This is a genomic window from Micromonospora sp. DSM 43699 (genome assembly GCF_055517075.1).
Genome location: NZ_JBTMMT010000012.1, coordinates 1 through 57,419 on the forward strand (window position 1 = coordinate 1; position 57,419 = coordinate 57,419).

Annotated in this window: 47 protein-coding genes, 1 tRNA gene, 1 rRNA gene and 1 pseudogene; 21 read left to right on the top strand and 29 right to left on the bottom strand. The window is 72.0% G+C overall.

The window, feature by feature from the left end:
• Positions 1-335 (bottom strand): 16S ribosomal RNA (locus AC0AIB_RS08765); the annotation flags it as partial.
• Positions 336-1,181: 846 nt separating this feature from the next.
• Here AC0AIB_RS08765 and AC0AIB_RS08770 point away from each other — a divergent pair.
• Both AC0AIB_RS08770 and AC0AIB_RS08775 read left to right on the top strand, forming a co-directional pair.
• Positions 1,182-1,829: a glycosyltransferase gene (locus AC0AIB_RS08770; protein ID WP_465096374.1), complete on the top strand. Its 648-nt coding sequence runs from the start codon at positions 1,182-1,184 to the stop codon at positions 1,827-1,829.
• A 388-nt stretch (positions 1,830-2,217) separates the two neighbouring features.
• Entirely contained in the window at positions 2,218-3,564 is a 1,347-nt protein-coding gene (locus tag AC0AIB_RS08775; protein WP_465096375.1) for a DivIVA domain-containing protein, read from the top strand.
• 95 nt (positions 3,565-3,659) lie between these two features.
• On the opposite strand, the gene AC0AIB_RS08780 is transcribed toward AC0AIB_RS08775, so the two are convergent.
• Positions 3,660-4,430 carry a nucleotidyltransferase domain-containing protein gene (locus AC0AIB_RS08780; protein ID WP_465096376.1) on the bottom strand — a complete coding sequence of 257 codons (771 nt, stop codon included), beginning with the start codon at positions 4,428-4,430 and terminating at the stop codon, positions 3,660-3,662.
• 132 nt (positions 4,431-4,562) lie between these two features.
• On the opposite strand from AC0AIB_RS08780, the gene AC0AIB_RS08785 reads away from it, so the two are divergent.
• The gene (locus AC0AIB_RS08785; protein WP_328347274.1) at positions 4,563-5,534 is read left to right on the top strand and encodes a helix-turn-helix domain-containing protein; all 972 of its coding nucleotides are present in this window, start codon (positions 4,563-4,565) and stop codon (positions 5,532-5,534) included.
• Between the two features lie 233 nt (positions 5,535-5,767).
• Positions 5,768-6,718, top strand: a complete 951-nt coding sequence (locus AC0AIB_RS08790) for an alpha/beta fold hydrolase (protein ID WP_328347276.1) — start codon at positions 5,768-5,770, stop codon at positions 6,716-6,718.
• On the opposite strand, the gene fxsT is transcribed toward AC0AIB_RS08790, so the two are convergent.
• From fxsT to AC0AIB_RS08820, 6 genes are all read right to left on the bottom strand, one after another.
• Positions 6,712-10,623 (bottom strand): FxSxx-COOH system tetratricopeptide repeat protein, encoded by a 3,912-nt coding sequence (gene fxsT / locus AC0AIB_RS08795; RefSeq protein WP_465096377.1) that lies wholly within the window; start codon positions 10,621-10,623, stop codon positions 6,712-6,714. The two genes, AC0AIB_RS08790 and fxsT, sit on opposite strands and share 7 nt — an antisense overlap.
• Positions 10,620-11,783 carry a TIR-like protein FxsC gene (locus AC0AIB_RS08800; RefSeq protein WP_328347280.1) on the bottom strand — a complete coding sequence of 388 codons (1,164 nt, stop codon included), beginning with the start codon at positions 11,781-11,783 and terminating at the stop codon, positions 10,620-10,622. Before AC0AIB_RS08800 ends, fxsT begins: the two co-directional genes overlap by 4 nt.
• Positions 11,770-12,450, bottom strand: a complete 681-nt coding sequence (locus AC0AIB_RS08805) for a TIR-like protein FxsC (protein WP_328347282.1) — start codon at positions 12,448-12,450, stop codon at positions 11,770-11,772. Before AC0AIB_RS08805 ends, AC0AIB_RS08800 begins: the two co-directional genes overlap by 14 nt.
• 74 nt (positions 12,451-12,524) lie before the next feature.
• Positions 12,525-13,313: an AAC(3) family N-acetyltransferase gene (locus AC0AIB_RS08810; protein WP_465096378.1), complete on the bottom strand. Its 789-nt coding sequence runs from the start codon at positions 13,311-13,313 to the stop codon at positions 12,525-12,527.
• On the bottom strand, positions 13,310-15,625 hold the full coding sequence (locus AC0AIB_RS08815) for an FxsB family cyclophane-forming radical SAM/SPASM peptide maturase (RefSeq protein ID WP_465096379.1): 2,316 nt from the start codon (positions 15,623-15,625) through the stop codon (positions 13,310-13,312). The genes AC0AIB_RS08810 and AC0AIB_RS08815 overlap by 4 nt, the downstream gene beginning before the upstream one ends.
• Positions 15,626-15,865: 240 nt before the next feature.
• The gene (locus AC0AIB_RS08820; RefSeq protein ID WP_328347289.1) at positions 15,866-16,768 is read right to left on the bottom strand and encodes a DUF4231 domain-containing protein; all 903 of its coding nucleotides are present in this window, start codon (positions 16,766-16,768) and stop codon (positions 15,866-15,868) included.
• Between the two features lie 453 nt (positions 16,769-17,221).
• Between AC0AIB_RS08820 and AC0AIB_RS08825 the strand changes: the two genes are divergently transcribed.
• Positions 17,222-19,285, top strand: a complete 2,064-nt coding sequence (locus tag AC0AIB_RS08825) for a M4 family metallopeptidase (protein ID WP_465096380.1) — start codon at positions 17,222-17,224, stop codon at positions 19,283-19,285.
• Between the two features lie 215 nt (positions 19,286-19,500).
• Here the strand turns inward: AC0AIB_RS08825 and AC0AIB_RS08830 are convergent, their stop codons facing one another.
• The 5 genes from AC0AIB_RS08830 to AC0AIB_RS08850 form a co-directional block, all read right to left on the bottom strand.
• The gene (locus AC0AIB_RS08830) at positions 19,501-20,073 is read right to left on the bottom strand and encodes a histidine phosphatase family protein (RefSeq protein ID WP_328347291.1); all 573 of its coding nucleotides are present in this window, start codon (positions 20,071-20,073) and stop codon (positions 19,501-19,503) included.
• Between the two features lie 12 nt (positions 20,074-20,085).
• Complete coding sequence (nhaA, locus tag AC0AIB_RS08835) at positions 20,086-21,498, bottom strand: Na+/H+ antiporter NhaA (protein WP_465096381.1); 1,413 nt, start codon at positions 21,496-21,498, stop codon at positions 20,086-20,088.
• Positions 21,499-21,664: 166 nt separating this feature from the next.
• Positions 21,665-23,566 carry a molecular chaperone HtpG gene (gene htpG, locus AC0AIB_RS08840; RefSeq protein ID WP_465096382.1) on the bottom strand — a complete coding sequence of 634 codons (1,902 nt, stop codon included), beginning with the start codon at positions 23,564-23,566 and terminating at the stop codon, positions 21,665-21,667.
• A 65-nt stretch (positions 23,567-23,631) separates the two neighbouring features.
• Complete coding sequence (locus AC0AIB_RS08845; protein WP_328347295.1) at positions 23,632-24,300, bottom strand: class I SAM-dependent DNA methyltransferase; 669 nt, start codon at positions 24,298-24,300, stop codon at positions 23,632-23,634.
• 103 nt (positions 24,301-24,403) lie between these two features.
• Positions 24,404-24,943 (bottom strand): DinB family protein, encoded by a 540-nt coding sequence (locus AC0AIB_RS08850; protein ID WP_465096383.1) that lies wholly within the window; start codon positions 24,941-24,943, stop codon positions 24,404-24,406.
• Between the two features lie 101 nt (positions 24,944-25,044).
• Between AC0AIB_RS08850 and smpB the strand changes: the two genes are divergently transcribed.
• Positions 25,045-25,548, top strand: coding sequence for an SsrA-binding protein SmpB (smpB, locus tag AC0AIB_RS08855; protein WP_328347299.1), 504 nt, complete (start codon positions 25,045-25,047; stop codon positions 25,546-25,548).
• Between the two features lie 45 nt (positions 25,549-25,593).
• Here smpB and AC0AIB_RS08860 read toward each other — a convergent pair whose 3' ends face one another.
• On the bottom strand, positions 25,594-26,445 hold the full coding sequence (locus tag AC0AIB_RS08860; RefSeq protein WP_465096384.1) for a hypothetical protein: 852 nt from the start codon (positions 26,443-26,445) through the stop codon (positions 25,594-25,596).
• Between the two features lie 210 nt (positions 26,446-26,655).
• Between AC0AIB_RS08860 and AC0AIB_RS08865 the strand changes: the two genes are divergently transcribed.
• Complete coding sequence (locus AC0AIB_RS08865) at positions 26,656-27,228, top strand: helix-turn-helix domain-containing protein (protein ID WP_328347303.1); 573 nt, start codon at positions 26,656-26,658, stop codon at positions 27,226-27,228.
• Entirely contained in the window at positions 27,225-28,490 is a 1,266-nt protein-coding gene (locus AC0AIB_RS08870; RefSeq protein WP_465096385.1) for an MFS transporter, read from the top strand. Before AC0AIB_RS08865 ends, AC0AIB_RS08870 begins: the two co-directional genes overlap by 4 nt.
• 279 nt (positions 28,491-28,769) lie before the next feature.
• On the opposite strand, the gene AC0AIB_RS08875 is transcribed toward AC0AIB_RS08870, so the two are convergent.
• Both AC0AIB_RS08875 and AC0AIB_RS08880 read right to left on the bottom strand, forming a co-directional pair.
• The gene (locus AC0AIB_RS08875; protein ID WP_328347307.1) at positions 28,770-29,183 is read right to left on the bottom strand and encodes a type II toxin-antitoxin system Phd/YefM family antitoxin; all 414 of its coding nucleotides are present in this window, start codon (positions 29,181-29,183) and stop codon (positions 28,770-28,772) included.
• Between the two features lie 83 nt (positions 29,184-29,266).
• A complete protein-coding gene (locus AC0AIB_RS08880; protein WP_465096386.1) occupies positions 29,267-31,003 on the bottom strand; it encodes a M28 family peptidase in 1,737 nt (578 codons plus the stop codon).
• Positions 31,004-31,280: 277 nt separating this feature from the next.
• On the opposite strand from AC0AIB_RS08880, the gene AC0AIB_RS08885 reads away from it, so the two are divergent.
• From AC0AIB_RS08885 to AC0AIB_RS08895, 3 genes are read left to right on the top strand one after another with little or no spacing between them, the layout of a single operon-like run.
• The gene (locus AC0AIB_RS08885) at positions 31,281-31,805 is read left to right on the top strand and encodes a PadR family transcriptional regulator (RefSeq protein WP_465096387.1); all 525 of its coding nucleotides are present in this window, start codon (positions 31,281-31,283) and stop codon (positions 31,803-31,805) included.
• The gene (locus AC0AIB_RS08890) at positions 31,802-32,482 is read left to right on the top strand and encodes an ABC transporter ATP-binding protein (RefSeq protein ID WP_328347313.1); all 681 of its coding nucleotides are present in this window, start codon (positions 31,802-31,804) and stop codon (positions 32,480-32,482) included. Before AC0AIB_RS08885 ends, AC0AIB_RS08890 begins: the two co-directional genes overlap by 4 nt.
• Positions 32,479-34,758, top strand: a complete 2,280-nt coding sequence (locus AC0AIB_RS08895; protein ID WP_465096388.1) for an FtsX-like permease family protein — start codon at positions 32,479-32,481, stop codon at positions 34,756-34,758. The genes AC0AIB_RS08890 and AC0AIB_RS08895 overlap by 4 nt, the downstream gene beginning before the upstream one ends.
• Before the next feature lie 56 nt (positions 34,759-34,814).
• On the opposite strand, the gene AC0AIB_RS08900 is transcribed toward AC0AIB_RS08895, so the two are convergent.
• A complete protein-coding gene (locus AC0AIB_RS08900) occupies positions 34,815-35,276 on the bottom strand; it encodes a VOC family protein (protein ID WP_465096389.1) in 462 nt (153 codons plus the stop codon).
• Positions 35,277-35,386: 110 nt separating this feature from the next.
• On the opposite strand from AC0AIB_RS08900, the gene AC0AIB_RS08905 reads away from it, so the two are divergent.
• Positions 35,387-36,418 (top strand): helix-turn-helix transcriptional regulator, encoded by a 1,032-nt coding sequence (locus tag AC0AIB_RS08905; protein ID WP_465096390.1) that lies wholly within the window; start codon positions 35,387-35,389, stop codon positions 36,416-36,418.
• A 122-nt stretch (positions 36,419-36,540) separates the two neighbouring features.
• Here the strand turns inward: AC0AIB_RS08905 and AC0AIB_RS08910 are convergent, their stop codons facing one another.
• The 4 genes and pseudogenes from AC0AIB_RS08910 to AC0AIB_RS08925 form a co-directional block, all read right to left on the bottom strand.
• On the bottom strand, positions 36,541-37,095 hold the full coding sequence (locus AC0AIB_RS08910) for a hypothetical protein (protein WP_465096391.1): 555 nt from the start codon (positions 37,093-37,095) through the stop codon (positions 36,541-36,543).
• A gap of 308 nt (positions 37,096-37,403) precedes the next feature.
• Positions 37,404-37,985, bottom strand: a complete 582-nt coding sequence (locus AC0AIB_RS08915) for an HD domain-containing protein (protein WP_465096392.1) — start codon at positions 37,983-37,985, stop codon at positions 37,404-37,406.
• Positions 37,982-38,248 (bottom strand): annotated as a pseudogene (locus AC0AIB_RS08920) (transcriptional regulator); the annotation flags it as partial. The gene AC0AIB_RS08915 and the pseudogene AC0AIB_RS08920, both read right to left, overlap by 4 nt.
• A 147-nt stretch (positions 38,249-38,395) precedes the next feature.
• Entirely contained in the window at positions 38,396-40,159 is a 1,764-nt protein-coding gene (locus tag AC0AIB_RS08925) for a DUF6119 family protein (protein WP_465096393.1), read from the bottom strand.
• Between the two features lie 530 nt (positions 40,160-40,689).
• On the opposite strand from AC0AIB_RS08925, the gene AC0AIB_RS08930 reads away from it, so the two are divergent.
• From AC0AIB_RS08930 to AC0AIB_RS08950, 5 genes are all read left to right on the top strand, one after another.
• Entirely contained in the window at positions 40,690-41,859 is a 1,170-nt protein-coding gene (locus tag AC0AIB_RS08930) for a helix-turn-helix domain-containing protein (RefSeq protein ID WP_465096394.1), read from the top strand.
• A 517-nt stretch (positions 41,860-42,376) separates the two neighbouring features.
• Positions 42,377-42,652 (top strand): hypothetical protein, encoded by a 276-nt coding sequence (locus tag AC0AIB_RS08935; RefSeq protein WP_465096395.1) that lies wholly within the window; start codon positions 42,377-42,379, stop codon positions 42,650-42,652.
• 184 nt (positions 42,653-42,836) lie between these two features.
• Positions 42,837-42,983 (top strand): hypothetical protein, encoded by a 147-nt coding sequence (locus AC0AIB_RS08940; protein ID WP_465096396.1) that lies wholly within the window; start codon positions 42,837-42,839, stop codon positions 42,981-42,983.
• Positions 42,980-44,197 carry a helix-turn-helix domain-containing protein gene (locus tag AC0AIB_RS08945; protein WP_465096397.1) on the top strand — a complete coding sequence of 406 codons (1,218 nt, stop codon included), beginning with the start codon at positions 42,980-42,982 and terminating at the stop codon, positions 44,195-44,197. Before AC0AIB_RS08940 ends, AC0AIB_RS08945 begins: the two co-directional genes overlap by 4 nt.
• A 119-nt stretch (positions 44,198-44,316) precedes the next feature.
• On the top strand, positions 44,317-44,805 hold the full coding sequence (locus AC0AIB_RS08950; RefSeq protein WP_465096398.1) for a hypothetical protein: 489 nt from the start codon (positions 44,317-44,319) through the stop codon (positions 44,803-44,805).
• Positions 44,806-44,831: 26 nt separating this feature from the next.
• Here AC0AIB_RS08950 and AC0AIB_RS08955 read toward each other — a convergent pair.
• The 3 genes from AC0AIB_RS08955 to AC0AIB_RS08965 form a co-directional block, all read right to left on the bottom strand.
• Positions 44,832-44,904: transfer RNA gene (locus AC0AIB_RS08955), tRNA-Arg, on the bottom strand.
• Positions 44,905-44,935: 31 nt separating this feature from the next.
• Positions 44,936-46,135, bottom strand: coding sequence for an RtcB family protein (locus AC0AIB_RS08960; RefSeq protein WP_465096399.1), 1,200 nt, complete (start codon positions 46,133-46,135; stop codon positions 44,936-44,938).
• 385 nt (positions 46,136-46,520) lie between these two features.
• Positions 46,521-46,814 (bottom strand): hypothetical protein, encoded by a 294-nt coding sequence (locus AC0AIB_RS08965; protein ID WP_465096400.1) that lies wholly within the window; start codon positions 46,812-46,814, stop codon positions 46,521-46,523.
• On the opposite strand from AC0AIB_RS08965, the gene AC0AIB_RS08970 reads away from it, so the two are divergent.
• Positions 46,813-47,601 (top strand): alpha/beta hydrolase, encoded by a 789-nt coding sequence (locus AC0AIB_RS08970; protein ID WP_465096401.1) that lies wholly within the window; start codon positions 46,813-46,815, stop codon positions 47,599-47,601. The two genes, AC0AIB_RS08965 and AC0AIB_RS08970, sit on opposite strands and share 2 nt — an antisense overlap.
• Before the next feature lie 22 nt (positions 47,602-47,623).
• On the opposite strand, the gene AC0AIB_RS08975 is transcribed toward AC0AIB_RS08970, so the two are convergent.
• Both AC0AIB_RS08975 and AC0AIB_RS08980 read right to left on the bottom strand, forming a co-directional pair.
• Positions 47,624-48,469: a M15 family metallopeptidase gene (locus AC0AIB_RS08975; RefSeq protein ID WP_465096402.1), complete on the bottom strand. Its 846-nt coding sequence runs from the start codon at positions 48,467-48,469 to the stop codon at positions 47,624-47,626.
• Positions 48,466-49,740, bottom strand: coding sequence for a D-alanyl-D-alanine carboxypeptidase family protein (locus tag AC0AIB_RS08980; protein ID WP_328347355.1), 1,275 nt, complete (start codon positions 49,738-49,740; stop codon positions 48,466-48,468). Before AC0AIB_RS08980 ends, AC0AIB_RS08975 begins: the two co-directional genes overlap by 4 nt.
• Positions 49,741-49,985: 245 nt before the next feature.
• On the opposite strand from AC0AIB_RS08980, the gene AC0AIB_RS08985 reads away from it, so the two are divergent.
• Complete coding sequence (locus AC0AIB_RS08985) at positions 49,986-50,216, top strand: hypothetical protein (protein WP_328347357.1); 231 nt, start codon at positions 49,986-49,988, stop codon at positions 50,214-50,216.
• A 91-nt stretch (positions 50,217-50,307) separates the two neighbouring features.
• Here AC0AIB_RS08985 and AC0AIB_RS08990 read toward each other — a convergent pair whose 3' ends face one another.
• On the bottom strand, positions 50,308-51,087 hold the full coding sequence (locus tag AC0AIB_RS08990; RefSeq protein ID WP_465096403.1) for a peptidylprolyl isomerase: 780 nt from the start codon (positions 51,085-51,087) through the stop codon (positions 50,308-50,310).
• Between the two features lie 128 nt (positions 51,088-51,215).
• Positions 51,216-52,472: a D-alanyl-D-alanine carboxypeptidase family protein gene (locus AC0AIB_RS08995; RefSeq protein WP_328347359.1), complete on the bottom strand. Its 1,257-nt coding sequence runs from the start codon at positions 52,470-52,472 to the stop codon at positions 51,216-51,218.
• 381 nt (positions 52,473-52,853) lie between these two features.
• On the opposite strand from AC0AIB_RS08995, the gene AC0AIB_RS09000 reads away from it, so the two are divergent.
• Positions 52,854-54,044 carry a hypothetical protein gene (locus tag AC0AIB_RS09000; protein WP_465096404.1) on the top strand — a complete coding sequence of 397 codons (1,191 nt, stop codon included), beginning with the start codon at positions 52,854-52,856 and terminating at the stop codon, positions 54,042-54,044.
• 87 nt (positions 54,045-54,131) lie between these two features.
• Here the strand turns inward: AC0AIB_RS09000 and AC0AIB_RS09005 are convergent, their stop codons facing one another.
• Positions 54,132-54,851 (bottom strand): MerR family transcriptional regulator, encoded by a 720-nt coding sequence (locus AC0AIB_RS09005; protein ID WP_328347363.1) that lies wholly within the window; start codon positions 54,849-54,851, stop codon positions 54,132-54,134.
• 116 nt (positions 54,852-54,967) lie between these two features.
• Between AC0AIB_RS09005 and AC0AIB_RS09010 the strand changes: the two genes are divergently transcribed.
• A complete protein-coding gene (locus AC0AIB_RS09010) occupies positions 54,968-57,241 on the top strand; it encodes an excinuclease ABC subunit UvrA (RefSeq protein ID WP_328347365.1) in 2,274 nt (757 codons plus the stop codon).
• Positions 57,242-57,419 lie beyond the last annotated feature (178 nt).

The following is a 57,419-nucleotide window of genomic DNA, read 5'->3' on the forward strand; positions in this document are numbered from 1 at the left end:
TAGGAGTCTGGGCCGTGTCTCAGTCCCAGTGTGGCCGGTCGCCCTCTCAGGCCGGCTACCCGTCGTCGCCTTGGTAGGCCATCACCCCACCAACAAGCTGATAGGCCGCGAGCCCATCCCAGGCCGAAAAACTTTCCACCACCCACCATGCGGAAGGAGGTCATATTCGGTATTAGCCCCCGTTTCCGAGGGTTATCCCAAAGCCTAGGGCAGGTTACTCACGTGTTACTCACCCGTTCGCCGCTCGAGTACCCCGAAGGGCCTTTCCGCTCGACTTGCATGTGTTAAGCACGCCGCCAGCGTTCGTCCTGAGCCAGGATCAAACTCTCCAACAAAAACTTGTTGAACAATCCATCCCGACAACAAACAAATGTTGCCAAAGGAATCCCCACCGAACAAACCCGAAAGTCTGCCCAGCGCGGGGTATAAATCATCATTGGCACTGGCTTATCAAGCACCCTGTTGAGTTCTCAAAGAACAACCACACACCACCCGAAAGCCCTGCACCGCAGAACCCCCGACCTGGGGCATCTCGTCCAAACACACCCCGCGCTTCCGCGCCAGGCACTTTTACTACGTTACCCGGTGATATCCGCCGTGTCAAACCGCTCTGTAGCGATCCACACCACTTCCACCACATTTTCCACACACCACGAACATCCCGGCTCACACCGGAATCCCTCGTGATTTCCGTCAGGCCGGCCGCAGGCGGTGAACCGCCACTTCGTCCGTTTCCCTGCCGGGCCTTCACTCTACTCGGTCGGTTTCGCCTCCCCTCATCGACCCCTAGGGGCCGATCCGGAGGGCACCACCCGGGATCGAGTGCCGCGCTCGGCCTTGGGGCTTTCGCCCTGCTTCGTCCGTTCCGCGCTGGCAGAGAGAAAGTTACGCGGCCGTTCAGCCGGCCGTCAAATCCGGACCACGCGCCCACTGTCACACCGGCCACGACAGCCGGAGAAACGCGCCGGATCCGCCCGCGAGAGGCCACCGGAGACCGGGAACGAGCTGCGGAAAGACTACTGGGGGGACACCCGGATGGGCCGAACGGCCAGAACCCGCGATCGCGGTTGGAGATCACTTAAGTTATACGTAGCGTTACGGCCACACCGCAGTGCAGCGGCCCTCACCCCCTCTCAACTGCGTGCCAGGCGGCCCGAGCCACCGGCGCTCCCGTGTACGTGGTGTCGGACGCCTCGACCGACACCACCTCCGCGGTGGCGGCTGCCGCCGGCGCCCGGGTCCTCGAACTGGCGGACAACGTCGGCAAGCCGGCCGCGCTGCACGCCGCCTACACCGCGTTTGGTCTCGGTACCGCGTACCGGGCGGTGGCGATCCTCGACGACGACGTCCTGGTGGAGGCGGACTTCGTCACCGCCGCGCTGGCCCAACTCGCCGACGAGGTCGCCATCGTTGTCGGGCACAACGTCACCTGGTGGCCGGCAGAGCACCGGTGGAACCCGTGGCTGGCCAAGCGGGCCTACAGCTACTGGAACCACCAGGCCCTCGTACGCCGGATCCACGGCCACTTCAACGTGATGAACTGCATCTCCGGTTCGAACTCGGTCTACCGCACCGAACTGTTGGACGTGTTGCTGCCCCAGCGGCCGCCGTACATCGTCGACGACACCTACTGGGTGTTGGAGACGCACCGCCGCCGGCTCGGGAAGGTCGTATACGCCCCCGTGCCGTCGCACAGCTCCAGGACCCGACCACCGGCCGGGACTGGTACCGACAGAACCTCCGCTGGTTGTGGGGCACCTTCCAGGGCGTCATCGGGCACCGGGTGGGCCGGCACAACAGCCGGTTCGACCATGCGTACCTGCTGCTGATGCTGCACTGGCTGCTCTGGGTTGTCCTGGTACACGCCTTGGTCAAGGCGATCCGGCAACCCACAGTGGACCGCTGTGTCTGGTCTTCGCCGGGGCGGATCGCCCGCCCCGGCGCCGGTCCGGCCGTCCCGCTCGGCACCGGGGCCTGAGGAGGTGAACATGTCTGCGACTTCGGAACGGTCGACCCCGCAGGGACGGGGTCATCCAGCAGACTGACGGGTACGCCGATCCGGACCGGGCGGTACGACCGCCGGCGGGTCGGATCGGTGGGTGGACCCCACCCGGGGCCCGGTCACCCGGAACACCGGTCGCCGGTAGTGTTTCGCCCCATCGTGACCCGGGGGCGCCCACGCGGACCTGGGACCGCCGAGGAGTACGGAGGCTGGTTATGTCCACCGGGGAGGAGTCGTACGCGTCGCGCGACGACGGGACGTCACGGCCGAGGTTCGAGCTCGCGCTGCGTGGCTACGACAAACGGCAGGTGGACCGGTACGTCGAGCAGATGGACGGCGCGCTGTCGACGCTGACCGCCGACCGGGCCCAGGCTGCGGGGCAGATCCAGGGCCTGACCACGCACATCCAGCGGTTGCAGGCGGAGCTGACCGAACTGCGCCAACGTCCGGCACAGGTGGACCGGGCGTCCTTCCGTGACCTCGGCCCGATGGTGGACCAGATCCTCGCGCTGGCCGAGAAGCAGGCTGCGGTGATCACCGACTCGGCCACCCAGCGGGCGAACCAGCTCCAGGGCGAGGCGGAGAAGACGCTGCTCGACGCCCGGGACCGGACCGCCCAGGCACTGCGGGACCTCGACGAGGAGTTGTCCGCCCGCCGCGACGAGCAGGAGAAGGCGTACGAGGAGCGCCGGTCGGTGGTCGACGCCGAGCTGGCCGAGATCCGGGAGCGCGCCGAGAAGCTCCGGGCCGAGGGAGAGGCCACCCACGAGCGGGCCCAGCAGGAGGCGAAGCGGATCAGCGAGCAGACCGCGAAGCAGATCACCCAGACCCGGGCCGCCGCCGAGGCGTTGACCAAGGCCGCGCGTACCCAGATCCAGCAGGAGATCCAGGCGGCCCGGACGCAGAGCCAGCAGGAGCTGGCCCAGTGGCAGGCCACCGTGGAGCGGGAGGTCGGCGAGCGGCGGGCCGCGGCCGAGCAGGAGCTGGCCGAGCAGCGGGCCGCCGCGGAGCGGGAGCTGACCAACCAGCACAGCGCCGCCGAGCAGCAGATCGCCGCGCTGATCGCCGAGGCGCAGCAGTACGCCACGGAGGTGCGCCAGCGGGCCGACGAGCAGACCAGCGGCCACCAGGAGCAGCTGAGCACGGTGCAGCGGGAGATCGCCGAGCGGCAGAAGGCCCTCGCCGAGGTGCAGGGCGAGTTGGAGACCGCCCGCGCCCAGCTGGCCGAGATCCAGCAGGAGGGTGACGATACCGAGCGGGAGTTGGTGCGTGCCCGGCAGCGGCTGGAGGAGGTCCGTCGCGACCTGACCGCCGAGACCCGGCGCCTGGACGAGGCCCGGCAGGCCGCCGAGAGTGTGGAGCGGCACGCCAAGGACGTCCGGGCCCGGGTGCAGCGGGAGGCGAAGCGGGTCGCCGACCTGGCCGCCGCCGCCGGGATGGCGGGGGCGGCCGGTGGCGGGGAGACCGCAGAGTATCCGACGTTGGCGGCCCGGCCGGCCGCCGAACCGCGGGTCGACGCGGCCACCGAACCGCCCGGCGGCAAGGTGCCGACCAACGCCTGACGAGCGTCGGACGGCCCTCGGGCAGTATCGCCGGGGGCCGTCGGGTCGCGGGTCCGACCGGCCATCCCACGGGCACCGGTGCGGGACCGTCGCTGTCAGTCGGCGGCGATCTCGTCCAGCACCCGCTGCTGGAAGGCGCGGGCCGCGGCGGCGGCCGGCGGCGGCCCGCCACTGCGGGCGTCGACACAGCGCGCCACCAGTTCCGGGTCCCGGCCGAGGGCGATCGTCCGGCGGCCGGCGGCGACCTTCGACAACCAGTCGCCGTCGCGGATCCGGACCAGCGCGCGACAGGCGCCCAGCACCGCGTCCACCGCTGCGGGGGCGGGGCCGTCCCCGGGCGGGACGGGCCGGTCCAGCCACCAGCGCAGCGCGGTCACCAGCAGGTTCCGTAGGTCGCCCGGGGACAGGTCGGCGAAGACCTCGCCGGCTGGCGGCCCGTACAGCTGTCGTCCCCGCTGGTGCAGGATGCTGCGGTCCAGGCCGTACCAGAAGTGGCCGTCGGCGGCGGGCCGCTCGGCCGGGGCGAAGGTGGCCCGGAACGGCATCCGTGGCCCGGTGTTGAGCTCCACCTCGAAACCCGGTTCGAGGGTGCCCGAGCCGGCCACCGTCCGCGAGTAGGTGACCAGTTCCAGTCCGCGCGCCGGGCAGGGCAGGGTCTCGTGCCGCAGCCGGGCCACCAGGTCCTCCCGGGTCCGCCGGGCCGGCGTGTCCCGGCAGACCAGGGCCACGTCCACGTCGCTGCGGCCCGGTTGGTAGGCGTCCAGCGCCACCGAGCCGGTGGCGTAGGCGCCGACCAGCTCCGGCCCGAGCACGTCCCGGGCGGTGGTGACCAGGTCGGCGAGGTAGCGGCGTACGGCGGCGTCCATGGCTGTCATCCTGCCGCTGCCGGCGGGGCGGGCTCGAGAGCGGGGCGACGCCCGGCGGGTCCGGTCGGCGGCCCCCCTGGCGCGGAAGCCGTCGGTGGGACAGACTTGAGGCCCGACACCGAGGACGGGGGCATGGGCAGCTCCACACAGGACGATGCGGCAGCGGAATTCGTGCGGGAACTGACCCACTGGCGACACCAGCGGGGAATGTCCAAGAAGGAGCTGGCCGAACGCACCGGCTTCGACCCGTCGTACGTCAGCCACATCGAGAACGGGCGGCACCAGCCCACCGAGGAGTTCGCTCGCCGGGTCGAGCTGGTGCTGGACAGCGGCAACCGGATCTGGCAGCAGTACGTCGTCTTCGCCGACAGCCGGGGGCCCGGCGGACGCCGTTCACCGCTCGGTCCGACCGCGGTCCCGCCACCCATCGGCTCGCACCTGGTGATCGAGGACGAACAGGCCGCCCTGTCCCTGGTCGACGGGGTGTACGAGTGCCGGTTCCGGCGGGTCTTGCACAGCGTGGGCACCGAGCCGATCACCCGGCACACCGTGCAGATCGACATCGACCGGTTCCCCGACGATCCGGCCCGGTCCGCCGCCTTCCACAGCCGCCATCCGCTCTCCATCGACGAGGTCGACTTCCGGGCCACCATCGGGGCCGAGCAGCCGGAACCGATGAGGTGGCGGGTCGGTCGCAGCCGGGACGCCTTCCTGAAGATCGTGCTGTTGCTGGACGGCGGGGGCACCCCGGTGCCGCTCTACCCCGGGCAGCGCACCGTCGTGGACTACTCCTACCGGGTGCCGGCGTGGAAGTTCGGCGACTGGCTGCAGCGCGACATCCGGCTGCCCACCCGGAACCTGGTGATCCGGCTCGACTTTCCGGCCGACAGCGGGCCCACCGTCTGGGGCAGGGAGACCTCGTTCACCTCGGAGACCACCGTCGAGGTGCACCCGGACCGCCGGGAACAGCAGGGTCGGGTCGGGTACGAGTGGGTGGTGCCCCGGCCCCGGCTGCGCGCCCAGTACCGGGTGGACTGGCGCTATGCCGACCCGCGTGCCGCACTTGTCGACGCTCCGACGGACATCCGGCCGTTGGCCTGCTGAGCGCCCTCGCAGATCCGGGCCGGGTGCCCTCGTCGAGCCGGCCGGAAGTTCCAGCCGGACGGGCCCACAGGTGTCGTTTCCGACAGATCCGGCCGGTTGTCCGGGCGCGGCATAGCGGTGTGGCAGGCCCGACCGTTAGGCTCGTAAGGCTGAGCGGGGCCGATTAAGCAATCGTCCTCGATCAATGCGGGTTGCGAGTATTGGCTGGTAGTGGCATCGGAAGGCAGGCTGGAGTGACCCGAGAAGGTGAGCCTGGGCCGCGATACGCCCACCGCGCGGACAACAAGCGGGTGGCGTACGAGGAGACCGGCGCTCCCGACGGGTTCCCCGTCTTCCTGATGCACGGCACACCCGGTAGCCGCCGGGGCCCGAAGCCCCGGGGAATCGTGCTCTACCGGTTGGGCATCCGGTTGATCGCCTACGACCGCCCCGGCTACGGCGACTCCGACCGGTTCGAGGGTCGGGACGTGGCCGACGCCGCGCGGGACGTGGAGGCCATCGCCGACCAGCTCGAGCTGGACCGGTTCGCGGTCGCCGGACGCTCCGGAGGTGGGCCGCACGCGCTGGCCTGCGCCGCCGACGAACGCCTGCGCCCCCGGGTGAGCCGGGCGGCGGTGCTTGTGAGTTTCGCGCCGTCGGAGGCCATCGGCCTGGACTGGTTCGACGGTATGAACCGCGACAACCAGCGCGGTTTCGGCGACGGCCGACCGGACACCGAGATCGTGGTCGAGGAGATCCGGCAACGGGCCGCGCGGGCCGCCGAGGACCCCCGCTTCCTGCTGCGGGACCTGATGACGCAGATGGGCCCACCGGACCGCCGGGCCATCAACGACGCGGCGCTTCGGGGGATCATCTTCGACACCTACCAGGAGGCGCTGCGGGCCGGGCCGTACGGCTGGATCGACGATGTGCTGGCGCTGCGTCGTGACTGGAAGTTCGATCTCGACGCGATCGACACCACGACCACCCCGGTGCGGCTGTGGCACGGCGCGGACGACACCTTCGCCCCGGCCAGTCACGGCCGCTGGCTCGCCGCCCGGATCCCCGGCGCCGAGATCGAGGTGCAGCCCGACGCCGCCCACTTCGACGCCATGCAGCAGCTCCCACGCATCCTGCGCTGGCTCGCCGACGGGCAGACCCCGGCGGGCGCCGACGTGCTCATCGGCGCCCGGCCCGGTCAGTAGGGGTGCGGGTCGAGAACCCGACGCACGTACCGTCCCGCGCGCAGCACCACCACGCTCGGATGCTCCTGCCCGATCCGGTCGGCGAGCCGGTCGGCCAGCCGCACCCGGCCGATGCTGACCGCTCCCCCGCTCGCCGCCTGCCGGGCCGTCTCCACGTTGCCGAGGGTGCGCAGCGTGTCCGGGTGGTCGGCGCCCAGCACCGCCGTCAACCGGGCCGCCACCGCCTGCAACCGGGCGTACCCCTCCTCGGGCTGGCCGCCGAGGAGGACGAACACGGCGGCGTTGTTGTCCGCGCCCATGCTGAACGGGTGCTCGGCCCCCAGCACCTGCCGCAGCCCGTCCGCCGTGGCCTGGCTGAGCGCGTACGCCTCGTCCTGCTCGCCGACGTCCGCCAGCGCCACCGCCCGGTTGACCCCGCACACCAACGTGTACGGATGCTGCACCCCGAACACCTGGGTGAGCGTCTGCTGCACGTCGTCCAGTTCCGTGCGGGCCCGCGCCCCCTCGCCCTGGAGCATCAGGTTGGCCGTCCGGCTCAACCAGCAGAGCAGGGTGTCCGGGTTGGTCGGCCCGATGGTGGCCCGCAGCCGGGCGTAGGCGTCGTCGAGCAGCCGGCCCGCCTCGGCGATCCGACCGGTGCTGCGCAGCGACGCCGCCAGGTTGGCCTGGTTGGTCAGCAGTTCCCGGAACTGTTCGCCGAAGACCCGGCGGTATCCCTCGATCACGTCCTCCAACACCGCCACCGAACCCGGGTAGTCGCCGGTCTCCCGGAGGTCGCGCGCGTAGTTGCTGGCCGAGAGCAGGGTGCGCGGATGATCGGGGCCGAGGACGACCCGCAGCCGGCGGTAGGTGGACTCGTCGGTGTCGAGCGCCCGGACGAAGTCGCCGGACAGCCGGTAGGAGGTGGCCAGGTTGTTGGCCGCGTTGAGGGTGCGCCGGTGGTCCTCCCCGAAAACCTCCACGCACGCCCCGTGCGTGCGCAGGTCGCGCTCCAACGCCGGCCGGTAGCGGCCGAGGGCCCGCAGGTCCGCCGCGAACCCCCCGGCGGTCATCAGCGTGTACGGGTGGCTCACGCCGATCAGCGCCTCCTGCTCCCGCAGGGTGTCCTCGTCGAGCGCCAGAGCCTGGTCGAACAGGCCGAGGCTGCGCAGCAGGTTGGCCCGGTTGAAGCGCAGGTTGAGCAGCTGGACCCGGAGCGACCGGTGGGCGGAGGTGTCCGAGGAGAACCCCTCGAGCATCGTCGTCCAGGTCTTGTCCGCCTCCCGGGCGTACTGCGCGCCCTGTTCGAAGCCGCCGTTGAGGAAGATGTAGCGGACCCGGTCGATGACCAGCTGCCGTACCGTGTCGTCGTGGCAGGACACCGCCTCGGAGCCGTCCAGGTGCGGCCACAGGTGCCGGTAGCGGGGCTGGAAGGCGGGGTCGTCCACGTCACCGGAGGGTCGTGAGCCGGCCAGGATCCGGTGGACGTCGTGCTTGGCCTCCCGCAGCTCCTGCTCGGACATCCGGGACCGCAGCGCCGCCTGGAGCAGCCGGTGGATCTGCACCCGCTGGGCGTGCAGGTCCACCTTGATCAACGCGAGCCGGTTGATCCGCTGGACCAGCGCCGCCGCGATGTCCCGCTCCGAGACCCGGTCGGCGACCTGCGCGGCGACCAGCTGGTCGTGCGGGGCGATGACCTTCGCCACCTGGTCGCCGTAGAGCAGGTCGAGGGCGATGTCGGGGGCGAGGACCGAGCCGAGCTGGAGCAGGCGGTAGGCCCCGGGGGACTGCTCCCGCAGACCCTCCAGCGAGCGTCCCCACACGTCGCTCTCCGGGCCGGTGCGCGCCAGACCGGCCAGGTAGGTGGCGACCGAGTCGGGGCTCTCGGCCAGCCAGGCGCCGGCCAACGCCACCAGGATCGGCACGTCCTCCACCGCCTCGGCGACCTGCTGCGCCTCGGCGACGGTCATCCCCCGACGGCCGGTCCGACCGATCAGGTGGGTGACGCTCTCACCGCGGTGGAAGGCCTCCACGTCGACCGCCCGGGCCAGGTCGCCCCAGTCCGGGTTGCGGGTGGTCACCAACACGTGGCCCTCGCCCTGGGGGAGGTAGTCCCGGACGTGTTCGTACTGGTCGACGTTGTCGAAGACGATCAGCCAGCGCAGTGGCGGCTCGTCGGCACCCCGACCGCCGCCGTGACTGAGCCAGTCCCGCACCGCGCGGGTGTTGTCCGGCACGTTCTGCAGGTCCGGCAGGCCGAGCCGCCGGCCCAGGTCGGCGAAGCGGACGTCGACGAACTGCACCGGGTCCGCGTCCACCCACCAGACCACGTCGTACGCCCCGTGGAAACGGTAGGCGTACTCGGTGGCCAGCTGGGTCTTGCCGATGCCCGGCCCACCCCGCAACGCCACCGGGACCCGTTCCCGCGCCGCCGCCTTCAGCTCCTCGCGCAGCGCCAGCAGCAGCCGGTCCCGACCGGTGAACCGGACGTTGCGCGCCGGGGCGTAGAAGACCGTCGGCTCGACGCCCGGGTAGCGGGTGGCCGGCACCGGCCGGTCACGCCCGTCGGGGGACCTCCCGACCAGCTCCCACACCTGCTCGGCGGCGGCCGAGGCGCCCCGCTCGTGCACGGTGGCCCAACTACCGGGTGGGGTGTCCACCGACGGGGTGGTGTCGTCCAGGTGCAACGCGAGCGCTGGGGAACCGGCCTGCCGACCGACTGCGCCGCCCAGGGCCCGGCGGGCGGCGAGGTAGGAGCGGGATACCAGGTGCAGCTCGCGCGAGGCCGCGCCGGCCGGCACCGTCGCCGGGGCACCCAGCGGGGCCGCCAGCACCCTCAGGTCGACCGCGTGCAACGCGGACTGCACCCATTCCGCCCAGGCCTGGTCCTCCGGCACGGAGCGCAGCACGATCAGCTCGTCCACGATCAGCGGCCGGCGTTCGAACCGTTGGACGGTCTGCCGCCGCAGTCCGTCGTCCATCCGGGGCAGCCCGGCGACCGTGCCGCCGGTGACGTGCCGGGTCAGCGCCTCGTACGCCGACAGCAGCCCCCGGCTGCCCGGCACGTCCCCGAAGGTCGCCAGGGTCTCCTCGTACGCGTAGTACGCTCGGTAGGGCACCTCGACGGAGAGCCAGTAGTCCTGCCGTTCCAGCTCGGTCATGCCGCTGGGCAGCCCGACGAACCGTTGCATCGCCAACGCCCGGCCGGCGTCGGTCTTGGTCTTCTCCCCCTCGTCGACGCGCATCGGCACCGGCAGCACCCGACGGGCCCGCCGCCCCTCGTAGCCACGGACCCGGTCGGCGACCGTGGCAGCGCCGTCGATGCCCTGGTCGCTGAGGGTGAAGCAGTCGACGACGACGTCCGGCAGGTGGATGGTGCAGATCTCGGCGACGTCGCTGATGCCGGTGCGGCTGTCGATCAGGGTGTAGTCGTAGTGCCGCTTCATGTCCGCGCGCAGCGCGTCGAAGAACTGCGCCCCACCGAGCCGGTTGTAGAAGTTGTCCCAGTTGAGCCCGGTGACGCTCGTCGCGTAGTCGGGGTTGTGCCGGCCGGCGAGCAGCAGGTCCAGGGTCCCGCCGCCGGGAAACTCCCAGCTCACCGAGAAGGCGTACTTGTGGACCCGGGCGTACTGGCGGTGCCAGTCACCGGGGCGGGTGTCACCGCCGGCCTGCCGACGGCGGGCGTTCTCCCACTCGTACTCCAGGATCAGGTCCATCACGCCGCCGGTGGAGGCGACCTGCTCCGGGTCGAGGAACGGGGCGAAGAACCGGTGCAGCCCCGGGGATTCCAGGTCCCAGTCGGCGACGAGCACCCGGTGGCCGTTGGCGGCGAGGATCCAGGCGGTGTTCGCCAGCGCCATGGTGCGACCGGTGCCACCCTTGTACGAGTAGAAGGTGACGACCTGGCCGTCGCGGGGTGGAGTCATCGTTCTGCCTTCCCTCGCCGTACGTCGGACGATCCGGCCGGCCCCAGGCTCGGCTTCGGCTCGTGCGGGCCCTCCGGCGGATCGACCGGACCGTGCCGGAGGAACTGCTTGCGCGCCTCGGTCACCAGCAGCGGCGCGCAGCGCTCGAACTCGTCGATGGTGCGCACCGGCAGTACCCGGGGAAACCGGGCGTCCTGCAAGCTACCGGCGATCTCCTCGGGTGTCGGCTCGCCACGCGCATGGTCGGCGGCGATGACGAGCGGCACCACCCACGGCGGCAGTCCGTCGAGCGCGACGCGGGCGGCGTCCACCCCGACCCGGACGTCCACCAGCACCACCGCCGGGCTGCTGGGGGCCCGGTCCCGGGCCTCGGCCAACTCGACCACCCGGGTGGGCAGCCCCAGCCGCTCGGCGGTCGCGGCCACGTAGTCGGCGACCGCCAGCTGGTGCTGGTCGCCGTAGGGTCGCCAGCGCACCCGGTCGGCGGTGAGGGTGGTGACCACCAGCGCGGTACCCGGCCCGTCCGGGACCGGGTTGCTGGTCAGCGGCGTCGCCCGGGACCGGGCGAGCGGTTCGTGTTCGGCCACCGTGACGATCCGGTCGGCCAACGCCCCGAGGAGGCTGCGGTACTGCACACGGTAGGCGCTCAGTTTGCACAGTGCCCGCAGCCCGTTGTCGGCGTAGTCGGCGCGGTCGTCGGGGTCACGCACCAGCTCCAACGCCTGGACGGTCTCGGGACGGTCCTCCCAGGACGGCAACGGCATCCAGAGCACCGGCAGCACGTGCCGCTGCGCCCGCCCCGCCGACAGCCGGGTCAGCCGGCCACGGAAGGAGTCCCGTTCACCGAGCGCCCAGGCGTTGCGGAAGTAGTTCGGCGAGTAGAGGGGCACGAACACGTGCGCGAGGCTCAGCGCGTCGGTGAGCGTACGGCGCAGGTCCGCCCCGGGGTTGACCTGGCCGTCGAAGAATCCCACCTCGATCTCGGCGGCCCGCCGGGGATGATCCCGGACCGCTTCGGCGAGGTCCTGGAAGAACTGGCCGACCCAGTAGTCGGTGTCCGGCCGGGCGGCGTCCGACAGCGGGACGGAGTGCGCGTAGCTGAGGAAGAAGTAGGTCTCCTGGCCGGTGACCCCGGGCGAGGAGCTGTCAGACCAGGTCATGCCCGTCCTCCTCGAACCGGTCGCGCAGCTGCCGCAGGTCGGTCGGGACCACCGGCTCGACCCAGTGTGTGCGGTATGCCCGGGCGATCCGCTGGGCCAGCCGCCAGACCACCGCGTCGTAGGCGTCCTTGCCGTTGCGACCGAGGCTGAGCAGACCGTAGATGCCCTCCTCGTGGTATTGCGGAGCGATGTCCGAGGGTAACCGGGTGGGGGCGAACATCTGCCGCCGCGACACGACCTCGGGCATGCGTCTGCGCTCCACCACCGACCAGTTGACCGGGATCACCGGGGTCTCCCCCGCCGACGGCTCGGCGTCCGGGCGGGGGTGGGCCTGCCGCCGGGTGAAGGCGTCCCACTCCCGGGCACACCACTCGCTGCCCAGGTAGTGCGGTGAGACGAGCGGAATGAACACCTGGCTGTGGCCGGCGGCGAAGGCGAGGTCGTCGGTCCACAACTGCCCTCCGTCGAGCATCCGGTCCATGAAGCCGGCCGTCCGTCCCGGTCCCAGGCCGAGCAGTTCGACGACGTGGTCGGAGAGGTCGACGAAGAGCTGGAAGACCTTCTGGTTGGTGTCCCGTGGGGGCGCCGCCACCCGGTTGCGGGTGCGGGCGTAGCTGAGGAAGAACACGGGGGCGCTCTCGTCCTCCCAGAACCGTTCCTCCGCCACCTAACGCTCCCGCCCGGCGCAGCCACTCCCGGCCGACCACAGTATCGACAGGGGCCAACCTCGCGCTGTCCCGTTCACGCCGGTCGGTGCTCATCCATCCACCCGCGGGCGAGGTCGACGGCGGAGCGCAGCCGGACGCGGTGGCCTTCGGCGGAGCCGACCGGCCCGGACCGGACCGCCCCGCCGGCCACCACGGCCGCGCCGATCAGCGGGAAGTCGGCGTCGTCCAGGTGCGGGGCCAGGAAGTCCCGGTGCACGCGGCGGCCGTCCGGGTCGCGGACGTAGCAGCGGTACGACCGGTGGGGCGCGGGCCGGCGGCACCGGTACTCGGCGAGGTGGAACGCGGTGCACACCGACCAGTCGACGCCCAGCAGCAGCACCAGGGCGTCACCGGCGTACAGCGCGCCCAGCGGGGACCGGTCACCGAGGTGGCAGTCCAGGTCGTGCCGGGCGGTCAGCGCGGCGGCGGCCGGGCCGAGGGCGGCGAACGAGGTCTGCGGGTGGACGCTACGAAGGGCGCCGGCCCGCCGCCGGACGTGCTCGGCGAACACCCCCATCCCCTGTGCCGGGCTGTGCGCCGGGTCGAACGGCGCGATGGCCGCCTCGACAAGGGCGGCCTGACCGGGGGTCAGCCCCGCGGTGGCGGCCCGGAACGCCGGCGAGGTGACGGAGTTGCCGGCCGTCTGTGTCGGCACGACCACGGTGCCGCCGTCGCCGAGGACGTCGCGCAGCGCGGCGAGCAGGGTGGCCGGTCCACCCGGGCCGGGCCGGACCCGGGACAGCGCGCAGTGCACCAGCACGGTCGCGCCCACCGGCACCCCGAGCGCCCGCAGGTCGGCGGCGAGGGCGGACCGGCAGGTCACCGCCAGTCGTCCAGGGTGGCGCGCAGCCGCCGGACGAAGCGTTCACCGTCGACTGTCAGACTGCCGAGGTCGAGCAGCGCGTCCACCGCCCCGTCGGTCCACTCCCGGTAGCGCCGGAAGTGTGTCGCCGCCTCGACGCCGGGCCGCTGCCGCCACACGTCGGCGACCGCCAGGTGGGCGTAGACGCCGTGCAGCGCGCCCTCCACCGGGCGGGGGTCGTCGCGCCAGGGCACCCGCAGCCGCCGGGCGTCGGCGGGATCGAACAGCTCGCAGACGTCGAGCACCGCGTCCAGCTTGAGGTGCTGGACCTCGTGGACGAGCAGCACCGCCAGCGCGGCGTCGTCGGCGACCGGGGTGACGGCCACCGCGCCGAACGCGGACCGGGCGGCGGCGCTGCGGGACCGACCGGACGGGTCGGGCCGCAGCGGCACCACGGCGCGCAGCAGGGCACGGACACCGGCGGCGTAGCCGGCGGCCTCGTCGTCGAGGCGGTCGACCGCCCGCTGCACCTGCCGGGTCCAGCGGTCGGCGACCACCGGGCTGAGCCGGGACGCCACCGGCAGGTCGAAACAGTCCCGGTACGGGTCGGTGTCCTCCAGCAGGACGGTGCCGCCGTCGGTGTGGGCCGCCCGGGTCGGCTGCCACCGGTCCGGGTTGGACCCGACGACCGGCCGGACCCGCACCCGTCGCCGGCCGGCCCGCAGCTCGACCGTGCCGCCGGAGACGACCACGGGCACGGTGTCGGTGCCGGTGTCGACCACTATCGCGCCGAGCGTCGGCAGGTGCACCGCGCCGGCCCGTACCGGCAGCAGGAGGTCGGCGTCGACGCCGGCCCGGACCGCGGCGGCGGCGGCCACGGCGGCGAGGTGGGGCAGCTCGCCGGTGGCTCCGGCCCGACAGCGCTGCGCCCACGACCGGACGAAGGGGTGACTCAGCACGGTCTGGACGGCGTCGGGCGCGCTGACGTCCAGGTCGACCAGGAGACGCCAGCCGGCCGCCGCGACCGGGTCGGTGCCGGCGGTGGGGCTGAGGGCGACCGTCAGGGCCCGGACGATGCCGTGGTGGACCGCGGCGAGCTGCCCCACCGACTCCGCGCTGCCCCGGCCGGAGCCGAGATCGTCCAGGACGGCGGGGTGCAGCGAGTCGGCCGACCGGTCCGCCGCCGGGTCGGCGGGCACCGCCGTGGCCCGGATCAACGCGGCCAGGTCGGCACAGTAGGCCGACGGGTTGTCGAAGCCGGTGCCCGTGCGGTAGCGGTGGGCGAAGAGCCCGCCGCCGCACCGGCGGACCAGTGGGCAGGACCGGCAGGTCGCGCAGAGGCCGGCCAGACCGGACTGGCGGACGGCGATGCCGGGGTGGGCCGCGGCCTCGTCGACCGGGTGGTGGAAGACGTCCAGGCCGGTGGCGGCGGCACCGTGGAAGGCGGACTTGAGCGAGTCGACCTGTTCGAAGGTGCCGTCGGTCTCGACCACGACCAGGTCGGCCGGGGCGAGCCCGACCGCCTCGGTGCCGGTGCTGCCGCCGACGGCGGTGGCGAGCAGGGACTCCAGCAACCGGATCGGCACCGGCCGGCCGTCGGCCAGCCAGCGTCGGTGGATCGTCAACAGCCAGTCCGCGTACGGCGTGGCGATCCCGTCGGGACGGGCGGGCGGGCGGTCCCAGTTGGCGTGCGGCAGCAGGAAGTCGATCCGGGGCGGCTCCTCGGCGAGCAGCGCCTGGTAGACCCGGATCGGGTCGTTGGCCAGGTCGACGGTGCACAACAGCCCCGCATAGACGCTGCGGTACGCGGGCCGGCGCAGCAGGGCCAATGCGCGCCGCACCTGGTCGTGGCTGCTCGCGCCGTTGGCGTACCGGCGGTGCCTGTCGTTCGCCGTCCGGTCGCCGTCCAGGGAGATGCCCACCTTGACGTCGTGGGCCACGAGGACGTCGGCGATCTCGGGGGTGAGCAGCACACCGTTGGACTGCATGCGCAGGTCGAGCCGGGCCACCGGGGCGATGCCCCGACGCAGGGCGGTGGCGGTGGCGGCGATCCGGTCCGCGCCGGCGAGCAGTGGTTCCCCACCGTGCAGGACCACCCGCACCGTGTCGAGCCGGTGGGCGGCGGCGTGCTCGGCGATCCGTCGCGCGGTGGCCTCGACCGTGTCGGACGTCATCAACCGGGGCTGACGACGCCACGACTGGTCGGGGTGCTCGTAGACGTAGCAGTGGTCACAGGACAGGTCGCACCGGCTGGTCAGTTTGAGGACGTACTGGCTCAGCGGGGCGACGAGCGCGGCGACCGGGTCAGACGTGCGAGCCGAAGGATGCGACATCGACCCGGGTCGGGTGTGTTGCCCTGCGGTCGTCGACCCGGGCGACGGCGTCGGCCCGGTCGACCGGGATCTGGCCCAGTGGCGTGCGCCGGACGTCGCTCATCGGTGCCGGGAAGGGATCGGACAGGCGTTGGGTGCGGTCCACGTCGGGCCCCCATCTGTGTCGGAAGTGGACGGACGTCCGTCCATCCGACGGCCGACCACTGATATCGATGATGGTATCTGCCACGGGGCGTCATGTCACTGCTGCGCTGCGCCATCTTCCTCGACCATCTTGGCCATCCAGGCCGCGTTGGACTGGGCGATGATCCGTTCGGCCTCGGCGACGAACGCGTCGTCGTCGGTCCAGCCGAGCCCGGTCGCCCGGGTCAGCCGCAGCCGGGTCAACTGGTCGGCTGTCCGGGCGTACTCGAGGTGCTGCTGCTCGTAGCGTTGGGCCGCGCCGTAACCGACCAGGGCCGTGGTGACCACCGCGACCACCCCGACCCAGGCGGTCAGGCCCAGGCCGTCACCGAGCACCCCGGCGACGGCGGAGAGCAGGGCGGCCAGGACGGTCAGCGCGGTCGCCGCCCGACCGATCCGGGCGGCGGCCCGGCCGGCCTTGCGCGCCGCCGGCAGGTAGTAGCCGTCCACCTGCCGCTGCACCCGTTCGACGAGGTAGCTCGGCACGTCGGAGACGGCCGGCAGCGGACGGTCGGCCGGCACGATGTCGAGGGTGGGCCCGACCAGGTCGCCGCCGTAGGCCAGGAGCAGGTCGTAGCGGCGCAGCAGGACGGCGTCGGCATCGTCGTCGGCGTATGGGGTGACGCGGGCGAGGTAGCGGTGCAGCTCCGCTTTCGACGCCTCGGAGATCGCGCGGAGCCGGGTCCAGGTGGCCACCGCGTCCCGGGACGCCCAGCGGCCGACCACCGGTACCAGCAGCAGCGACGCGGCGGCGACGAGCGCCAGCGCCCGGCCGACGGTGGGCGCGGGCTCGGCCAGTCGGGCCGACGCGGTGCCGGCGACGGCGGCGGTGGCGGTGAACGCGGCGACCAGCCGTCGCCCCCGGGTGATCCGTCGCTTCGCCCGTTGGGCGGCCTGCGACCAGACGCCCTGTGCCCGCCAGACCTGGGCGGCGGCGAGGGATCCGTCGATGTCCGGCACAGCCGCATGGTAGGCGATCAGCGCTCATCCGACTCGTGCCCGCCAGGCCGAGCACGACGGACATGACGACGTTGTCGTACTGCTGGTCGACCGGGTGTATGCGCATCCGCCGCGCGTTCCGGCGAAAACAATCAACTGGGACGGCCGACCGGAAAAGATCCAGTGGGGATCACCTGTTCAGAGGGGGGTGTCCGACTACCGTTCATCGATGGGAAACAGTGGTTTCGGAATCTCTGACGGATGGTTGCCCGGGTCAACCCATTGATATGGGTGCCCGCTCGTGTGATCGTGCCTCCAGCAGTCGCCAACCCCCGGCGACTCGCGACGGAAGGTCACCCCCACCGGGCCCGCCGGCAGCCCGGAGACCGCCCGTCGCGGCCATGCCTCAGCGCTACATCGGCGCGCGACCCCACCGGGCCTCACCGCGCCGCCCGAGAACAGGAGCACACCCCCTTGAAGCTCTCCCCTCGCCTCGTCGCGCTCTCCGGCGCGGTCGCGGCCGGCCTGATCGCCGCGGGCACCACCGCGGCGGTACAGGCCGCGCCGTCGCATCCCACCCCGAACCCGGCCCAGGCCCGCGCCGCCGCCGTCGGCGCGGCCAACTCGCTGGTCGCCAGCCGCCCCGGCTACCTGCACGCCAGCGCCGGCGACGCGTTCGTGCAACGGCCGGTCATCTCCTCCGAGGGCACCCAGTACGTGCCGTACGAACGCACCTACAAGGGCCTGCCCGTGGTCGGCGGCGACTTCGTGCTGGCCACCACTGCCACCGGCGAGGTCACCTACGCCTCCGTCGCCCAGCAGCAGAGCATCGGCGAGCTGTCCACCACCCCGAAGCTCACCGCCACCGCGGCTGAGCGGACCGCCCGCGCCCAACTGCGGAAGGTCGCCGGCGTCGAGGGCACCACGCTTGTCGTGCACACCCTGGGCGCCCGGCCCGCGCTGGCCTGGGAGACCACCGTCACCGGCACCGGGGCCGACGGCCCCAGCCGGTTGACCGTCGACGTGGACGCCGTCACCGGCGTGGTGCTCGGCACCCAGGAGCACGTCGTCCGGGGCACCGGCACCGGGGCATGGAACGGCCCGGTCACCCTGAACACCACCCAGTCGGGCAGCACCTACTCGCTCAAGGACCCGACCGTCACCAACCAGAGCTGCCAGGACGCCGCGAACAACACCACGTTCTCCGGCCCGGACGACGTCTGGGGCAACGGCACCGGCACCAGCAAGGAGACCGGCTGCGTCGACGCGCTGTTCTCGGCGCAGACCGAGCACAAGATGCTGTCGCAGTGGCTGGGCCGCAACGGCGCGAACGGCAGCGGTGGCGCGTGGCCGATCCGGGTCGGCCTCAACGACCAGAACGCCTACTACGACGGTTCCCAGGTGCAGATCGGCAAGAACACCGCCGGGCAGTGGATCGGCTCGCTCGACGTGGTGGCCCACGAGATCGGCCACGGCATCGACGACACCACCCCGGGCGGCATCTCGCGGGGCAACACCCAGGAGTTCGTCGCCGACACCTTCGGCGCGGCCACCGAGTGGTTCGCCAACGAGCCGTCCACCTACGACGCACCGGACTTCCTGGTCGGCGAGAAGATCAACCTGGTCGGCAGCGGCCCGATCCGCAACATGTACAACCCGTCCGCGCTGGGCGACGCCAACTGCTACTCCAGCAGCATCCCCAGCCAGGAGGTGCACGCGGCGGCCGGCCCCGGCAACCACTGGTTCTACCTGCTGGCCATGGGCAGCAACCCGACCAACGGCCAGCCGACCAGCCCGACCTGCAACAGCAGCACCGTGACCGGTCTGGGCATCCAGAAGGCCATCAAGATCATGTACAACGCGATGCTGCTGAAGACGTCGACCTCGTCGTACCTGAAGTACCGCACCTGGACGCTGCAGGCTGCCAAGACCCTCTACCCGGGCAGCTGCACCGAGTTCAACACGGTCAAGGCCGCCTGGGACGCGGTGAGCGTGCCGGCACAGTCCGCCGACCCGACCTGCACCACCGGCACCCCGACGCCGACCCCGACCGCCACCTCGACCCCGACGCCGACCCCGACCTCGGGCGGCTGCTCGGGCCAGAAGCTGACCAACCCCGGCTTCGAGTCCGGCGCCACCGGCTGGACCGCGTCCTCGGGCGTGATCACCAGCTCGGCCAGCCAGGCCGCGCACGGTGGCTCGTACAAGGCGTGGCTGAACGGGTACGGCTCGACCCACACCGACACCGTCACCCAGTCGGTGAGCATCCCGGCCGGTTGCCGGGCCACGCTCTCCTTCTGGCTGCACATCGACACCGCCGAGTCGGGCAGCACGGCCTACGACAAGCTGACCGTCAAGGCCGGCAGCACCACCCTGGCGACGTACTCCAACGTCAACGCCGCGAGCGGGTACGTGCAGCGCAGCTTCGACGTCTCGGCGTCGGCCGGCAGCACCGTCACCCTCTCGTTCAGCGGGGTGGAGGACAGCAGCCTGCAGACGTCCTTCGTGGTGGACGACACCGCGCTCACCCTGAGCTGACCCACCCCTGCCGGCAGCGGCCGGTCGTCGCCACCGCGACGGCCGGCCGTCGGCGTGTCCACTGTCGCTTCCCGGGTGGGCAGGCGCTCGTTTACCGGGTGGACCGGCGCTCTGCCCTGGCCCGGGACCGGGCAGGGTGAACGCCAGCGCCCACCCGTTGACAGTGCGACGTCAGCACGGACAGTGCGACGTCAGCACGGACAGCTGCCCGACCGCTAAAGGTGCCCGGTGTCGTTGAAGCTGACCAGGGTGGGTGGCCGATCGGACTGCCACCGCACGACGGTGATCCCGCAGTTGGCCTGGTGGAGGCCCAGCCAACGCCACTGCGGGGCGTCGAGCACGTGCCGGACGAACCAGCCGATCACGAAGTTGTGCGTGATCAGCAGTTCGTCGCGGTCCTCCTCCCCGGTCACGCCCAGCCGGCCGACAGCGGCGCGCAGGGCCGCCGCGTCCTCGTCGCGCTCGTCGGCGGGCACCCCGTCCAGCCAGGCATGCCATCGGTCCGGGTAGCTGTCACGTCGCGCGGTGGAAGGCACCGGCGTCCGGTCCGCCACCAGGTCGCAGGCGTGTCTCGGCACCTGAGGGAGGTGACTGGCGACGATGTCCGCGGTCTGTGCGGCGCGGGCCAGCGCGCTGTGGTGGATGGTCGAGAACGGCACCGTGCGCAGCCGGTGACCCAGCCGGTCCGCCTGCTCACGACCGCGCGGCGAGAGTCCGCCGTCCGGGCCGTGATCCGAGGTCGGATCCTGTTCGCCGTGACGGACCAGGTAGAGCTGTGTCCGAGCCATTGACGTGAGACCCTACCGCGTACCGGGCAGACTGTCTCCGGCATCGGCGGGCCGCGCCGGATCCGGCGCGGAGACGGCGGGCCCAGCGTCGGCGGGCCCGGCGTCGGTGGGCCGCTGCGGTTCCGGCTGGAAGACGTCCGGCACGCCGTCGCGGTCCAGGTCGACGCGTTCCGCCTCGTGCACCCGCCGGTAGACCCGGCTCCGGGCGCGCAGGATGACGCTGGCCAGCAGCGCCGACAGCAGCGACCCGGCGAGCACCGCGACCTTGGCGTGGTCGTCGCGGGCACTGCCCAGGCCGAAGGCGAGTTCCCCGATCAGCAGCGAGACGGTGAAGCCGATCCCGCCGAGCAGCGCGAGACCGAGCACGTCGAGCCAGTTGAGGCCCTCGTCGAGGTCGGCCCGGGTGAACCGGGACACCAACCAGGTCGCGGCCAGGATGCCGATCGGCTTGCCGACGACCAGGCCGACGGCGATGCCCACCGCGACCCGGTCGGTCAGCGCGGTGGCCAGTCCGGCGAGGCCGCCGATGGTGACGCCGGCGGACAGGAACGCGAAGACCGGCACGGCGATGCCGGCGGAGATCGGCCGGACCCGGTGCTCGAAGTGCTCGGCCAGGCCGGGGCCGGCGTCCGGGCCGCCGGCCGCCGCGCTGCGGACCACCGGCACGGTGAAGGCGAGCAGCACCCCGGCGACGGTGGCGTGCACCCCCGACTCGTGCACCAGCACCCAGGTGAGGGCGGCGAGCGGCAGCAACAGCCACCACGACCGGATCCGGCGCTGCACGAGGATCGCGAAGGCGGCGAGCGGCAGCAACGCGCCCAGCAGCGGGGCGACGGCCAGGTCCGAGGTGTAGAAGACCGCGATGATCATGATGGCGAGCAGGTCGTCGACCACCGCAAGGGTGAGCAGGAAGGTCCGCAACGCCGACGGCAGGAACCGGCCCACCACGGCGAGCACCGCCAGGGCGAAGGCGATGTCGGTGGCGGTCGGAATCGCCCAGCCCCGGCCCGCGCCGTCGCCCGCCCCGGCGGCGATCAGGTAGTACAGGACGGCCGGCACGACCACCCCGCCGACGGCCGCCGCCACCGGCACCGCGGCACGACGGGGGTCACGCAGGTCACCGGCGACGAACTCGCGTTTGAGCTCCAGCCCGGCGACGAAGAAGAACACGGCCAGCAGGCCGTCGGCGGCCCAGGTCGCCACGCTCAGGTCCAGGTGCCACCACGCCGGGCCGACTGTGGTGTCCCGCAGCGCCTGGTACGCCCCCGACCAGGGGGAATTGGACCAGATCAACGCGATGAGCGCGCCGCCGAGCAGGAGTGCCCCACCCACGGTCTCCCGGCGGAGGATGGCGGAGATCCGGCTGGTCTCGCCCCAGGACCGGCGGGCGAACAGGCTGGGGCGTCGCCGGGTGGCGTTGGTCACGGAAACTCCTCGTCGACAGGGATGGCGTCGTCCATCGCCGACCAGACTTCCCGGCACACCTCCGACCACCCTATCCGGCGCGGCGGCCGACCGCCCGACGAGTCACCCCATACCCGGCCGCCGCCGGTCCCGGCCGGGTGCGTGCCCGGCCGGGACGGTGGGCGGATCAGAGGGTACGGGCCAGCCGGTCGGCGAGCAGCCGGGCGAACCGGGCCGGGTCGGCCAGGTCGCCGCCCTCGGCGAGCAGCGCCGTGCCGTACAACAGCTCGGCGGTCTCGGTCAGCGCGGACGTGTCGTCACCCCGCTGGTGGGCGACGCGCAGGGCGGTGACCAGCGGGTGGGTCGGGTTGAGCTCCAGGATCCGCTTCACCGGGGGGATTTCCTGCCCCATCGCCCGGTACATCTTCTCCAGGGTCGGGGTGATGTCGTGCGCGTCGCCGACGATGCACGCGGGCGAGGTGGTCAGCCGGGAGGAGAGCCGGACCTCCTTCACCGTGTCGGTGAGCGCCCCGCCGAGGAAGGAGAGCAGCTCGGCGTACTCCTTGTTCTGCTGCTCGCGGGCGACCTCGGTGTCCTTGCGCTCCTCCTCGGTCTCCAGGTCGACCTGGCCCTTGGCGATGGAGCGCAGCGGCCTGCCGTCGAACTGGCCGACCCGCTCCACCCACACCTCGTCGACCGGGTCGGTGAGCAGCAGCACCTCGTAGCCCTTGGCCCGGAACGCCTCCAGGTGCGGGGAGTTCTCCAGCATGGTGCGGCTCTCACCGGTGGCGTAGTAGATCTCGCCCTGGCCCTCCTTCATCCGCGCCACGTACTCGCCCAGGCTGGTGGGCTCGGTGTCGTGGTGGGTGGAGGCCACCGAGACCAGCTCCAGGATGGTCTCGGTGTTGTCCTGGTCCTCGAGCAGACCCTCCTTGACCACCCGACCGAACTCGCCCCAGAAGGTGGCGAACTTCTCCGGGTTGCCGGTGCGCATCTCCTTGACCGTGGCGAGCACCTTGCGGACCAGCCGGCGGCGGACGATCTGGATCTGCCGGTCCTGCTGGAGGATCTCCCGGGAGATGTTCAGCGACAGGTCGTGGGCGTCCACCACGCCCTTGACGAAGCGCAGGTAGGTCGGCATCAACGCGGCGCAGTCGTCCATCACGAAGACCCGCTTGACGTAGAGCTGCACCCCGCGTCGACCGTCGGCCTGGTAGAGGTCGTACGGCGCGTGGGCGGGGAGGAACAGCAGCGCCTCGTACTCGAACGTGCCCTCCCCGCGCATGTGGATGGTCTCCAGCGGGTCGGTCCAGTCGTGGCTGACGTGCCGGTAGAAGTCCTGGTACTCCTCCTCGGCGACCTCGTCGCGCGGGCGGGCCCAGAGCGCCTTGCGGGAGTTGAGGGTCTCCACGGTGGGTTCGCCGCCGTCGACGCCCGGCACTGTGGTACGGATCGGCCAGGCGATGAAGTCCGAGTACCGCTTGACGATCTGCCGGATCGTGTTCCGGTCGGCGTAGTCGTGCAGGTTGTCCTCGTCGTCGGCGGGCTTGAGGTACACGGTGACCGAGGTGCCCTGCGGGGCGTCGTCGACCGTCTCCACCACGTACGTGCCCTCGCCGGTGGACTCCCAGCGGGTGCCCTCGGTCTGCCCGGCCCGCCGGGTGAGCAGGGTGACCCGGTCGGCGACCATGAACGTCGAGTAGAACCCGACGCCGAACTGGCCGATCAGCTCACCGCCGGCGTTCTCCTTGGACTCCTTGAGCTTGCGCAGCAGCTCGGCGGTGCCGGAACGGGCGATGGTGCCGATCAGCGAGACGACGTCCTCGCGGGACATGCCGACGCCGTTGTCCCGGACGGTGAGGGTCCGGGCCTCCGGGTCGGTCACCAGCTCGATGTGCAGGTCAGAGGTGTCGACGTCGAGGTCGGAGTCGACAAGCGACTCCAGCCGGAGCTTGTCCAACGCGTCGGAGGCGTTGGAGATCAGCTCGCGCAGGAAGATGTCCTTGTGCGAGTAGATGGAATGCACCATCAGTTGCAGCAGCTGGCGTGTCTCCGCCTGGAACTCCAGCGTCTCGGTCCGACTGCTCACACCAACCTCCTCGTACGGGTGGGTCCGGTCCGCGCAACAGGATACGAGGTGCCGTGGCGGCCCGGTCACGCCCGGTCGTCCTCCCGACGAACGAGCAGGCAGGCCTGCGGGGTGCGCTCGGTGGCACCGTCGAACTCCTGTGGGGCGCGACACATCCGGGCCCGCTCGGGCAGCCCGGCGGCGTGCAACAACGTCGCCACGTGGTCCGGATGACGACGACGGAACGCCAGGGAGACCGGGTCGCCCCAGGCCTCGGTGTAACGCACCGTCTCGTCGCCGACCTGGAAGGCGACGAGCGCGTGCCCGCCGGGGGCGAGCACCCGGCGGAACTCGGCGAAGACCCGGGGCAGCCACTCGTCCGGCACGTGGATGACGCTGTACCAGGCGACCAGGCCGGCGAGGACGCCGTCGGCCACCGGCAGGTCCAGCATCGAGCCCTCGACGAAGCGCAGGTCCGGGTGGGCGAGCCGGCCCTGCGCCAGCATCCCGGGTGACAGGTCGAGCCCGGTGACGGTCAGGTCGAGGGCGCGCAGGTGGCCGGTGATCCGGCCGGGGCCGCAGCCGACGTCGAGCACCGGGCCGCCCCCGCCGGCCAGGACGGTCTCGGCGAACGCGGCGAGCATGGCCCGGTCGACCGGGCGGGCGGCGAGTTCGGCACGGAACCGGGTGGCGTACCCGGCGGCCATCGTGTCGTAGGAGGCGCGGGTCTCGGCGAGGAAGTCGGCGTCGATCACGGCAGCGGACCCTACCGGCCCGGCGGCTCCCCCGGGGGCTACGCCACCCCGACCGGCCCCGGCCCCGAACCGACCCCGGTCGGCCCGCTCGACGTCGCCGGGGTCAGCGGATGGTCGCCGGGCGGGTGACGTCGTGCACGTGGTGCGCCACGTCGTGCAGGAGGTAGACGGCGAAGCGGCGCACGGTGAACACCGAACCGTTGCTGCGCCGGCCCGGCCGGGCCCACTGTGGGGGCGTGACGGCGTCGAACGCGGCGGCGGTCGCCTCGGCCTGCGCGGCGAGTTCCCCGGCCACCCGGGTCGGTGACTGGTGGACGTAGTCGTCCTCGACGGCCGTGGCGTCCTGGTCCCAGTTGGGGAAGACCGGGTCGTCCTCGTCGAGCATCAGCGCCAGCCGACCCCGGAAGATCCGGCAGGTGTCCCGCACGTGGCAGGCGTACTCGACCGGCGACCAGACGGTCGGCACGGGCCGCCGGGCCGCCTCGGGCCGGGACAGCACCTCCCGCCAGACCGGAACGGTGGCGCGCAGCCGGTCGCCGGTCGCCTCGGCCTGCTGCGGCACGAAGCCGCACTCGGCGCATCCGTCGTCGATGACGAAGGTCCAGTCCCGGTCCTCCGGCGTGATCGCCGCCCATACCGCCATGCGGCGATCCTGCCACGGAGGTGCCGGGCCGGCACCGGCCGGTAGGGTGTACGCCGCAGGTGGATCCGGTCAGCCGGGCCGTCAGGGTCAGGGAGGTCGTCGTGTCGCGGGACGCGGAGCGCAGGCTCATCGCCGCCAACAAGAAGGCCCGGCACGACTACACCGTCCTGAAGACCTACGAGGCCGGCCTCGTGCTGGCCGGCACCGAGGTCAAGTCGCTGCGCGAGGGTCGGGTGTCGCTCGTCGACGCGTTCGCCCAGGAACGCGACGGCGAGCTCATGCTCTACGGCCTGCACATCGCCGAGTACGGCTACGGCACCTGGACCAACCACCAGCCCCGGCGTACCCGCAAGCTGCTGCTGCGTCGGGTGGAGATCGCCCGGATCCTGGAGAAGCTGCGCGACGGCGGGGTGACCCTGGTGCCCCTGTCGATGTACTTCAGCAACGGCTGGGCCAAGGTGGAGCTCGGGCTGGCCCGGGGCCGCCGCTCGTACGACAAGCGACAGGTCCTCGCCGAGCGCGACGCCAACCGGGAGATCGCCCGGGAACTGGGCCGCCGGCTCAAGGGTCGCCGCCCGGCCGGCGAGGGCCGCCGCCCGGGCTGAGCCCGACCGGCTGCGGTCGGACGGCTCGCGGGGCGGGCTGCGGGCTCAGCCCGGGGCGTCGTCCGCCTCGGCCGTGTCCGCGGTGCCCGGCGCGCTGGTCAGCACCACGGCCGCGGCGACGGTGGCCAGGGTGGCCGCGACCGCCCAGGGTAGCCAGCCGGCGCGTACCCCGTCGCCGAGCAGCAGCACCCCGGCGACCGACGGGACGACGATCTCGACCGCCCAGAGCACGGCGGTGACCGGCCCGACCTGCCCGTGCCGCAGCGCGTGCGCGTAGAGGATCGTCCCGGTCACGCCGGAGACGACAAGTCCCCAGCTCACCGGCTCCCGCAGCAGGTCCCACACCGCCGCACCCGGCTGGCCCAGCGGGTCCGTCGGTGGGGTGAACGCCCGGGCGCACAGCGCGGTGATACCCCAGGCCACCCCGGCCAGGGTGGCGGCGACGATCGGCCGGGCCACCCGCAGGGCGGCGACCCCGGCGGCGGCGGTCAGCACCGCCGCGACGGCCAGGCCGACCCGTAGCGCCGTCGACGTGGTGACCGGCGGTTCGGGGCCGGCGGCCAGCGAGATGACGGTCAGGGCGGCGACGGTGAGCAGGATCGCCGCGGTGTCGCGGCGGCGCAGGCGCGCGCCGAGCACGATCCGGGCGATGACCACGGTGACGGCGAGGGAGCCGGCGGTCACCGACTGGACCGCGTACACGGGCAGCTGCTGGAGGGCGACCAGGGAGGCGAGCCAGGCCAGCGTGTCGCAGGCCAGACCGGCGAGATAGAGCGGGTGCCCGAGGGCGCGCAGGGTGCTGGCGCCGCGCCGCGCCCCGACGGCCTGCAGGACCGAGCCGACGCCGTAGCCGAACGCCGCGCCGAGGGCGAAGGTCAGCGCGACACCGGACGTCACTGCCCGCCCCCGGCCCGGACGGGCCCGGCCGCCACCGCCGATCCGCTCATCGACACCGCCTCCGGCTCACGCGCCGGCCGGTCCCCGGCCGATGCTCCCGTCGGATTGTCCCCGCCCCGCGTGCGGTCCGCAGCGCGTCGACCGCCGGCCGGTCGCGCCAGTTATACAAGAAGTCTTGTACTTCAAGTCTTGTCCTTTTACTGTGGCGGCATGACGGAGGAATCCACCCTGCACCTCACCGACCCCCGGGCGATGCGTGCGCTGGCCCACCCGACCCGCTTGCGGCTGCTCGGCGAGCTGCGCGTCGGGGGCCCACAGAGCGTCGGCATGCTCAGCGACGCCATCGACGAGGCGGTCGGCTCGGTCAGTTACCACCTCGGCAAACTGGCCCAGCACGGCTTCGTCGAGGAGGCCCCCGAGCACGCCCGCGACCGCCGCGAACGCTGGTGGCGCGCGGCACACACCCGGACGTCCTGGGAGCCGGTCGACGCGCTCGCCGACCCGGAGCGCCGGGCCGCCTCCGACCTGCTGCGCCGCGCGGTCCTCGACCGGTACGTGGAACGGCTCGGCCACTACCTCGACGTCGAGGCGACCCTCGACCCGCAGTGGGTGCGCGGCACCGCCAGCAGCGACTCCTGGCTGCACCTGACCAGCGACGAGCTGATCGAGCTGCGGGCCGACCTGGAGGCGCTGGCCGCCCGCTGGCGCGACCGCAGCGACCCGGCCCGGCCGGGGGCCGAGACCGTGACGTTGATGTTCCACGCCTTCCGGGATCCCCGGTGACGCCGCCGCGCCGCCGCGCCCCACTTGTCGGCCTGCTGGTCGGTCACACCGTCTCGCTCACCGGCAACATGCTCACCCTGATCGCGCTGCCGCTCTATGTGCTCGCCGAGACCGGATCGCCCGCCGCCACCGGCCTCACCGGCGCGGTCGTCACCGTGCCGGTGGTGCTCGGCGGGGTGCTCGGCGGGGTGCTGGTGGACCGGATCGGCTACCGGCGGGCCAGCGTCCTGGCCGATGTGGTGTCCGGGCTGACGGTCGCTGCCGTGCCGCTGCTCGACGCCACCGTCGGCCTGCCGTTCTGGGCGCTGCTCGGGCTGGTCTTCGCCAGCGGCCTGCTCGACACCCCCGGACAGACCGCCCGCAACGCCCTGCTGCCGGAGGCGGCAACCGCCGCCGGGGTGCCGCTGGAACGGGCCGTCGGCTGGTACGAGGCCAGCGAGCGGGGCGCCCGGCTGATCGGCGCACCGGTGGCCGGCCTGCTCGTCGCTACCCTCGGCGCGCTCCCCGTGCTGGCCCTGGACGCCGCCACCTTCGCGGTCTCCGCGCTGGTCGTGGCGGTGCTGGTGCCCCGGTCGCTGCGTCCGGCCACGCCCGCCGACCCGGCCGGCGGCGGCTACTGGCGAGAATTCGCCGCCGGGGTGCGGTTCCTGGCCCGGGAGCCGTTGCTGCGCGCGGTGGTGCTGCTGGTGCTGGTGACCAACTTCTTCGACGCCACCAAGAGCAACGTGCTGCTGCCGGTGGTGGCCGCCCGGGAACTCGGCGGGCCCAGCGCGTTCGGCCTGCTGGTCGGCGCGATGGGCGGCGGGGCGCTGGTCGGGTCGCTGGTGTTCAGCGCGGTCGGCCACCGGCTGCCCCGCCGGGCCACCTTCGTCACCGCCTTCGCCGTGGTCGGCGCGCCGCCGTTCTGGGCGCTGGCCGCCGCCCCGCCGCTGCCGTGGATCGTCGCGGTCTTCGTCGGGTCCGGCTTCGCCGCCGGCGCGATCAACCCGCTGATCGGCGCGGTGGAGCTGGAACGGGTGCCGGCCCACCTGCGGGCCCGGGTCTTCGGGGTGATCGGGGCCGGCTGCTGGGCCGGCATCCCGCTGGGCGCGCTCACCGCCGGGGTGGCCGCTGACCGGTTCGGCACCACACCCACCCTGCTCACCGTCGGCTGCTGCTACCTGCTGGTGGTGCTCACCCCGCTACTCGGCGGCCCATGGCGCACGCTGGACCGCCCGGGCGCCCCCGCCCACCCGGCACAGACCCCCACCCCGGCCGCATGACCAGCATCCGGCCAGGCCCCCGTGTTCCCGTTCTCGGTGATCAAGAGGTTTACGTCAGCTTCGATCTTCAGATTGACGCAAACCTCTTGATCACTTGACGCAAACTCCTTGATCACCGGGGGCGGGGCGGGAAGTGGAGGCGAGTGGGCACGACGCGTCTACCCGCGGGCGTGCCGGTCGTGGCACGGGTCGGAACCGCCCCGGGCGTCGAGGGTGAGGGGGGCCAGCCCGGGCGTCGGGTGTGACGCGGTCGCCTCGGGCGTCGGGCCGGCCCGAGGGTCAGTCGTGGCGCAGGTCGGCTTGGGCTGCGCGGAGCCGGTCGACGGCCGGGTCGGTGCCGGGTGGGACGCGCCGGTCGAGCTCGGCCCAGACCTCGGTCAGCGCGTCGGTCACGGCCCGCAGCTCGGCGGCGTGCCGGCGGGCGCCCTGCCGGTGCGACTCCTCCAACCGACGTGCCCAGCCGGCGGTCACCGTGGCGAGGCGTTCATCGTCGGCGCGGGCCTGGGCGGCGCTGCGGGCGGCGGGGGCCGGCACGATCGCGGCGACCGGCCGGGGGTCGCCGTCGCGGGTGACCAGGGTGACCGTGTCGGTCAACTCGGCCATCGCGATCAGCTGGGTCAGCCGGGTACGCAGCTCGCGCAGCGGCACGGATCGGGGTTGACCACTGTGGTGGGACAGCGCGGGGGCAGCCATGTCCCCATGGTCCGACCCGGGTACGACATTTATCGTCATGACGGTCCCGGGTGGGGCGGACGAGCCACCCCACCCGGATTCGTTCAGCTCGCCTGCAACGTCACGTCGTCGACGACGAAGCTGGTCTGCAGCGAGGAGTCCTCGGTGCCGGTGAACTTCAGGATCACCGTCTGCCCGGCGTACGCGCCGACGTCGAATGAGCGCAGCGTGTAGCCGGTCGCCTTGTTGAGGTTGGAATACGTCGCCAGCGTGGTGCTGCCGACCTGCACCACCAGCTTGTCGTACGCCGTGGTGGTGGTCCGCTCGGCGGTGTCGATGTGCAGGTAGAAGGCGAGGGTGTACGTCGAGCAGCCGGCCGGCACGGTCACCGACTGGGAGAGCGTGTCGGTGCTGGTGCTGCCGTTGCCGTTGAGCCACGCCTTGTATGAGCCGGTGCGGGCCGGCTGGCTGGCCGAGCTGGTGATGACGCCCGAGGTCGCCGTCCACGGCGTGGTGCCCGACTCGAAGCCGCCGTTGCCGACGACCTGCCCGCCGGTGCAGCTACCGGTGCCGGTGACGGTCAGGGTGTAGCTGACCGTGCGGGTGGCCGAGCCGGTGCCGGTCACGGTGAGGGTGAAGCTGCCGAGGCTGGCGCTCGACGACGCGCTGACCGTCATGGTGGCCGAGCCGCCGGAGGTGACCGACGACGGGCTGAACGAGACGGTCACGCCGCTGGGTGCGCCGGAGGCCGACAGGGCGACGGTCTGGGCGCTGCCGCTGGTGGTGGCGGTGCTGACCGTGGCGGTGGTGGACCCGCCCCGGGTCACACTGCCGGCGGTCGGGCTGACCGCGACGGAGAAGTCGTTGGTCGGGGTGCCGCCGCCGACCGCGAGGTCCCAGATGGCGTACGCGACGCCGTCGGCACTGCGGTTGAGGCCGGTGGCGTTGATGTTGCTGGTGGTGTCGCAGGACGAGTGGTAGCACGGGTCGTACGCGGCGTTGGCGGTGCCGCCCCACTTGCTGGCCTGGGCGCTGGTCTTACGCGCGCTGGCCCCCATCGCGTAACCCGAGGTCGGGATGCCGGCCTGCTGGAAGGAGTAGTCGTCGGAGCGGCCCTGGCCCTCGGTGTTCTCCTCCGGCGACAGCCCGAGCGAGTCCCAGTACGCCTTCAGCGGCGCGGCCGTGGTGGAGGTGACCCGGTTGATGAAGTAGCCGCCGTTGGTGGAGGCGACCATGTCGAAGTTGTAGTACCCCTTGATGTAGCCCTTCTGGGCGGTGGTCAGGGAGTTGACATAGAACTTCGAGCCCTGCAGGCCCTGCTCTTCACCGTTCCACCAGGCGAACCGCACCCGCTTGGTCATGGTCGGGTTCTGCTGGGCCAGCACCAGGGCGTTCTCCAGCAGCACCGACGAGCCGGAGCCGTTGTCGTTGATGCCCGGCCCGGCGGCGACCCCGTCGAGGTGCGAGCCGAACATGACCACGTCGGTGGTCGGGCCCTGCGGCCACTCGGCGATCACGTTGTTGCCCTGGTAGGTGCAGCTGGTGCAGGTCTGCTCGGTGACCGTGTAGCCGGCGGCCTGGAGCTTGGACTTCACGTAGGCGACCGAGGCGGTGTAGCCGGCCGAGCCGGCCCGCCGGTTGCCGCCGTTGCTGGTGGCGATGTTCTGCAACTGGGCCAGGTGCGCCTGGACGTTGCTGACCTGGACGTCCGGCGCGGCGAGCGCGGCGACGGCCGGCGCGGCGGTGGCCGGCCGGGCGGCCGGGGTGGCCGAGGCCGGTGGCGCGGCCAGGGCGAGCGTCACCGCGGTGACGGCGGCGATCGCCAGGGTTCTGCGCTTCATGCGTGCTCCTCATGGGGGTCGGCGGGGCATCCGCCCAGGCGTCACCGTCCCGTCTGTCGGATGTGACCGGGGGTGGACGGGAGACCCGCGATCCGGGGGTGGGATCGCGGCGGAAACGCCAGGGAAGCAAACACTGACATGTATCAATCTGCCGGTCAATCCGTCGGACGGTGTCACATTCGCGGGCACCGCAGGGCGCGGCGTCGGGAAGCGGTCACGACAGCCTCGGCGCGGGGTGTAGACAACGCATGTATACGCGGTGTGTATAGTGCTCCGCATGTCCATCGGCCAGACCTTTCTCGGCCTGCTGGAGGCGACCCCCCGGCACGGCTACGACATCAAACGGCGCTACGACGAACACTTCGGCCACGCCCGCCCGGTCGCCTACGGCCAGGTCTACGCGACTCTGTCCCGGCTGCTGCGCGGCGGCCTCGTCGAGGTGGAGGCGGTCGAGCCCGGCGAGGGCCCCGACCGCAAGCGGTACGCCATCACCGAGGCCGGCGTCACCGACGTGGCGCAGTGGCTGGCCCGCCCGGAACAGCCCGAGCCCTACCTGCAGAGCGTCCTCTATACCAAGGTGGTGCTCGCCCTGCTCACCGGCCGCGCGGCGGCCGAACTGCTCGACGTGCAGCGCGCCGAGCACCTACGGCTGATGCGGGACCTGACCCGCCGCAAGCGCGACGGCGACCTCGCCGAGCAGTTGATCTGCGACCACGCCCTGTTCCACCTGGAGGCCGACCTGCGCTGGCTCGAACTCACCACCGCCCGCCTCGACGAGCTGGCCGCGCAGGTGCGCCGATGAGCGCGCCGCTGCTGGCAGCCGAGGGCCTGCACCGCCGCTTCGGCGAGACGGTGGCACTTGTCGACGCCGCGCTGCGCATCGACGAGGGCGAGGTGGTCGCGGTGCTCGGGTCGTCCGGCTCCGGCAAGTCCACCCTGCTGCACTGCCTGGCCGGGATCGTCCGCCCCGACCGGGGCCGGGTCGTCTTCGACGGCCAGGACCTGGTCACGATGAGCGACGCCCGGCGCAGCGCCCTGCGCCGGGAGGCCTTCGGGTTCGTCTTCCAGTTCGGCCAGTTGGTGCCCGAGCTGACCTGCCTGGAGAACATCGCCCTGCCGCTGCGGCTGGCCCGGGTCCCCCGGCGTGCGGCCGAACAGCGGGCCGGGCAGTGGCTGGAACGGCTGGAGGTGACCGACGTCGGCGGCAAGCGCCCCGGCGAGGTCTCCGGCGGCCAGGGGCAGCGCGTCGCGGTGGCCCGCGCGCTGGTCACCCGCCCCCGGGTGATCTTCGCCGACGAGCCGACCGGCGCGCTCGACTCGCTCAACGGCGAACGGGTGATGCGGCTGCTCACCGAGGCCGCCCGGGACACCGGGGCGGCGGTGGTGCTGGTCACCCACGAGGCGCGGGTCGCCGCGTACTCCGACCGGGAGGTCGTGGTGCGCGACGGGCGTACCCGGAATCTGGAGGTCGCGGCGTGATCGGCCGGGGCGCGGTCGCGGACCTGGCCATGGGTGCCCGGATGGCCGTCACCGGCGGCCGGGAGGGCTGGATCCGGGCGCTGCTCACCGCCGTCGGCGTCGGCATCGGGGTGGCCATGCTGCTGCTCGCCACCGCCGTGCCCGGCGCGCTGGACGCCCGGCAGGCGCGCGGCGACGCCCGCGACGACCTGCGGATGGGCGAACAGGTAGCGGCCGGTCCCGGCACCCTGCTGGTCCACCCGGTGGACACCGAGTTCCGGGGTCGGCCGGTGCGGGGCCGGCTGGTGCGGCCGGAGGGACCGGCCGCACCCGTCCCACCGGGACTGACCGCCCTGCCCGCCGCCGGTGAGGTGGTCGTCTCCCCCGCCCTACGCCGGCTGCTCGACTCCCCCGCCGGCCCGTTGTTCGCCCCCCGCCTCGGCGGCGCGCGGGTCACCGGCACCATCGCCGACGCGGGCCTCGCCGGCCCCCACGAGCTGGCCTACTACCAGGGCGACGACCGGCTGACCGACGCGCACGGGGCGACCCGGCTGGACAGGTTCGGCGGCGGGCTGCCCGGCGAAGGTCTCAGCCCCGTGCTGATGCTGCTGGTGGCTGTCATCTTCGTGGTGCTGCTGCTGCCCATCGCGGTGTTCCTCGGCTCCGCCGTGCGCTACGGCGGCGAACGCCGGGACCGCCGGCTCGCCGCGCTGCGGCTGGTCGGCGCGGACACCACGATGGTCCGGCGGATCGCCGCCGGGGAGGCCGCCGCCGGCGCGCTGCTCGGCGTCGCCGTCGGCATCGGCTTCCTGCTCGCCGGCCGCCAACTGGTCCCGCTGGTCACCCTCTACAACATCAGTGTGTACGCCGCCGACATCCGGCCGCCCGTCGCACTGCTGCTGGCCGTCGTGCTGGCGGTGCCGGCGCTTGCCGTACTGGTGGCGATGCTGGCGCTGCGCGCGGTGGTGGTCGAGCCGCTCGGGGTGACCCGGCGCGGCGCCCCGGTCCGCCGTCGGCTCTGGTGGCGGCTGCTGCTGCCCGCCGCCGGCCTGGCCCTGCTCCTGCCCGTGGCCGGTCTGCGCGACGGGAACGGCGGGGTCACCCGGTGGCTGGTGCCGGCCGGGGCGGTGCTGCTGCTGACCGGCACTGTCACCCTGCTGCCCTGGCTGACCGACCTGCTGGTCCGGCGGCTGCGCGGCGGCCCGGTGCCCTGGCAGCTGGCGGTACGCCGGGTGCAGCTGGACAGCGCCACCTCCGCCCGGCTGGTCAACGGCATCGCGGTCGCCGTCGCCGGCACCATCGGCCTGCAGATGCTCTTCGCCGGGATCGCCGGGGACTTCACCACCGCCAGTGGGCAGGACACCTCCCGGGCGCAGGTGCAGGTGCAGTTCCGCGACCAGCCCGACCTGGCCCGGGTGCTGCGGCAGCTCGGCGGGGCCGAGGGGGTGACCGCCGCGACCGGCACCCTCAGCACCGGGGCCAACGTCGGCTCGCCGGAGGGCCCACCGGTGGAGATCCGGATCGGCGACTGCGCCGCGCTGGCCGAGTTCGCCCGCCTCGACCGGTGCGTGGACGGGGACACCTTCCTGGCGTCCGATCCGGGCGACCCGGTGGCTGTCCCCGCCGGCGCGATGCTGACCGTCGAGGACGGGTCGCGGTGGCGGGTGCCCACGACGGCGCGTGCCGCGCAGGCCCGACCCGACCCGGCCGGCTGGATGCAGAACGGGGCGCTGGTCACCCCCGGCGCGGTCGCCGGCCGGACCCTCGGTCCGCTGCGGTCGACCGTCTACCTCCAGCTCGACCCGGCCGCCTCCGACGCGGTCGAACACGTCCGCAACGCCACCGCCGCGATCGACCTGACCACCCCCGTCTCCGTGCTGTCCCCGACCATCGAGTCGCCCAAGTTCGCCGACATCCGGCGCGGCCTGGCCATCGGCACCGTCGTCACCCTGGTGCTGATCGCCACCAGCATGCTGGTCGGCACGCTGGAGCAGCTGCGGGAGCGCCGCCGCCTGCTGGCCATGCTGGTGGCGGTGGGCACCCGACGCAGCACCCTCGGCTGGTCGGTGCTGTGGCAGACCGCCCTGCCGGTCGGGGTCGGGCTGGTGCTGGCGGTCGGCTTCGGGCTCGGCCTCGGCGCTGCCCTGCTGCGGATGGCGCAGGCCCCGGTCTCGGTCGCCTGGCCGGTGGTCGGCTTCTCCGTCGGGCTCGGCGCGCTGACCGTCCTGGCGGTGACCGGGCTGAGCCTGCCCCTGCTGTGGCGGCTCACCCGCGCCGACGGGCTGCGCACCGAATGACCGACCGGTCCGCAGGCCGCCGTCCATCGGCGGCCTGCGGACCGGGTCGCGGAGGGTCAGCCGGCGTACGGGGTGGCGACGTCGAGGATCCAGGTGACACCGAACCGGTCGGTCAGCATCCCGAAGCCCGGGGCCCACGGCGACGGGCCGTACTCCTCGATCAGGTCGGCGCCCTCGGCGAGCTTGTCCCACAGCGCGCCGACCTCCTCGGCGGTGTCACCACGGACGGAGACGAAGAACCGCTCGCCGGTCAGCGTCATGCCGTTCTCGCGGGTGGTGGCGGCCGGCGCGGGCGCATCGGGGGCCTGGCTGGGCACGTCGTAGGCCATGACGGCGAAGCCGTTGTCGGCCGTGACCTGGCCGAAGACGACCCTGTCGGCGTCCGGCAGATCCTTCGGCATCCCGAGGTCGCCGTAGCTGACGACGGTGTGGTGGCCACCGAACACGGACTGGTAGAACTCCAGCGCCGCTCGGGCGTCACCTCGGAAGTTGAGGTGCGTGGTGGCGGAGATGGCCATGGTCGACTCCTTGCTGATGGTGCTCGACGCCCGGAAGTGGGCTGGTCAGGAGCAAGATTCGCCGCAGTAGGTGACAGGGTGTGGCACCTACTGCGGGCAGAATCGGGCTCATGCCGACCACGTCCGCCCGACTGCTCGCCCTGCTGTCGCTGTTGCAGACCCGCCGGGACTGGTCCGGTACCGCGCTGGCCGAACGCCTGGGCATCAGCCTGCGTACCGTGCGCCGCGACGTCGACCGGCTCCGGGAACTCGGCTACCCCATCGCTGCCGCCAAGGGCCCTGACGGCGGTTACCGGCTCGGTGCCGGCACCGAACTGCCCCCGCTGCTGTTCGACGACGAACAGGCCGTCGCCCTCACCGTCGCCCTACAGGTCGCGGCGACGGGCGCGGACGGCGCGCTCGCGGACGCCGCCGCGCGGGCGCTGCACACCGTACGGCAGGTGCTGCCCGCCCGGCTGCGGCAGCGGGTCGGTGCGCTCAGCGTCACCGCCGTCGCGCGGCCCGCCAGCACGCCGGCCGCACCGGTCGACGGCGGGATGCTCCTGGCCCTCAGCGCCGCCGTGCGCACCCACGAGGTCCTACGGTTCGACTACGGAACCGACCACGCCGACCGGCCCACACGTCATGCCGAACCCCATCACGTCGTCACCCGGGACGGCCGTTGGTACCTCGTCGCCTGGGATCTCGACCGGGCCGACTGGCGAACCTTCCGCATCGACCGGATGACCCTGCGCACCCCCAACGGGCCACGCTTCACCCCCCGGCCGCTGCCCGGCGGAGACGTCGCCACGTACCTCACCGGGGTCTTCCGGGGGTCGGGCGGTGCGTCGGCGGACTGGCCCTGCCGGGGCACGGTGATCCTCGACCTGCCAGCAACGACCGTGGCCCGCTACACCAGCGACGGCCTCGTCGAGGAAATCGACGCCGGCCGCTGCCGACTCACCCTCGGATCCTGGTCCTGGCCCAGCCTCGCCGCCGCCATCGCCCGGTACGACGCCGACGTCACGGTCGTCGGCCCGGACGAACTCACCGACGCCTTCGCCCTGCTGGCCCGCCGGTTCACCCGTACCGTCGCCGCAGCGCGGCCTGCTGGCGACGACGTCAGCGCACCATGCCGAGACTCTCCCCGAGCGTCCCGGTAGGGTCCGACATCCGGTCAGGTGGTGGTGAGAAGGGCAGCGGCAGAACCCAGACGAACTAGTCAGCCTCGTTCACGTCCACTTCACCGGTCGCATCGACGCCACCCTCGACCCTCGACGCTGGCTCAGTTCGCCGTCGCCGGGTCTGAGGCGTGCCCCTGCTCCACGCACAACGCCGCCTTGGAGTAGCGGGCGAGCACCTTCCCGCCGTCGCGCTGCGGGTCGGCCAGGCCCACCGTCACGCACCTGCCGAAATCGGTGCCGACACTGTGCACCGTCACCCCACGCTGCTGCCAGAACGCCTGGTCGTCCCGAACCTTAACGGCCCATTCCTCAAGATTCGCCGCCGAGTACGTGGCGTCGACGAAGTCGACCAGCACCGCCGGCGCCAGGGCGCGTACCGCCGCGTCCATACCGGCGGTCGGCACGCGATAGACCAGCAGGCGCCCGCCCGGCATGTCCACGGCCACGCCGGCATACGCGGCCGGCCAACGACCCGGGGCGACCTCACCCACCCGAGCGCCAGCGTCCATCAGCGCCTCCTGATCTGGCCAGTACGACTGCCCCGGCACAGGCGACGAGGGTGGCGGCTGCGGCGCGGCCTGCGCAGCGACGGTGCCGCAGGCGGCGAGCACGGCGAGCAGCGGCGCGGCGAGCAGCGCAGTCACACGACGGTGCATGGTCGAACCTCCTACGGGGGTACGGCGAGCTGCGCCATTCGGACACTACGGGTATAACGATCCGGTCGGTGGTGAGACTCACGCCCTCCCCCGGTTGGATTACCGCACGGACCCGTCAGTTGACGCGGATCGTCGCCCCGGCCCGGCTCAGGAACTGCGTTATGTCGATGATGCGGTCACCGGTCAGGGCACGGCCCTGGCCGGTGGCGTTCCTACTGCCTCGACGCCCGGGGAGCATCAACGCGGACGATGGCCCGATACCTGTGACGCTACTTGCGTAGCCGGACGAAGCACCTGGTGCCTGGTGGCTATGCCGGTGGTGGAGGAGGGGAGAGCCAGGCGAGGGGTTGTCCGGTGAGGGCGGCGTCGGCGAGGCGGTGGGCGCTGGCGGTCTTCAGCGCCGCGCGTGAGCTGTCGATCCAGCGTTGGACGTTGTCGACGCCCTGGTGGCGGTATTCGACTGCCTGGACGAGGCATTCGAGTTTGTCGGCGTCCCGGGCGACGACGGCCTCCGGTGTCTCGCCCGCTTCATACTCGGCGACGGCGACGTTGATGAGGTCGGCGACGGCCGGCGGGCAGGCGGCGACCTGGTCGGCGGTGACGGTGGTGTTGGGTTCGGCGGTGAGGTAGCGCCTGGCGATGTGTGGGATGTCGGTGATCCGGGTTTCCTGGGTGTCGTGCAGAACGCACAGCATCGACACCCGGGCCGGGTCGGCACCTTCCATAGCAGCGAGCATCATCCCGATCAGCGCGGTCCGGAACGAGTGGTCGGCGATGGACTCGGGGTGCTTGATGCCGGCGAACCACCATCCGGTGCGGGCGGCGCGTTTGAGTACGCCGGCCTCGAAGATGAAGCTCATGGCTCCGGCGGCGTCGTGGTCGTCGTTCATCTGCCCGTCCCTGTGCCGGTGACTCCGTCTGCTCGCAGGCTGTAGACGATAGACGTTAGCTCCTGCCGGGACTGTGGAGAGACGCGGTCGCTGTCCAGGAGCCGGGTACTGCGGTTGAGGAGCATGCGGCCCTCGACGGGGTTGTCGAGGGTGAGACCATGTCGTACGGCGAGTAGAGCCCAGGTGTTGTGGACGTTGAGGTCGACGAAGGGGTGCGTTGGGTCGAGAGGCTGGACCAGGTGCCGAAAGAGGACCGAGCCGTGACGCTGACGCGCACGAGGCGGGGTTGCTGGTCGCGCGACAGCTTACTGGCCCGGGCCAGGTGAATCAATTAGCCGAAGTTCCCGCCGCGTTCATAGGGGACGCCTGCTTGAGATCCCTTTCCCGGAACGGGTGCAGCGGCTCTTGGGTCAGTCGTCCTCCTCAGGTAGTATGACGCTACGCCGCCTCGGCTGCTTGCGGGGCTTCTCTCGATCGATCCGGTAAAGCGAGGGTCGAACCCCGTAGCCGCGCAGCCTTTTGGCGAAGTCACGTAGGTTGACTTTGCTGAAGCTGGGAAGATCAAGGGGAAGATCTCGCTCCTTTGTGAATGCGATGGCATAGATTACGGATTCGGGTGCCAAGTTTGCTGCACTCTCGAAGCTTTGATCAATTCGCTTGACCGCCTCCTTGAAGTTGCGCCGATATTGATCATCGCCGCGAAGCAGCTGAACGGATACCAGGGCCTGGGCGAAAAGGTGGCTCAGCGTCTGACTTCCAGAGTACGGCTTCACGTGTATGAGGTGACCATCGCGGTGAAGTAGATCGCATGATTCAACTTCGTCACCATCTTCAGCTCGAATATCAACGGAGTCTAGAGTTATCAGATCTCCGTTTGCCTCGCTCGGAGCCCACGCATTATAGGCTGTCTCCGAGTTGAATCTGCTCGGCCAGACGGGAAGTGAGAACTCGCTGTCGATTACGCGAATTCTCCTTAGATCTTCATTGAGCTGCCGTGTGTAGTTTTCGGCCAGCGCAAACCAGCGTCCGAGCGTCAGGATAAAGCGCTTTTCCTTGTCCCCCGCCTCAAATACGATCCAGCTTCGTAAAGGCAAATGCGCACTCGTTGGATTGCCGTCTTCGTCGTAGGCAGCCAGCCTAACATCCTGAAGTGCTCGAACACCCAAGCGAACCGCCAGTCGGGAGAGGGCGGATCGGAGCCCTTCTAGGTCGATCGATGGGAGATCCTCCGATCGCTCCTTCTTGTACACCCGCACACGCGCCACGTTGCTGAGGTCAACCTCATCTGGAGCACAGAATTCCAGCAGGTACTCGTTTAGTTGTTGAAGTTCAGAGGAAAGCTCTACTGATGGTGCCGCTTTCGGCAAACCCGCGAACAGCTTTGACGCCAGCATCATATCGAGCTGTTTAGCGGTTTCGCTGCTAGCCTTCAGGGGTTCAAGTGAGTCGACGAACTCCAGTCCTTCTCGAACCGGACGCGTCTCAACTTCCCTTAGGATCATGGCTAGAACCTGCTGGACCTTAACGAGGTCTGTTTCCGTCTTGAACATCACCGCATCGCTGGCGATAACTGCATTGATTTCCTTGAACTCAAGACCAGTTGTCTCCAGTTCACCAGCGAGATGCCTCACAAACTCGCCATCAAAAGGAACATCTAGGTCCTTAATGTCAGATCCTAGTGGAACCTGGATCGATTGAGTTCTCCCCGCCGCATCAATTCGTCTACTACGGTAAGCGCGAACGGACTTCGGATTGACGCGTCTCGCGGCAAACCGGAGGCCAAAGTTTGCTTCGATTGCCGACCATTCCAGTGTGCTGCTCCCATATCCGAAGCAAGCTGCAAAATGGCGATCACCCACCGGAAGGAAGATTACTAGGCGATTGGAGGTGTTGAGGGCATTTCCAAGCTCAGGAAATACTTGCTTGAGGGCTTTTGCCCACGGTGGAATCTTCTCCGACTTTGCATGAAAATAGGCGACGACGCCGGGTGCGCTCGGGCTGGGGTCCAAGCGCGACATGCTCAATTTTCCGCCACCTCGACCATCTGGGTCAGACGGTCGATACTGTTGTCTAATAGCGGATTGGACATTCGGAATGTCTGCCTTTAGGAGGTAGCAACTAAACCGAAGCTTCGGCAGCACTTCAGGATTGACTGGATCTTCCAAGGCGCTCATCCACTGCTATTTACCAGGCAGGCGCCATTTTTTCTACCGTTCTGTCAAGAACTAGCCAGTCCTTGACAACAGGTTAGATCGACCTGACTCGACCGCTGTTCACGCAGGGCGGTATCGGAAGTTCCCGGCTGGGACAACCTCGGCAAACGCCGGGGCGCTGCAGCGCAACCAACCGAGTGACAACGGCACAGGCAGCAGCGAACATGTGCGAATGATGGGACTCTGGACTATAACGAGGTCGCATGTGTGCTCTGCCTGATCGGCACCTCATGATCATTCGTTCACCCCGAAGCGGTTAGCCCAGGTGCTGTCGACAGCACCCGGGACAGCAACAGGGCTGATCCGAGCAAGCCGAAGCCGGTCGAGGATCGATCAACGCCCGGCTTCGGGTGATGCGCGGGGGACAGCCCTCAACTAAACCCCCAGAACTTGCAGGGCGAGGGGCACTCGGCGCGCGACGAGTCGGGGTACCGTCCGACGAAGTGGCGGCCGGTTGAGGTCGCCTGGCCTCGTGAGCTTGGAGCGGCGCTATGGCCTCGTCCGTCGATCCGCGCTTCGGCGCAACTCTGCGGGAGTTTCGGCAGCGGCGAGGTTTGTCGCTTCGTCTCCTAGGACAGCTTGCCCATCGGAGCAAAAGTCATCTGCACGAGTTGGAGGCGGGGATCAAGGCTCCGACGATCGACACGGCGCGGCACCTGGACCGGGTTCTCGAAGCGGCGGGTGCGCTTGCTCGGTTGGCGGATGCGCCAGTCGACCATGCGGCCGAGGCCGGTGAGCTGCGGGCAAGAGTTGCCGCCAGTGATGTCAGCGGAGACGTGCTCGATCGGATTGAGCAGGGCGTTGACGATCTTGCCAGCTCATATCCGACGATGGCCCCGGCGGATCTGTTGCCGTTGGTGCGGCGGCATCTTTCCTACGTGGGGCGGCTGCTGGATGGACGGATGACGCTTGAACAGCAGCGGCGGTTGTTGGTGGCCGGTGGCTGGCTGGCGGTGCTGCGGGCGACGGTTCACGTCGACCTGCGGCAACGGACTGCTGCGGTCGCTCACCTGCGAGCTGCTCGTGATCTCGCCGAACATGCTGAGCATGGCGAGATCCAGGCGTGGTGTCTCGAAACCCGCGCCTGGGACGTGTTGACCCAGGGCGACTACCGGGCGGCACTCGATCTCTCCCGCCAGGCGCAGCGGATCGCCCCGAAGGGAAGTTCTGCCCGTATCCAGGCAACTGCTCAGGAGGCTCGGGCGTGGGCGCGGATCGGAGACGTCGGTGCGACCCGGCGTGCATTGGACCGGGTGGAACGGCTGACGGCGAATCTGCCCGTTCCTGAGCGGGCCGAGCACCACTATCGCTACGACCCGGCCAAGGCCGCCGCATACACGGCCACGACGTTGGCGTGGGCGGGTGACCCCAGCGCCGAGCAGGTGGCGCGGACGGTGCTGACCGAGTTGGACCCGTATGGCGACGGAGGAGCACGGCCCCGCCGGTCGGCGTCGGCCCGCCTCGACCTCGGTCTCGCCCTGGTCACGGCCGGCCAGCCGGACGAGGCGGTTGCGCTGGGGGCGCAGGCAGTGACGTCGGGACGGGTGGTGCCGTCGAACTGGTGGCGGGCTGCGGAGTTGCTGGCGAAAGTGGAACAGTCGGGAGTGCCGGAGGCGGCGACATTGCGTGACGCGTGCATGGAGTACGCACCCGGGAGGTAGTCACCAGCGGACAGCACACTCGGTTAGCGGACGCTCACCCTATGGATCGGCGGCGAGCCGGGCATAACGCTGGACCTCACTGAAGCCGGACGCGGGACGAGGCGCATCAGCAGGTGCCCTCCGCGTCCTGACGACGGAGGGTCGGCCACATGACGGTGAGTATGGGACTTCTACGGCGGATCGTCAGCCGGTGCTTCCCATCGTCGCCGTCGGCTGTTTCCGGCGTCGGGGAACGCATCCAGGCATTGGAGCGGGGGGCCGCTCGACGGCGGTTGTTGGACCTGGCGCGAGGCGCACCACAGCACCCGACCTGGGGCGGGATTGCCTTGTCAGCAAAGCGGCGCGTGTCGTACGACGAGTATCTGTCGGCCACTGCTCTGACCTTCGCGCACCGGCACCGGCCGATGTGGTGTTGGCGACGATGGCGGCACATCTGCCGGTGTGGAGCCGACCTGCCCTGCCATGCCCGGCACCGGCTTCCGATCGAGCGCGGCCACTGGCCCGGGGACAGTGAGCGGTGACCAGCCACGGCCCGGTGCTGCCGGTCTGGAGTTGCGGCGGATGCGACGGGCCCTGGCCGTGTCCGACCCGCCGGCAGGAGCTGCGCGCCGAGTACGCCGACGCGCCGGTGTCACTGGCCCTCTACCTCGGGGCCTACTTCGTCCAGGCGGCCGAGGACATGCCCTGGGCACCGGCCGGCCCCCTGCACCGCCGCTTCATCGGCTGGACCAGGCAGCCGGGAGCAGTACAGCAGCGACGTACCACGCCCGTGCCGGGCGAACCCGACCAGTAGGAGCGCCACCGTGCCGAAGGACCTCGGATGACACCCGATCCGGCCGGCCTGCCGACAGTTCACACACGGAATCGACCCCACGTAGGAGCGGCCCCATGCAGCACGAGTCTGTCGTCAACCCCTGGTCCGATCACGACACCCCGGCAGACAGCCCCGCTGCCGGGGCCGGAGAGCGGGGGCGCTCGTGATCTCCAATGTGCTGTCGGTCCTGTTCGGGGGGTTGGTGCCGGGCTTCCTGCTGGGGTTGCTCGCGTTCCGGGTCAAGTCCCGGTGGTGCCCCCGCTGCGGCGAGGCCACCCACACCATGCCGGTGCCGGGGCACGACCGGTGACCGGCCCAGGCCGCCAGCGCACCGGCACCGAGCCGCCGATCGGCCGGCGGATGGCCGAGTTACGGGCCCGCCGGGGCATGAGCCAACAGGTCTTCGCCGACCGGATCGGCAAGTCGAAGAGCTGGGTCGACAAGGTCGAACGGGGTGTGCGTACCCTCGATCGGCTGTCCGTCATCGAGACGGTGGCCGGGGCGCTCGGCGTCGCGCCGCAGCTCCTGCTCGGCGGTCGGCACCCGCCGGCACCGGTCACCGATGTCGGTGCCGCCGTGGAACGGGTCCGGGCCGCCCTGGCCCGGCACGACGCTCCGGCATCCGCCCCGGTCGGGGCGACGGTGCGGCAGCTCGGCGAACAGGCGGGCTACGCGTGGACGGCATACCGCAACGGGCAGCACCCCCAGGTGTTGCGGATGCTGCCCGACCTGCTCGTCGACAGCCGCCACGCCTGCCACGTCAGCCTGGTGGACCCGCCCGTGCTCGAACTGCTGGTGCGGGTCTACCGGCTCACCGCCCAGACACTGGTCAAGCTCGGCGACGCGCACCTGGCTTGGCTGGCCGCCGACCGGGCGATGATGGCCGCCACCCGTGGTGACCCGATGCGGATGGGTCTCGCGGCGGTGTCGCTCGCGCAGGTGCTCCGCGCGCTGCGGCGGGGCCGGCTGGCCACGAACGCCGCGCTCACCGCCGTACGCCAACTCGATCCGGCGGCGGCGGACGGCCACCCGCCGGCACGGGCCCTGACCGGGACGCTGCTCGTCGAGGCCGCCCTCGCCGCCGCCGGTCACGGCGATGCCGTCACCGCCCACGACCTGACCGAACGCGCCGCCCATCTCGCCGCCGACCACGAACGGTACGACCAGGACGGCGTGACGTTCGGCTCCGCCAGCGTCGACCTCGCCCGTGCCCTGACCGCGACCCGCCTCGGGGACCACCATCGAGCCGTCGCCCTGCACCGCCGGGCCACCGACCAGGAGGGTTGGCGGCGGCTCCCCGCCGAACACCGCGCCGCCCACCTCATCGACATCACCCGGGCCCACCTCGACCTCGGTGACCACGACGCCGCCGGACGGGCCCTGCTCGCCGCCGACCACATTGCCCCGGCCGAGACCCGCACCCGCCCCGCCGCCCGGGCCGCCCTGACCGCCGTGCTCCGCGCCGGCCCCACCCCGGCCGACGTCACCCGCCTCGCCGCCACCATCGGGTTGACCCGCCCCTGACGCCCATCGCCAGCCCTGAGCCCAGCGGCCGCGGCTACCGGACCTCCCGACCCGGTGGATCTCCTTGGGGACAGCACAATGACGGCATGAATCTTGCTAGGGTCCGCGCGGATGTCGCCGTGATCGACGATCTGTTGCGGGACATCGCCGAGCGCCCGGTCGACCTCAGCGATCCGAACTGGATGGCCGAGATCCGGCAAGCGCAGCCGCCGGTGGACGAAGCCGGGGTGGCGGCCGAGGCGTCTGCCGCGCTCGATGCGCTGTTGGATGCGTACGAGACCGGCGGAGCGCCGGCCCGTGCGGAGGTGCGCGACATCTTTCGGGCTCACCCGTCCTTCCGCTGGGCCGCCCACCTACCGGTGGCGTGGGATTCGGTCGGAGAGTTCCGCCGACGACTCGTCCATGTCTCCGCGATGGATCAAGCCGCCGATCCGCGCGACGAGCTGATGACGATCTGGGCGCTGTGCAACCGAGCCCGCGAATGTGGCATCGACGTCGAACCGGTGCTCCGCGAGGTGGCGAACCTGTCATCCGACGCGGATCTCTACGGGTTCGGCTCGATGCAGACGCTGATCATGCGAGGGCTGGAGGCACACGACCTCGGCTAGAAATCGCGGCAGGGAGCCTGCCACGGTGCCCCGACCAGGATTCGAACCTGGGCTCTCCGGTTTCGTAGACCGGCGCGCTGTCCGCTGCGCCACCGGGGCTCACGACCGACGCCCGGGGGCGTCGGCCGGTCTAACCCTTCACACAGATCACCTGCTTGAGGTGGGCCACCACCTCGACCAGGTCGTCCTGCTGCGCCATCACCTCGGTGATGTCCTTGTACGCGCCGGGGATCTCGTCGACCACCCCGGCGTCCTTGCGGCACTCCACCCCGGCGGTCTGCTGCGCCAGGTCGGCGGTGCTGAACGTCCGCTTCGCCTTCGTCCGCGACATCCGCCGCCCCGCGCCGTGCGAGGCCGAGCAGTACGCGTCCTGGTTCCCCCGCCCCCGCACGATGTACGAACCGGTGCCCATCGACCCCGGGATGATCCCCAGGTCCCCCCGACCGGCCCGGATCGCCCCCTTGCGGGTCACCAGCACGTCCACCCCGTCATAGCTCTCCTCCGCCACGTAGTTGTGGTGGCAGGAGATCGGCTCCCCGTAGCTGACCTGCGGGAACGCGTCCCGGACCACGCCGCAGAGCAGGGCCAGCATGACCGCCCGGTTGCGCCGCGCGTACTCCTGCGCCCACCACAGGTCCCGACGGTAGGCGTCCATCTCCGGGGTGCCGGCGAGGAACACCGCCAGGTCCCGGTCGGGCAGGTCGGCGTTGTGCGGCAGGGCGCGGGCCACCCCGATGTGCCGCTCCGCCAACTCCTTGCCGATGTTGCGGGAACCGGAGTGCAGCATCAGCCAGACCTGCCCGGCGTCCGGGCCGTCCTGCTCGACGCAGACCTCGATGAAGTGGTTGCCGCCGCCGAGGGTGCCCAGCTGGTGCCGGGCCCGGCTCTCCAGCTGCGCCACCTTCCGGTCCAGGGTGCCGAACCGGCCCCAGAAGTCGTCCCAGCCGCGCTGCTCCAGGCCCCGGACCCGCCGCGGGTCGACCGGGTCGTCCCGCTTGGCGAAGCCGACAGGCACGACCGCCTCGATCGCGGTACGCAGTGGTGCGAGGTTGTCGGGCAGGTCGGCGGCGGTGAGCGAGGTCCGGACCGCGCTCATCCCGCAGCCGATGTCCACCCCGACGGCGGCCGGCGAGACGGCCTGCCGCATCGCGATCACCGAGCCGACGGTGGCGCCCTTGCCGTAGTGCACGTCGGGCATCACGGCGACGCCCTGCACCCAGGGCAGCGCACCGATGTTGCGCAGCTGCTGGGCGGCCTGCGGCTCGATGCCGTACGGGTCGGTCCAGACCCGTACCGGGGCCTTCGTGCCCGGCAGCGGGGTGAATGCCATCGTGTTCTCCTCGTTCGTGGGAGCAGGGGTGACAGGATTCGCACCTGCGACCGTCGGGTTTGGAATCCGGTGCGCTACCCGTTGAGCTACACCCCTCGGCGGGTGTCGGGGTCGAAAAAGCCGCCCGGTCCCCTGGTGGGGTGGGCGGCTGCGCAGTCGCGCTGGCGCTATCCGCGCCGCCACCCCGATCGCCACCGACAACCCCGGGCTCGTTCGCCGGCTGGCAACAGCACACCGCCGCGCGGCTGGGACCGCGTGGTCTCGGTGCTGAGGTACGGCGACACGGTGTGCTCCCTGGTTGGTCGGTGTGGCGTTGCCGTTGAACCTAGGCGGACGCCAGCACCACCGCAAACGGATATCCACGTTCGCTCAGGTGGCGTTCCGGTTATCGAGGCCCGCATATCACGCAGAGCATGTCGAGCCAGGCGCTGCCGACGAGGGCGACCGGGTAGCGGGCCTCCCTGACCTGCCCGTCGGCGGTCTCGACGGAGAACCGCACCGGCAGCGGCTCCGCTGCGAACGGCTCCCCGCACTGGAACAGCACCACCACGCCGATCCAGCCGGTGCCACCGGGCCGGATCAGCCTCGTCCGGCCGAGATCGTGGACGAGCACGGTGGGGCTCTCCGCCCGGACCGACCGTACCGGCCCCGGCCACCACCCGGTACGGTCCAGGACCATGGCACTGATGCGTTGCGACTTCGACTCCGAGGCACTGGGGCTCAGCACCTCGATGACGGTGATCCTGCCGCAACGCGACCCGTCCCGGGTGGAGCTGCCCACGGGGACGGCCGACGCGGACCCGCCTGTGCTCTACCTGCTGCACGGCCTCAGCGACGACGACACCGCCTGGGTGCGCCAGACCGCGATCGAGCGCTACGTGTCATCGCTGGGCCTGGCCGTGGTGATGCCGCAGGTCGGGCGCAGCTTCTATTCCGACGAGAAGCACGGCAACCGGTACTGGACCTTCCTCACCGAGGAGCTGCCCCGGGTCTGCCGGTCGTTCTTCCGGCTCTCCGAGCGCCGGGAGGACACCTTCGTGGCCGGGCTGTCGATGGGCGGCTACGGCGCGGTGAAGTGGGCGCTACGGCAGCCGGAGCGGTTCGCCGCCGCAGCAAGCCTGTCGGGGGCGCTCAACGTCGCCCACCGCCGGCACCACCCGGACCGTCCGCTCGATCCGGACGTCTGGCACACCATCTGGGGGGACGCCCCGACCGCCGACCCCGACGACGACACCGTCGCGCTGGTGGGTCGGGCCGGGCCCGACACTCCCCCGCTCTACGTCGCCTGCGGCACCGAGGACTTCCTGTACGACGACAACGTGCGTTTCGTCGAGGCCGCCCGGGACCGGGGCGTGCCGGTGACCGTGGAGTTCTCCCCCGGCGACCACGACTGGCCGTACTGGGACGCGACGATCCGGGACGTGCTGGCCTGGCTGCCGCTGCGCACCCGGCCGCCGGCCGGCTGAGCGGCGGACACCTGCCGTGCCGTCAGCGGGGCGGCAGGGACGAGCGGGCCACCGGGAAGTCGAACCAGGTGTCCGGGTAGGGCTCGTCGGCGTACCGGTAGTGCCACCACTCCCGGTCGTAGTTGACGAAACCGCAGTCGGTCATCAGGCGCTTGAGCAGTTGCCTGTTGGTCCGGGCGGTGCCGGTGATCCGGGCGTCGGCGGTGTGCGCCAGCGGGTCGAAACAGTCGAAGCCGGTGCCCATGTCGATTGCCCCGTCGGCGAACCGCCTGTCGGCCGGATCGGTGCAGGCCACCAGCGGCTGTCCCGGGGCGTACGAGGAGCGGGGCAGGGCCGGGCGGGGCTCCAGGGTCAGGTCGAGGGTGCTGCCCCGGCTGTGCGCGGTGGGTGCACCGAGGTAGCCGTCGGCGAAGAGCCTCGACTTGGCCACCCGGGGATAGAACTCGGCCTTCATCTGCTGCCCGGCCGGGCCCTTCGCCCACCGGACGAACTCGTCGGCGGCACGCTGCGGGCGGTAGCAGTCGTAGACCCGTAGGCTCAACCCCCGGGCGCGGGCGGCGTCCTGCACCCGGCGTAGCGCCTCGGCGGCGGTACGGGTGAGCAGGCACAACGGCTCGTCGTAGCCGTCCACCGGGCGGCCGACGAAGTTGTGCGGGCCGGCGTACCGGATGTCGACGACGATGCTCGGGTCCACCTCGGACAGCAGCACCACGTCGGCCGGGGCACGGGGTCCGGTCGGGGTGGGCGTGGCGGCGTCCGCCAGCGGCGCGGGCTGCGGTGGCCGGTCACAGCCCGCCGCCGCGAGCACCACCGCGACGAGCAGCAACCGGACCAGCACCCACCGGCGGCGGTGCGCGCCGGGCCTCACCGCCGTCGGCGGATGTCGTGGGGTCGGTGGCGAAGGGCGAGCAGCAGCCCGGCGAGTCCGGCCACGACGGCGGCCAGGGAGACCGCGACCAGCGGACGTGACCAGGGGTGACCGGCCGGGTCGAGCCGGCTCGGACCACCGGCGGCGGCCAGCGGGGGCGGGGTGGCGGTGGCAGTGGCGGTCCCGGACGGGCCAGCGGTCAGCTCGCCCGGGTTGACCAGTCGGCCCACCGCCGCGCCCCGGGGCACCCCGAAGCCCCAGTCGAGCAGGGCCGCGCCCTGTTCCCAGCCCCGCTTGTCGACGACCTCCGCACCGAGCAGGGTGACCACCAGCCGCCGTCCGCCACGCTCGGCGGCCCCGACGTAGGTGTGCCGGGCCAGGTCGGTGAAACCGGTCTTCCCGCCCAGCGCCCCCGGGTAGCGGTAGAGCAGCTGGTTGTCGTTCTGGATCGGGAAGGCCTTCTCGCCGAGCGCCGGCTGGGCGGGGATCGTCGCCTCCCGGGTGGTGTCGTAGCGGCGGAAGGTGGCGTCGGCGAAGCAGGCGCGGGCGATCAGTGCCAGGTCGTACGCGCTGGTGAACTGGCCCGGCCCGTCCAGCCCGGACGGGGTCACCGCGTGGGTCTGCAACGCGCCGAGCTGCCGGGCGTGTGCGTTCATCGCCCGCAACCCGCCGGGCAGCCCGTCCGGGCCACCGCCGAGGCGGGCCAGCGCGTTCGCCGCCTCGTTGCCGGACTTGAGCAGCAGGCCCAGCCAGAGGGTCTCGATCCGGTACCGGCCGCCCTCGGCGAAACCCACGGCGGAGCTGCCGGGCTCGATGTCGAGGTCGCCGTCGGTGAGGGTGACCACCTGCTGGGGGTCGAGTTTCGGCAGCACGGTGGCGGCGAGCAGTAGCTTCTGCACGCTGGCCGGGGTGGCGTACTCGTGTGGTCCGCAGCCGCCGAGCACGTCGCCGCTGTCCAGGTCGGCGACCACCCAGGAGGCGGCCGGCACGGCGGGCGGTGCGGGCGTCCCGGCGGGGCGTACCAGCGCCTCGGTGGCCAGGGCCGGACCGCCGACCGCACGGGCGGTGGGATCCGCGCGCGGCGGCACCGGCCGGGGTGGCCGGGACGCCGCCGGCACGGCCGCGCACGGCCCGGTGATCACCGCACCGGGAGCGGCCACGGCACCGGGAGCGGCCACGGCACCGGGAGCGGCCACCGCACCGGCGGGCGCGCCGACCGGCGACAGCAGGAGGGCAGCGATGACAGCGGCGGTACGTCCCCGAACTCTCACGCTGACGAACGTAGTGATCCCGGGCCGGCCGCTCGGGCGATCCGGCGAATCACGCCCGGCCGCCCCCTGCGGGCCGGTAGGGTGCCGCCCCTGGCCCGGTCCACGCCGACCCACCACGCCGATGGTCGGTACGTGACCGCGTAGACGGTCGATACGTGACCGCCGGCCCACGTGACAGTGGCGGAAGGTGTCGACGACGGTCCACGCGGGTAGCGGAGAGGTAGGCACCGGTGAAGGAGGAGACCATGACCGACCCCCGTTACGCCCCGCTCGGCCTCGCGGCCAGTGGTGGCCTCGTCGACCTCGATGAGATCGACACCCGTCCCGTGGTGGGGGCGGACGACGCCCGCGCCGACGCCGCCCGGGCCGGCGCGGACGTGGACCTGTCCGAGGCGGACCGGGACGGTGACGGCGTGCCGGTCGGTGCGGCCGACGCGGACGCCGACCGGGCCCGGGCCGCAGACGAGGAGAGCTGACCGTCCGGGCGGGGCGATCGACCGCCCCGCCCGGACCGGCTCGGCGGCCTGCCGGATGTGATCCCGGCCGGCAGGCCGATGCTCCGCCGGCTCAGTGGCCCCGGATGGCGCGGTGGATCTGCACCGGGAGGGCCGGGGCGCCGTCGACCGGGGCCGGGTCCTCGGCGGTGGGTGCGATACCACCGGCGGCGATCCGGTCCAGGGTGGCCAGCCCGGCCGCGTCGATGCTGCCGAACACGGTGTAGTTGGGCCGCAGCGCCGAATCCGACTGGACCAGGAAGAACTGACTGCCGTTGGTGTCCGGCCCGGCGTTGGCCATGGCCAGGGTGCCCCGGGCGTAGAGCCGGCGTACCCCGGTGGGGTCGGTCGGCGCGGGCGGCAGGTCGGTGGGCAGTTCGTCACGGTAGCGGTAGCCCGGCCCGCCCTCGCCGGTGCCCGACGGGTCACCGCACTGGAGCACCTTGAGCGTCGGGTACGCGGTGAGCCGGTGACAGGGTGTCCAGTCGTAGAACCGGTGCCGGGCCAGGTGCAGGAAGCTCTGCGCGGTGCACGGGGCCTGCTCCCGGTCCAGGGTCAGCCCGATCGGGCCCTGGTTGGTGCGCAGGGTGACCCGGACCGTGCCGTGGTCCGGCGTCCGTCGCGGGTCCGGCGGTAGCGGGACCGGCCGGGCCGCCGGCTCGTCGGGCGTGGAGGTGTACGCGCACGGCCCCTTCGTGGTCCGGGCGGCGCTCGGCCCGTCGGCCGGCGCGGCGACGGCCGCGGTGCCACCGACGACGACCAGCGCGGCCGAGGCCAGCGCCGCCCCGACGAGGCGGGCCAGCCGGCCGTGGGCACGCGACCCGGCGGCGAACGGTCGGGGTTCACTCGACACTGTGGTCCTCCTGGACTCGTGGTACCGGAGAGACGGGTGGTACCGGAACGACCGGAGTCTATGGAGGGCGGACCCGGTTGTCGACGCCGGCCGATCCCGGGCGAGGCGGCACCGACGCGGGGCGACGGTCAGTCCCAGGCGACGCGTCGCCGGACCCGACGGCGGGCGCGACGTCGGCGGCCGACGGCGAGCAGGACGGCCAGCAACCCGACCAGTCCCGCAGCCCCGCCTACCACCGCCCCACCGAGCCGGTCCGGTGCGCCCACCGCCCGCCCGGCGGGAGTCGACGCGGCGGCCACCGGGGCGGACGCCGACGGTGCCGCGCTGGGGGTGGTCACCTCACCGGGGTCGACCAGCCGGCCCACCGAGGCGTCCCGGGGCAGTCCGAAGCCCCAGTCGAGCAGCCGCGCCCCCTGCTCCCAGCCGCGCACCGGGCGGGCCTCCGCACCGAGCAGGGTCACCACCAGCCGCCGGCCGTCGCGTTCGGCGGCACCGACGTAGGTGTGCCGGGCCAGCTCGGTGAAACCGGTCTTGCCGCCCAGCGCCCCGGGGTAACGGTAGATCAACTGGTTCTCGTTCTGGATCTGGAAGCCGGGCTTGCGCAGCGTCGGTTGGGCCGGGATCTGGGTCCGCTCGGTCAGCGCGTACCGGCGGAAGGTGGGGTCGGCGAAACAGACCCGGGCGATCAACGCCAGGTCGTACGCGCTGGTGAACTGGCCCGGCCCGTCCAGCCCGGACGGGGTCACCGCGTGGGTCTGCCACGCGCCGAGCCGACGGGCCTCGGCGTTCATCTCGCGTACCCCGGCCGATGCGTTACCCGCGCCGAGGCGGGCCAGCAGGTTGGCCGCGTCGTTGCCGGACTGGAGCAGCAGGCCGAGCCAGACGGTCTCGACCGGGTAGCGACCCCCGTCGAGCAGGCCGACCGCGGAGCTGCCCGGCTCGATGTCCAGATCCGGGCGGGTCACCGTGACCACCTGCTTCGGGTTCAGCTTCGGCAGCATGGTGGCGGCCAGCAGCAGCTTCTGCACGCTGGCCGGGGTGCCGTACTCGTGCGGGCCGCAGCCGCCGAGGACCGCCCCGGTGTCCAGGTCGGCGACCAGCCAGGAGGTCGCGGTGACCGGCGGCGGCGCGGGTGCGCCGGTCGGCACGGTCAGTCCGGGGGTGGCCAGCGCCTCCCCACCCACCACCTGCTGCGCGGGCACCGCCGGGGGCGGCACGGGGCGGGGTGGTCGGGTCACCTTCGGTGCCGGCAGCTTCGGGCACGGCACGACGGCTGCGCGGGCCGTCCCGGCGCGGGTGGGGACGCCCGCGCGGGCCGGGACGGGCGTCGCCCCCGCAGTGAGGAGTACGGCCGCGACAGCGGCGGCCAGGACCCGGGGTCTCATGGTGAGGCACCCTACCGATGCGGTACGCCGGATCCGCAGCCGCCGCGTCACCGGTCAGCACCGACGCGATCGACCCGTCGAGCACCCATCCATGCACCCTGAGTCCCCAGGTCGTGACGCAGGGATGATGAAATCGGTCTTTCCGCATCGACCACGGGACCGCTCCCAACCCCTCCGACCTGCTAATTTATCGGATTCACACGCAGCGTCACCAGTGGCTCACCGAACTTCTTGAACGATCTCCGCGCGGTCCCCGTATCCATCGCCGCAAGGACGGATCGGGGCGGTCGCCAGTGCCACGAACCTCCTTGACCCCAGCCACCGTCGGGACCCCGGACGCGACGATCGTCCACGGCCCGCCGGAGATCAGAGGAGAGGTACATGGCCAGGCCAATGCGGAAGAATTCCGTCCTCAAGCTCGGCGGAGTGGGCGCCCTGGCGGTGCTGCTCCTGGGTGGCGGTCTGCAGCTCGCCTCCGCTGCCGAGAACACCGGCAGCACCGCCGCGCAGACCGTGAACTGCCCCACCGTGCGGGACAAGTTGCCGGCGGTTCCGGCCGCGGCGGCCGCCGGGGTGGAGCGGGAACTGGCCAACCTGGACGAGGAGATCGCCCGGCAGAACGAGCGGCTGGCCAAGCAGGCGGCCAACCCGCAGGGCGGCGCGAACTTCATCAACAACGCCATCCTCGGCCCGCTGAAGAGCAAGCGCGTCGCGGTGCTCGACCGCATCGAGATCAACTTCAACCGGGTCGGCGCGCAGCGCCCCGACCTGGACAGCCTGGCCACCTGCGGGCTGAACGCCCCGGGCGTCGCCAGCGCGCTGAACAGCTCCGTCAAGGCCGGCAACGCCGGTAACGCCGGCACGGGCGCGAACACCACGGCCGGCGCGCAGACGGTGAACTGCCCGACGCCGCAGATCCCCGCCGTACCGGCCCAGGCCGCCGCGAACGTCCAGGCCGAACTGGCCAACCTGGACAAGCAGATCAGCGAGGCCAACGCCCGCCTCGCCCAACAGGCCGCCAACCCCCAGGGCGGCGCCAACTTCATCAACAACGCCATCCTCGGCCCACTGAAGGACAAGCGCCAGGCCGCCCTCGACCGCATCGAGATCGCCTTCAACCGCGTCGGCGCACAACGCCCCGACCTCGACAACTTCGCCACCTGCGGCCTCAACGGCGCGGGTGCCGGAAACGCGGGCGCGGGCAACGCCGGTGCCGGCAATGCGGGTGCCGGGAACGCGGGCGCGGGCAACGCGGGTGCCGGAAACGCCGGTGCGGGTGCCGCCCGGACGGTGAACTGCCCGACGCCGCAGATCCCCGCCGTGCCCGCCCAGGCCGCCGCGAACGTCCAGGCCGAACTGGCCAACCTCGACAAGCAGATCAACGAGGCCAACGCCCGCCTCGCCCAACAGGCCGCCAACCCCCAGGGCGGCGCCAACTTCATCAACAACGCCATCCTCGGCCCCCTCAAGGACAAGCGCCAGGCCGCCCTAGACCGCATCGAGATCGCCTTCAACCGCGTCGGCGCACAACGCCCCGACCTCGACAACTTCGCCACCTGCGGCCTGAACTGACCCCCTCGCCCACGGACGGCCCGGCGGATGATCCGCCGGGCCGTCCGGCTTTCCGGCCCGCCCGGTGCCCCTCGGTGGGCCGTCGGCTCAGTGACCCTCGGTGGGCCCGGTCTCGGCCAGGTAGTCGTACAGCGCGGCGGAGGCCCGCAGCCGGCGCAGGCTGCGGCGGTGCAGGTCCTGCTCCCGCCGGGCCAGCTCCGCCCGGACCCGGTCCGGCCGGCCGGTGCTGCGCAGTTCGGCGAGGACCGCGGTGATGATGTCGAACGGGTAGCCGCCCCGGCGCAGCAGCGCCACGACCTGCGCCGCCCGCCACTCGGCCACGTCGTACACCCGGTAGCCGGTGCCGCGTTGCCGGTGCGGGCGGAGCAGGCCACGTTGCTCCCACAGGCGCAGCTGCGAGGTGCGCACGCCGACCTGGGCGGCCACCACACCGATCCGGGCGTCCCGGCGGGGCACGGCCGCCGCAGGGCTGGCCAGCACCGTGGTGAAGGCGCCCAGCACCCGGGCGATCTCGGCCCGTTCACGGTCCAGCTCGGCATGCCCGGCGTCGAGCGCGGCGAGCGCCGTCGGCAGCTCACCCCGGTGCACGGCGGCCAGCACCTCCCGGGTACGCGACCAACCGTGCCCCTCGGCCATCAGGCGGGCCACCGCGAGGGCCCGGACGTGCCGCCCGGTGAACATCCGGTAGCCGCTCGGGGTGCGGTCGGCCGGTGGCAGCACCCCGTCGGCCAGATAGTTGCGCACCTGCTGGGTGGAGATCCCCGCGCTGGCCGCGACGTCGATCATCCGCCACCGCCGCTCCCCCACCCGCTCAGCTTACCGGTTGTCATGTGGTTTGAGACTTTCCGCCCAGCTCTCTCCCCACCAGCGCGGCGGCTGCCGGCAGAAGTCTCAACAGGATCATGAATGAGAAAATCGAAGGTATGGAGCAATCAGCGAAGTCCGCCGACCACCACGACGTGATCGAGGTACGGGGAGCCCGGGAGAACAACCTGACCGGGGTGTCCGTCGACATACCCAAGCGGCGGCTCACCGTCTTCACCGGGGTCTCCGGTTCGGGGAAGTCGTCCCTGGTGTTCGGCACCGTCGCCGCCGAGTCCCGCCGTCTGATCAACGAGACGTACAGTGCCTTCCTCCAGTCGTTCATGCCGAACCTGTCCCGGCCCGACGTCGACTCACTGCGGAACCTGACCCCGGCGATCGTGGTCGACCAGGAACGGATGGGGGCGAACTCCCGCTCCACAGTGGGCACCGCGACCGACGCGTACGCGATGCTGCGGATCCTGTTCAGCCGGCTCGGCGAGCCGCACGTCGGCGGGGCCGGGGCGTTCAGCTTCAACCTCGCCGAGGGCATGTGCCCGACCTGTGAGGGGCTGGGCCGGGTCTCCGACCTGGACGTGTCGGCGATGGTGGACGTGGAGCGCTCGCTCAACGACGGGGCGATCCTGGTGCCGAACTTCGCCGTGGACTCCTGGTACTGGCAGACCATCGTCGGGTCCGGCCTGTTCGACCCGGACGTCAAGCTCCAGGACTTCACCGCACAGCAGTGGGCGGACTTCCTGCACAAGCCGGCCACGAAGATCAAGGTGGGTGCCAACAACTGGACGTACGAGGGCCTGATGGTGAAGGTCCGCCGGCTCTACCTGACCAAGGACCGGGAGTCGATGCAGGCGCACATCCGCGCCTTCGTGGACCGGGCGGTCACCTTCACGACCTGCGCCGCCTGCGGCGGGGCCCGCCTCAACGAGGCGGCGTTGTCCTCGCGGATCGCCGGGCGCAGCATCGCGGAGTGCGCGGCCCTGCAGATCAGCGACCTGGCGCAGTTCGTCGGCGGGATCGACGCCCCGTCGGTGGCGCCGCTGGTGGCCGACCTGCGCGAGACCCTGGACTCGCTTGTGGAGATCGGGTTGGGCTATCTCAGCCTGGACCGGGAGTCCGGCACCCTCTCCGGCGGCGAGGCGCAGCGGGTCAAGATGGTCCGTCACCTCGGGTCCAGCCTCTCCGACGTGACGTACGTCTTCGACGAGCCGACGGTGGGGCTGCACCCGCACGACATCGCCCGGATGAACGACCTGCTGCTGCGCCTGCGCGACAAGGGCAACACGGTGCTGGTCGTGGAGCACAAACCGGAGACCGTCGCGATCGCCGACCACGTGGTCGACCTCGGCCCGGGTGCCGGGTCGGCCGGCGGCCGGATCTGCTACACCGGAGACGTGGCCGGGCTGCGCCGCTCCGACACGCTCACCGGTCGGCACCTCGACCACCGGGTCACCCTGCGGACAGCCGTCCGCCGGCCCACCGGTCACCTGTCGATCCGCGGTGCCGACCTGCACAACCTGCGCGACGTCGACGTCGACCTGCCGCTGGGGGTGCTGACCGTGGTCACCGGGGTGGCGGGCTCGGGCAAGAGTTCGCTGATCCACGGCTCGCTGCCCCGTCGGGACGGGGTCGTGGTGGTCGACCAGGCCGCCATCCGGGGCTCCCGGCGCAGCAACCCGGCGACCTGGACCGGCCTGCTCGACCCGATCCGTACCGCGTTCGCCCGCGCCAACGGGGTGAAGGCGGCGCTGTTCAGCGCCAACTCCGAGGGCGCCTGCCCGACCTGCAAGGGGATCGGGCTGGTCTACACCGACCTGGCGACGATGGCCGCCGTCGCCACCGTCTGCGAGGCGTGCGAGGGGCGGCGCTACACCCCCGAGGTGCTGAGGTACACGCTGCGCGGCCGGAACATCAGCGAGGTGCTCGGCATGTCGGTCACCGAAGCCCGGGACTTCTTCCCGTCCGGGCCGCCCCGGGTGGTGCTGGACCGGCTGGCCGAGGTCGGTCTCGGCTACCTGACCCTGGGGCAGCCACTCACCACGCTCTCCGGCGGGGAACGCCAACGGCTCAAACTCGCCGTACACATGGCCGAGAAGGCCGCCACCTACGTGCTGGACGAGCCGACCACCGGCCTGCACCTGGCCGACGTGGACCAACTGCTGGCGCTGCTGGACCGGCTGGTCGACGCGGGCAACACGGTGGTCGTCATCGAGCACCACCAGGCGGTGATGGCGCACGCGGACTGGATCGTCGACCTGGGCCCCGGCGCCGGGCACGACGGTGGCCGGGTCGTCTTCACCGGCACCCCCGCCGACCTGGTCGCGCACGCCGACACAGTGACCGCCCGCCACCTGCGCGAGTACGTCGCACCCCGGTAACCGACAGGTCGCGCAGCTCGGCCCGGCATGGCGGCGGCGTCGGTCGTCATCGCCCCGGCCGGCAGGCGGGACCGGTCGCGCGGGACCGGCAGGCGGGACCGGTCGCGCGGGACCGGCAGGCGGGACCGGTCGCGCGGGACCGGCAGGCGGGACCGGTCGCGCGGGTCTGGGCGAGAGC

What these genes read in the sequence shown, in the direction of transcription:
- AC0AIB_RS08930 (WP_465096394.1), top strand. Translation starts at nt 40,690, where the DNA reads ATGGCCTCGTCCGTCGATCCGCGCTTCGGCGCAACTCTGCGGGAGTTT.
- AC0AIB_RS08965 (WP_465096400.1), bottom strand. Translation starts at nt 46,814, where the DNA reads ATGGTCCTGGACCGTACCGGGTGGTGGCCGGGGCCGGTACGGTCGGTC.
- AC0AIB_RS08890 (WP_328347313.1), top strand. Translation starts at nt 31,802, where the DNA reads ATGAGCGCGCCGCTGCTGGCAGCCGAGGGCCTGCACCGCCGCTTCGGC.
- AC0AIB_RS08925 (WP_465096393.1), bottom strand. Translation starts at nt 40,159, where the DNA reads ATGAGCGCCTTGGAAGATCCAGTCAATCCTGAAGTGCTGCCGAAGCTT.
- AC0AIB_RS08875 (WP_328347307.1), bottom strand. Translation starts at nt 29,183, where the DNA reads ATGGCTGCCCCCGCGCTGTCCCACCACAGTGGTCAACCCCGATCCGTG.
- AC0AIB_RS08775 (WP_465096375.1), top strand. Translation starts at nt 2,218, where the DNA reads ATGTCCACCGGGGAGGAGTCGTACGCGTCGCGCGACGACGGGACGTCA.
- AC0AIB_RS08900 (WP_465096389.1), bottom strand. Translation starts at nt 35,276, where the DNA reads ATGGCCATCTCCGCCACCACGCACCTCAACTTCCGAGGTGACGCCCGA.
- AC0AIB_RS08830 (WP_328347291.1), bottom strand. Translation starts at nt 20,073, where the DNA reads ATGGCTCGGACACAGCTCTACCTGGTCCGTCACGGCGAACAGGATCCG.
- AC0AIB_RS08960 (WP_465096399.1), bottom strand. Translation starts at nt 46,135, where the DNA reads ATGGCATTCACCCCGCTGCCGGGCACGAAGGCCCCGGTACGGGTCTGG.
- AC0AIB_RS08850 (WP_465096383.1), bottom strand. Translation starts at nt 24,943, where the DNA reads ATGGCGGTATGGGCGGCGATCACGCCGGAGGACCGGGACTGGACCTTC.
- AC0AIB_RS09000 (WP_465096404.1), top strand. Translation starts at nt 52,854, where the DNA reads ATGGCCAGGCCAATGCGGAAGAATTCCGTCCTCAAGCTCGGCGGAGTG.
- AC0AIB_RS08910 (WP_465096391.1), bottom strand. Translation starts at nt 37,095, where the DNA reads ATGCACCGTCGTGTGACTGCGCTGCTCGCCGCGCCGCTGCTCGCCGTG.
- fxsT (WP_465096377.1), bottom strand. Translation starts at nt 10,623, where the DNA reads ATGACTCCACCCCGCGACGGCCAGGTCGTCACCTTCTACTCGTACAAG.
- AC0AIB_RS08865 (WP_328347303.1), top strand. Translation starts at nt 26,656, where the DNA reads ATGACGGAGGAATCCACCCTGCACCTCACCGACCCCCGGGCGATGCGT.
- AC0AIB_RS08780 (WP_465096376.1), bottom strand. Translation starts at nt 4,430, where the DNA reads ATGGACGCCGCCGTACGCCGCTACCTCGCCGACCTGGTCACCACCGCC.
- AC0AIB_RS08885 (WP_465096387.1), top strand. Translation starts at nt 31,281, where the DNA reads ATGTCCATCGGCCAGACCTTTCTCGGCCTGCTGGAGGCGACCCCCCGG.
- AC0AIB_RS08995 (WP_328347359.1), bottom strand. Translation starts at nt 52,472, where the DNA reads ATGAGACCCCGGGTCCTGGCCGCCGCTGTCGCGGCCGTACTCCTCACT.
- AC0AIB_RS08880 (WP_465096386.1), bottom strand. Translation starts at nt 31,003, where the DNA reads ATGAAGCGCAGAACCCTGGCGATCGCCGCCGTCACCGCGGTGACGCTC.
- AC0AIB_RS09010 (WP_328347365.1), top strand. Translation starts at nt 54,968, where the DNA reads ATGGAGCAATCAGCGAAGTCCGCCGACCACCACGACGTGATCGAGGTA.
- AC0AIB_RS08970 (WP_465096401.1), top strand. Translation starts at nt 46,813, where the DNA reads ATGGCACTGATGCGTTGCGACTTCGACTCCGAGGCACTGGGGCTCAGC.
- AC0AIB_RS08915 (WP_465096392.1), bottom strand. Translation starts at nt 37,985, where the DNA reads ATGAACGACGACCACGACGCCGCCGGAGCCATGAGCTTCATCTTCGAG.
- AC0AIB_RS08985 (WP_328347357.1), top strand. Translation starts at nt 49,986, where the DNA reads ATGACCGACCCCCGTTACGCCCCGCTCGGCCTCGCGGCCAGTGGTGGC.
- AC0AIB_RS08905 (WP_465096390.1), top strand. Translation starts at nt 35,387, where the DNA reads ATGCCGACCACGTCCGCCCGACTGCTCGCCCTGCTGTCGCTGTTGCAG.
- AC0AIB_RS08800 (WP_328347280.1), bottom strand. Translation starts at nt 11,783, where the DNA reads ATGACCTGGTCTGACAGCTCCTCGCCCGGGGTCACCGGCCAGGAGACC.
- AC0AIB_RS08785 (WP_328347274.1), top strand. Translation starts at nt 4,563, where the DNA reads ATGGGCAGCTCCACACAGGACGATGCGGCAGCGGAATTCGTGCGGGAA.
- AC0AIB_RS08815 (WP_465096379.1), bottom strand. Translation starts at nt 15,625, where the DNA reads ATGTCGCATCCTTCGGCTCGCACGTCTGACCCGGTCGCCGCGCTCGTC.